Source organism: Pseudomonas sp. GW821-FHT07E12, from assembly GCF_058986605.1.
Genome location: NZ_JBYSVX010000001.1, coordinates 281515 through 339185 on the forward strand (window position 1 = coordinate 281515; position 57671 = coordinate 339185).

Consider the following 57671-nt stretch of genomic DNA (forward strand, 5'->3'; position numbering starts at 1 on the left):
TCGACACGATCCTGCGCAGGTTGACCAGATAGCTGCGATGGATGCGCACGAAGCGCGTCGGATCCAGCCGCGACTCGATCGCGGCCATGGTGCTGCGCAAGGGGTAGTCGTGGCCGCGCAGGTGCAGATTGACGTAGTTGCCGGCGGCCTGGATCCACTCGATATCGTCGGTGGCGACCAGGAAATCGCGGCCCAGCTTGCGCACCAGGAAGCGTTCGGGGCGCTCGATCGGCTCGATCGGCGGCCCCTCATCGGGAGCGGCCAGCAGTTGCACCTCACCTTGCAGCCGACGCAACAGGAAGCGGTAGCCGTCCACGCAGGCAATGATGATCGCGAAGGTACGTATGTCCTTGAGGTACTCGTAGAGGAACTCGCGCGGCCATGGACCGAAGTCGTAGTGCTCGCCGACAAGTCGGTAGGCCAGCATGCGCAGCCCGACCATCGCCAGCACGTGTATCGCCGAGACCGGCAGGCTGGCCAGCAGGTACCAGGGCAGCCGGCGCCGCCAGGTATCCAGATGCAGCGGCCAGCGACGACTGCACCAGATGATGATCGGAACCAATACCAGCAGCCAGACGAAACCGCTGGAGAACTCCCAGACCCACGGCTCCCATGGCCGCATCCACGACAGTCCTGCGCGGCGAGCATCCATCCAGACGGTGATGGCATTGCCGCTGCAATTGATCGCAACCACCAGCAGCCAGAACAGGATCTCCGCGCTTCGCCGCCAGGGCCGGAAACGCTCCAGGGCGCCGGATGCTGAACCGTTATTCATCCGGGCATTCTAGGCGACGCCTGGCGATTGGCAGAACGGATTCCTCCTGACCGTAACGACCATCCGAACAACGGTTGTGCAGGAGCGGCTTCAGCCGTGACCAGCCTCTGCCAAAAGATTCCCGGCCAAGGGGCTCTTCTGAAGCCGCATGCTCAGGCCGGCTCGCAATGCTCCACGATCAGTTGGATCGCATCGCCACCACGATAATCGTCACCGACCAGGCGGTAGGCGATACGCACCTGCCGGCTCAGCTCCTGGCCCTGCCAGCCATTGAAATGGATGGCGTTCAGCGGCTCGCCGCGGCCATGGCAGCGCAGGCTCAGCTTCAGATGTCGCTCCTTCAGCACGCGACACTGCAGCACCTCGAACTCGCCATCGAACAGCGGCTCGGGGAAGCCCTGCCCCCACGGCCCGGCCGTGCGCAGCGCCTCGGCATGAACAAAGTCCAGTTCATGCGGCGCCAGCTCGCCGTCGCTGTGCAGCTCGGCTTGCAGCAGCGCTCGGTCGAGGCTGGTTTCCAGATGCGCCAACAGCGCCGTCTCGAATGCCGCCAACGCCGCGCGCGGCAGACTCAGTCCGGCCGCCATCGCATGGCCGCCGAATTTCTCGATCAAACCCGGCTGCGCCGCATCCACCGCCGCCAGCACGTCGCGGATATGCAGGCCAGGGATCGAGCGCGCCGAACCTCGCAACTGGTTGCTGCCGGGCTCGGCGGGAGCAAACGCGAACACCGGGCGGTGCAACCGGTCCTTCATCTTCGAAGCGACCAGCCCGACCACGCCCGGATGCCATTCGGCATCGAACAGGCATGCAGCCAATGGCGGCTCCTCGCCGGCGCTCAGCAACGCACGCGCGACCGCGGCCTCGGCATCGTCGGTCATCAACTGCTGGACCGCGCGGCGTTCGGCATTGATCTCTTCCAGCGTCGCAGCGATCTCGCGCGCCTGCGCCGGATCCTCGGTCAGCAGCAGCTCGATACCCAACGCCATGTCTTCGAGCCGACCTGCAGCATTCAGGCGTGGCCCAAGCGCAAAACCGATGTCGCTGGCAGTCAACCGCGCGGCATTGCGACCGCTGGCCTCGATCAGCGCCTTCAACCCGACACAGCCCTGCCCTTGCCGCAACCGACGCAAGCCGGCGGAAACCAGTGCCCGGTTGTTGACGTCCAGCGCGACCAGATCGGCCACCGTGCCGACTGCGACCAGATCGAGCAACGTGGACAGGTCCGGGCCGCTGCCCTCGAATGCACCGGCCGTGCGCAGATGCGCGCGCAACGCCATCAGCACGTAGAAGATCACGCCGACGCCGGCCAGGGCCTTGCTCGGGAAGCCATCGCCGTCGAGGTTGGGATCGACGATCACGTCCGCCGGCGGCAACTGCTTGCCCGGCAGGTGATGGTCGGTCACCAGCACCTGCCAGCCCAGCGCCTTGGCCGCAGCAACGCCGGCATGGCAAGCCACGCCGTGATCGACGGTCACCAGAAGATCCGGCTGCAGCGGCGCCAGCTCTTCCACCAGCGCGGGCGACAGGCCGTAGCCATGCACGATGCGGTTCGGTACCGCATGTATCACTTCGGTCGCGCCGAGCAGGCGCAGGCCGCGCACCGCGACCGCACAGGCGGTCGCGCCGTCGCAATCGAAGTCACCGACCACCAGGATGCGACGACCGCCCGCGATGGCCTCGGCCAGCAATGCCACGGCGCGATCGATGTTGGCCAATCCGACCGGTGCGAGCAGTTGCGTCAGTCGCGGCTGTGCCTCCTCGGCACAGGTGGCGCCACGCGCGGCGTAGAGACGCTGCAGCAGCGGCGGCATGGTTTCGGGCCAACTGCCGGGATCACCCGTTGGCCGGCGCACGATCCGCAATGGACGGCTCATCCGGCTAGCCGGGCCAGCGGCTTGCGCCAGAATCGCCAACGTTGGCGTCGCTCCAACACGAACTGTTCGCCATCCTGGAAATCCAGCAGCAATCGATCCAGCTCGCCGCGTCGCATCGCGGCCAGCAACGGCGCGATCACCTCATTGGAAAACTGCTCGAGCGAACGCAGCTGGCGCAGATCGACCAGTGCATCGACGTGCTGCTCGCCCTCGCTATCAGCACCACTGGCCCGCGCGAGTGCCAGCAACAGCGACTCACGACTACGCACCTGCGCATGCGGCGAGCTGACTGCATGCGGATAGACACCACCGCCCCAGAACCACAACGAGTTGATCGCTGGCTTGCCGCGTGCAGCGCGCTCGCGATTCCAGGGGTGTTGATGCAGCACGATCTGCGCCTCGGTCAGCAGTGCACGCCAACGCCGTCCGACCTCGCCTTCCGGGAGGTGGTCGAACAAGTCGTCACCGAGCACATCGCCCGGCTCATCGAACGCCGGCAGCTTCGCCTCCGGCGACAGGCGCAGATACCAGCGCGACGGCACCGGCGCATCGAGCAGGAAACCGGCATCGCCGAACATCGGCTTCAATGCCGGCAGCAGCGCCGCCACATCGTCCTGATCCAGCCCCAGCGTCTCGCCATATGCCATCACCCGCGCGCCCTGCATGTCGGGCACCACGTAGGCGGGATCGGCGCGCACCCAGGTGGCGCCCTGCGCGTCACCGGCATCAAGCTGACGGGTCAGTGCGGCCACCGGCCAATGCTCAGGCACCAGTTTGAAATGACGGCGCAATTGCGCCGTCTCACCGCTTTCGCGCGCGTCCCGGTCTGCGCGACCCAGCGCCCGCGCAACCTCGTCGGTCAGCGCGGCCCCGACCAATCGGCCGCGTTCCGGCAACAGCAGCGCGGCCTGTTCGGGCACGGAGGACACGCCCTTAGCCGACGTACTCGACGCTGACCACTTCGTACTCGCGCTGTCCGGCCGGCGCGTCGATGGTGACGCTGTCGCCTTCGAGCTTGCCGATCAGAGCACGCGCCAACGGCGAGGAAATCGCGATCAGACCCTGCTTGATGTCCGCTTCCAGGTCACCCACGATCTGGTAGCGCTTCTCTTCGTCGGTCTCGACGTCGGCCAGCGACACCGTCGCGCCGAACACGATCTTGCTGCCGGCATTGAGCTTGGTCACGTCGATGACTTCTGCATGCGACAGCTCGGCCTCCAGCTGCTTGATGCGGCCTTCGATGAAGCCCTGCTCCTCACGTGCGGCGTGGTACTCGGCGTTTTCCTTGAGATCGCCGTGCTCGCGTGCTTCGGCGATCGCGGCGATCACCTTCGGGCGCTTGACCGACTTCAGGTGATCGAGTTCCTCGCGCAGACGCTGCGCGCCTTTCATGGTGATCGGGGCTCTCATGCTTCCAGCTCCTTGTGCAGTTCCTGCAGCGACCACACCGGGCCGGTGCCGCGGAATTCGAGGGATTGCACCAGCGCCTTGGCGCCGGCAATGGTGGTCGAATAGGTCACGCGCTGCTGCAGCGCCTCGCGACGGATCGAGAACGAGTCGGCAATCGCCGCACGGCCTTCGGTAGTGTTGACGATGTAGGAAATCTCGCCGTTCTTGATCGAATCGACGATGTGCGGGCGGCCTTCGACCACCTTGTTGACGATCTCGCACTCCAGTCCGTGCTGCTGCAACCACGCGCCGGTGCCACGGCTGGCGACCAGGCTGAAGCCACGCTCGACCAGCGCCTGGGCGACCGGCAGCACGCGCTTCTTGTCCGGATCGCGGACCGACACGAATGCCTTGCCCGGCTTCGGTGCGCGGATGCCGCCGGCTTCCTGTGCACGCGCGAAGGCGGCGCTGAAGCTGCGGCCCACACCCATCACCTCACCGGTGGAGCGCATCTCCGGCCCGAGGATCGGGTCCACGCCCTGGAACTTGGCGAACGGGAAGATCGCCTCCTTCACCGAGTAGTAGTCCGGCACGATTTCCTTGGTCGCGCCCTGCTCGGCCAGGGTCTTGCCGGCCATGCAGCGCGCCGCGATCTTGGCCAGCGGCATGCCGGTGGCCTTGGACACGAACGGCACGGTGCGCGAGGCACGCGGGTTCACTTCCAGCAGGAAGACGGTGTCGTCGCCCTCGTCGTTGGTCTGGATCGCGAACTGGGTGTTCATCAGGCCGATCACGTTCAGTGCCTTGGCCAGCTCGATCACCTGACGACGCAGCTCGTCCTGGGTCGCGGCCGACAGCGAGTACGGCGGCAGCGAGCACGAGGAATCGCCCGAATGCACGCCGGCTTCTTCGATGTGCTCCATCACGCCGCCAATCAGCACGTTGCCGTCCTTGTCGGCAATGATGTCCACGTCGACCTCGACCGCGTTGTCGAGGAAGCGGTCCAGCAGCACCGGCGAATCGTTGGAGACCTTGACCGCATCGCGCACATAGCGCGCCAGGTCCGACTCACCGTAGACGATTTCCATCGCACGGCCGCCAAGCACATAGCTCGGGCGCACCACCAGCGGATAGCCGATTTCGCGCGCCAGCGTCAGCGCTTCTTCGGAAGTGCGCGCGGTGCGGTTCGGCGGCTGCTTGAGACCGACCTTCTCCACCAGCTGCTGGAAGCGCTCACGGTCCTCGGCCAGATCGATCGAATCCGGCGAGGTGCCGATCACCGGCACGCCGTTGGCTTCCAGGGCACGCGCCAGCTTCAGCGGGGTCTGGCCGCCGTACTGGACGATCACACCCTTCGGCTTTTCCAGCTCGACGATTTCCAGCACGTCCTCAAGCGTGAGCGGCTCGAAGTACAGGCGATCGGAGGTGTCGTAGTCGGTCGAAACCGTCTCCGGGTTGCAGTTGACCATGATGGTCTCGAACCCGTCCTCGCGCAGTGCCAGTGCCGCGTGCACGCAGCAGTAGTCGAACTCGATGCCCTGGCCGATGCGGTTGGGGCCGCCGCCGAGGATCATGATCTTGTCGCGATTGCTCGGCGCAGCCTCGCACTCGTCCTCGTAGGTCGAATACAGGTAGGCGGTGCTGGTGGCGAACTCGGCCGCGCACGAATCCACGCGCTTGTAGACCGGGCGCACCTTGTGGGCGCGGCGCAGGGCGCGCACGGCCATTTCGTTGGTGCCGGTCAGCTGCGCCAGGCGCGCGTCGGAGAAACCGGCGCGCTTGAGCTTGCGCAGGCGCGCGGCGTCGAGCGCGTCGATGCCATCGGCGGCCAGCTGCTTCTCGGCGGCGATGATGTCCTCGATCTGATCCAGGAACCACGGATCGATGTAGGACAGGTTGTAGATTTCTTCCACGCTGAAGCCGGCGCGGAATGCGTCGGCGACGTAGAACAGACGCTCCGGACCCGGCGCCTTCAACTCGCGCCTGATCGTGGTCAGGTCGTCCTCGCTGCTCAGGTCCAGGCCGGTCGGGTCGAAGCCGACCTTGCCGGTTTCCAAGCCGCGCAGCGCCTTCTGCATCGACTCGGCGAAGGTGCGGCCCATCGCCATCACCTCGCCCACCGATTTCATCTGGGTGGTCAGGCGTGCATCGGCCTGCGGGAACTTCTCGAAGGCGAAGCGCGGAATCTTGGTGACCACGTAATCGATCGACGGCTCGAACGAGGCCGGGGTCAGGCCGCCGGTGATCTCGTTCTTCAGTTCATCGAGCGTGTAGCCGACCGCCAACTTGGCGGCGACCTTGGCGATCGGGAAACCGGTCGCCTTCGAAGCCAGCGCCGAGGAACGCGACACGCGCGGATTCATCTCGATCACCACCACGCGGCCGGTCTTCGGACTGATGCCGAACTGCACGTTCGAACCGCCGGTATCCACGCCGATCTTGCGCAGCACGGCGATCGAGGCATCGCGCAGGCGCTGGTATTCCTTGTCGGTCAAGGTCTGCGCCGGCGCGACGGTGATCGAGTCGCCGGTGTGCACGCCCATCGGATCGAGGTTCTCGATCGAGCAGACGATGATGCAGTTGTCCGCGGTATCGCGGACCACCTCCATCTCGAACTCCTTCCAGCCCAGCACCGATTCTTCCACCAGCACCTCGGTGGTCGGCGACAGTTCCAGGCCACGCCCGACGATGTCGATCAGCTCTTCGCGGTTGTAGGCGATGCCGCCACCGCTGCCGCCGAGCGTGAAGCTGGGGCGGATGATGGTCGGGTAGCCGACGCGGGTCTGGATATCCAGCGCTTCCTCGATGGTATGCGCCACTTCCGCCTTCGGGCACTCCAGGCCGATCTCGCCCATCGCCACGCGGAACAGCTCGCGGTCCTCGGCCATGCGGATGGCTTCGCGCTTGGCGCCGATCAGCTCGACGTTGTACTTCTCCAGCACGCCGTTGTCGGCCAGGTCGAGCGCGCAGTTCAGCGCGGTCTGGCCGCCCATGGTCGGCAGCAGCGCGTCGGGCTTCTCCTTGGCGATGATCTTCTCGACCGTCTGCCAGTTGATCGGCTCGATGTAGACCGCGTCGGCCATCTCCGGGTCGGTCATGATCGTGGCCGGATTGGAGTTGACCAGCACCACGCGGTAACCCTCGTCGCGCAGCGCCTTGCACGCCTGCGCGCCGGAGTAGTCGAACTCGCAGGCCTGGCCGATGACGATCGGGCCAGCGCCGATGATGAGGATGGTCTTGATGTCAGTACGCTTGGGCATCTCGGTACTCGATTTGCGGCTGCGGACGCATCCGCAGCGACTTGAATGGATTCGTGCCTCCGCCGGCTTCCCGGCGGATCGCGCCGGAACGGGTTACTTGCCGGCCGTCATCAGCGTGGTGAAGCGGTCGAACAGCGGGCCAACGTCATGCGGGCCAGGCGAAGCTTCCGGGTGACCCTGGAAGGAGAACGCCGGCGCATCGGTCAGTTCGATGCCCTGGTTGGTACCGTCGAACAGCGAGCGGTGGGTGACCCGCACATTGGCCGGCAGGCTCGCCTCGTCCACCGCGAAGCCGTGGTTCTGCGAGGTGATCATCACCCGCCCACCGTTCAAGTCCTGCACCGGATGGTTGGCGCCATGGTGGCCGTGGCCCATCTTGACGGTCTTCGCGCCGGCGGCCAGCGCCAGCAGCTGATGGCCCAGGCAGATGCCGAAGGTCGGGATCTTCTTCGCCACGAATTCCTTGATCGCCGCGATCGCGTAGTCGCACGGTTCCGGATCGCCCGGGCCATTGGACAGGAACACGCCATCCGGCTTCAGCGCCAGCACCTCGGCGGCCGGGGTCTGCGCCGGCACCACGGTGACGTCGCAGCCGCGCTCGGCAAGCATGCGCAGGATGTTGATCTTCACGCCGAAGTCGTAGGCCACGACCTTGTACTTCGGCGCCGCGCTCACGAATTCATTGCTGTCCAGATCGAGCTGGCCGGCGCTCCACGGATACGCCTTGTCGGTGGTGACCACCTTGGCCAGATCCATGCCCTTCAGCCCGGGGAACTTGCGCGCCGCTTCCAGCGCCTTCTCGACATCGATCTCGCCGGCCATCAGCGCACCGTTCTGGGCGCCCTTCTCGCGCAGGATGCGGGTCAGCTTGCGGGTGTCGATGCCGGCGATGCCGACCACGCCGCGTGCGATCAGCCATTCCGGCAACGAGACCTGGCTGCGCCAGTTGCTCGGGCGGCGCGGCACGTCGCGCACGATCAGGCCGGCGGCCCACACCTTGGCGGCCTCGTCGTCCTGGTCGGTGAAGCCGGTGTTGCCGATGTGGGGATAGGTCAGCGTGACCATCTGACGGGCGTAGGACGGATCGGTCAGGATTTCCTGATAGCCGGTCATGGCGGTGTTGAACACCACTTCGCCGACGGACAGGCCGTTGGCGCCTACGGATTCGCCCTCGAATACGGTGCCGTCTTCGAGGACAAGAATTGCGGGTTGGGTCACGGGAATCTCGCTATGGCTGCGGGGGACTCCGATGCGCACCGGCCAAAATCCGGTTGCAGCAAAGCGCGGACGCGGTTCTGGAACCGGTCCGACGCTGGGTTCGGGCAAGTGGGAATTGTAGCGGCAAGCCCTCTTTCGCGCTAGCGCGAATGCACAACGGCACGCCGCAGATGCGCTCATACGGCTGACCAAACGGTGCATTAATGACCGAAGAGGATCGCCATGCCGAGCCCGCAGCCGGTACCGGCGAGTCAGCCCAGGCCGCGCCATACCCCCCTCCTGCGAATCCGGCATCGCACTGCTGACCGACTCTTGCAGCCCCATCAAATTGGTTGCACGATACAACCAATAGAACGGGCAGCACTCCCAATGACAGACGCCGACGACATCAATGGCATTCGCGACGCATCGCGCCGGCTTGTACGCGAGCTGGGCTTCATGCGGCCGACGCTCGCAGGCACCGACCTGCATGCCTCGGCGGTCCACGCCCTCATCGAGATCGGGCGACGCCGGGCCCTCACCGCCACCGAGCTGGCCGAGACCCTCAATCTCGAGAAATCCAGCGTCAGCCGGCTGGTCCGCAAGCTCATCGACGCCGACGAGATCGCCGAAGCACCGTCAGACCAGGATGCACGCACGAAACTCCTGTCACTGACCCCTCAGGGCCAACGGACGCTGGCGGAGATCGATGCCTTCGCCGAGCGTCAGGTCCGCGGCGCAGTCGAACGGCTCGGCCCGGCGAGCCGCAGGGGTATCTCCTCGGGTCTGGCCGGCTATGCGCGCGCCCTCGAAAACCTGCGCACACAGTCACCGGATTCCGCGCCGGCGATCAGGATCGAGACCGGCTACCGCACCGGCCTGATCGGACGATGCGCGGAAATGCACGCTCGCTACTACGCCAGGACCGCGGGCTTCGGCGCACCGTTCGAAAGCCGTGTCGCGGCGGAGATGGCCGAGTTCATCAACAGGATCGAGCACGTCGGCAATGGCGTCTGGGCGGCGTTGATGGATGAAGAAATCGTCGGAACCATCGCGATCGATGGCGAAGACCTCGGCCATGACTGCGCGCATCTGCGCTGGTTCATCGTCGAGGATGGCGTGCGTGGAGAAGGCGTCGGGAAGCGATTGCTCACCGAGGCCGTCGCGTTCTGCGACCGGCAAGGATTCGCCGAAATCGAACTCTGGACCTTCGCCGGGCTCGATGCGGCCAAACATCTCTATCTGGCCTTCGGCTTCACCCTTGTCGAAGAGCAACCGGGCGCGCAGTGGGGACGTGAAGTCATGGAGCAGCGTTATATCCGCAGGTCATCGCAAGACTGAACTTCCCGGGGAATGCACCGCGAGGCCTGGATGCCAAGGTCCCTGTCACACGAAGGCGCGGCGAACCAAAATCGCCACAACCTTCGATACCACCCCACTACCCGATCCGATCAACCGATCAGGTCACGCACCCGGTAGCTGCCCGCCGGTTTGCCGTGCAGGCGCTTGGCTGCATGCAGCGCGCCACGCGCGAAGATGTCGCGATTGGTCGCGCGATGCACCAGCTCGATGCGCTCGCCCAGACCGGTGAACTGCACCAGATGTTCGCCGACGATGTCGCCTGCGCGCAGGCTGGCGTAGCGCGGTTGCGCGCCACTGCTGGTGGCGGCCTCGCCCAGGGTCAGTGCGGTGCCAGACGGCGCGTCCTTCTTATGTACGTGGTGCGACTCGACGATGTCGCAATCCCAACCCGGCAGCGTGCCAGCGGCGCGCTCGACCAGATCGGTCAGCACCGCCACGCCAAGACTGAAGTTGGACGCCCAGACTAGCGGGATCGACGATGCTGCTTCGGCCAGTGCCTGGCGCTGTGCATCGTCCAACCCGGTCGTGCCCGAAACCAGCGGCAGACCGCGTTGGACGCACAGCTGCAGGACTGGCGAGAAGCCTTGCGAAAGGCTGAAGTCGATTGCCACGTCGAACGGCGGCGCGCCGGCCAATTCGCTGGCAGCGAAATGCGGCACACCATCGACGACGCGCTGCGCTGGCGAGCGGCCCACGACCGCGGCAACGACTTCGAGCGACTCATCTTCCGCAGCAAGGCGGAGCAAGGCCTTGCCCATACGCCCGGAGGCGCCGTGGATGAGGATCTTCAGGGGAACTGTATTCATCGGCGCAGGCTAGCGGTCCCCGTGACGCTCGACAAGCCATATCGCAGCGCTTCGCAGAGCCGAGCTTGCTCGGCTGAGGCCTTTCCCGGCAAGCCACAGCCGAGCAAGCTCGGCTCTGCAGGCGCCGTATCGGTTATGCAGCGAGCCCAGCGTTCTCCGCCAGCACCTCGTGCAGCAACTCGCCGAGCACCCGCACACCGGCCTCGATACGCTCGCCCGGCACGGTCACGAACGACAGTCGCAACATGTTCCGCTGCGGATCGGCGGCGAAGAACGGCGCCCCCGGCACGAACGCGACATTGCGCTCGATCGCGCGCGCCAGCAGCGAGCTGCTGTCTACACCTTCCGGCAGGGTGACCCAGATGAACATGCCGCCTTCGGGACGGTTCCACTGCACTTGCTCTGGGAAATATTGATCGAGTGCATCCAGCATCAACGCGCACTGCTGGGCATAGAGCGCGCGGATCGTCGGAATGTGCTGATCGACGAAGCCGTCCTTCACGACCTCGTGGACGATGCGCTGGGTGAACGATGGCGTGTGCAGATCCGCAGCCTGCTTGGCCTGGATCAGCTTGCCGAGCACGGCCTCCGGGGCAACCACGTAACCCAGTCGCAGCCCGGGCGAGAGCACCTTGGAAAACGAGCCCATGTAGATCACGCCATCGGGATTCATCGACAGCAGGCTGGGCAGCGGTTCGCCGGCGTAGTACAGATCGCCGTAAGGATCGTCCTCGACAATCGGCACGCCGGCCTCGGCCGCTCTCGCCACCAACACGGCGCGACGCTCGGCCGGCAGACGCCGCCCGGTCGGATTCTGGAAGTTCGGCAGGCAATACATGAAGCGCGCGCCGGCGAGCTGTTCGGCAGTGAGCGCATCGACGACCACGCCCTCCTCGTCCGAACGCATCGACGAAAACGCCGGCTGGAACAATGAAAACGCCTGCAGCGCGCCGAGATAGCTCGGGGTTTCCACCAGCACCTTGCTGCCTTCGTCGATGAATACCTTGCCGAGCAGGTCCAGGCCCTGCTGCGAACCGGTCGTCACCAGCACCTGCGACGGGCGGATCGCAGCGCCACCCCGGCTGAGCCGCTCGGCGATCCACTCGCGCAGCGGCGCGAAGCCCTCGGTCGGGCCGTACTGCAACGCGGCCTGCGGTGCGTCGTGCAAGACCTTCTCGGCCGCCGCGCGCATGCGCTCGACCGGGAACGTGGCCGGCGACGGCAGCCCGCCGGCGAAGGAAATCACCTCGGGACGCTCGGTGACCTTGAGGATCTCGCGGATCGCCGAACTGGTCAGCGCCTGCGCACGGCGGGAAATTTGGAAGGTGGTCGTCATCGGTCAAGCATAGCCGCCCGACGCGGCCTTGCCGATCTGCACTGCAGCGAGCCGCTCAGCGATAGGCCGGCCTGACCCAGACAGTGTCCTCAGTCCGTCAGTGCTTCTCGGGACCGCAACTGCTGCAACCACCACAGCCATCGGCACTCTTGAGCACCGGCGGCGCGATACGCCGCCCGAGCGACTGCATCCACATCGGACGTCCGGAACGCAGCAGCGGCAGTGCCACCGTGGTGCGCAGGCGACGTGCGGTGCCGGGGAACTGCTTCTTCAGCACCACCCAGGCGCTGACCAGCACCGCCAGTGCGATCACCAGGTACTGGATCAGCAGCGAACTGGACATGCTCAGCCTGCCCCCAGCGCCACGGCCACCTGGTAGGTCACCAGCGAAGCCAGGTAGGCCAGCGCGAACAGGTAGGTCGCGGCAAAGGCCATCTGCTTCCACGAGTTGGTCTCGCGCTTGATCGTGGCCAGCGTGGAGATGCACATCGGCGCGTAGATGTACCAGACCAGCAGCGACAACGCGGTCGCCAGCGACCAGCCGTCGTGGATCAGCGGTGACAGCGCCTGCGCAGCGGCATCGTCATCGGCCGCCGACAGCGCGTAGACCGTGGCCAGCGACGATACCGCCACCTCGCGCGCGGCCAAGCCGGGAATCAGCGCGATGCAGATCTGCCAATTGAAGCCCAGCGGCGCGAACACCAGCGTCATCGCATGGCCGATACGGCCGGCGAAGCTGTAGTCGATCGCCGGCAGGGTGGCGTCCGCAGGCGCGCCGGGGAACGAGAGCAGCACCCACAGCAGGATCGTCAGCGCCAGGATGATGCCGCCCACGCGCTTGAGGAAGATCATCGCGCGCTCCCACAACCCCAGCGCGAGGTCGCGCGGATGCGGCAGGCGGTAGGACGGCAGTTCCAGCAGCAGCGGATGCTCGCTCTTGTCGCGGCGCCACTTCTTCATTGTCCACGACACCAGCAACGCGCTGACGATCGCCGCCGCGTACAGGCCGAACAACACCAGCCCCTGCTGGTTGAACACGCCCCACATGGTCTTCTGCGGGATGAACGCACCGATCAGCAGCGCATACACCGGCAATCGTGCCGAGCAGGTCATCAATGGCGCTACCAGGATCGTGGCGAGGCGATCGCGAGGATCCTGGATGCTGCGGGTGGACATGATCCCCGGCACGGCGCACGCGAAGCTGGACAACAGCGGGATGAACGAGCGCCCGGACAGACCGGCCGAGGCCATCAAGCGGTCGAGCAGGAACGCCGCGCGCGGCAGATAGCCGGATTCCTCCAGCGCCAGGATGAAGGCGAACAGGATCAGGATCTGCGGCAGGAAGATGATCACGCCACCGACGCCGGCGATCACCCCGTCGACCAGCAGGCTGTTGAGCGGCCCTTCGGGCAACACTCCGCCCACCCATACGCCAAGCGCCTTGGTGCCGCCGTCGATCAGGTCCATCACCGGCGCAGCCCAGGCGTACACCGCCTGGAAGATCAGGAACATCACCACTGCCAGGCTGACCAGGCCAAACACCGGGTGCAGCAGCCAGCGATCCAGCGCGTCATCGACCTGGCTGGTGCGCGACGGCATCGTCACCGCGTCGGCCAGGATGCCGCGCACCATGGCATGGTAGTTGCCATCGGCGGGCAGCTCGAACTGCGGCGCGGAGGGCGTCGGAGAAAGGCCGTCGAGCATCTCGACCAGCTCGCGCGCACCGTTGCGACGCACCGCCACCGTTTCCACCACCGGCACGCCGAGCGCACGCTCCAGCGCGGCGCGATCGACCTGGATGCCACGACGGCGGGCGGCATCCATCATGTTCAGCGCGACGATCATCGGCCGTCCCAGCTCACGCAGCTCCAGCGCGAAGCGCAGGTGCAGGCGCAGGTTGGTGGCATCGACCACGCAGACCAGCACGTCCGGCGCCGGCTCGCCCGGGTAGAAGCCCCGGCACAGATCGCGGGTGATCGCTTCGTCGATGCTGGCCGGTTGCAGGCTGTAGGCGCCAGGCAGGTCCAGTACCGCGAATTCGCGGCCGGACGGTGCACGGAAATGCCCTTCCTTGCGCTCGACGGTGACGCCGGCGTAGTTGGCGACCTTCTGTTTGCTGCCGGTCAGCTGGTTGAACAGCGCGGTCTTGCCGCAGTTGGGGTTGCCGACCAGCGCCAGCCGCAATGTCGATGCGCTCATGCGGCCTCCACGACCGTGATGCGTTCGGCCTCGCTTCGGCGCAGCGCAAACCGTGTGAAACCGACCTGCACCAGCAACGGCTCACGCCCGACCGGCCCCAGCGCCAGCACCACCACTTCTTCCCCGACAACGAATCCCAGTTCGCGCAACCTGCGCGCGATCGCGTCGTTGGGATGACGATCTTCCACGGACTGCACGATGGCGGAACGGTGCAAAGGCATGTCGGACAACGTCACAGAACAACCGCTGATTGGGAACGATTCTCGATTGTAGCATCGACGCAGCGCATCATGGCCGCAACGGAGCAGGCCGTTATGATCGGTTCGTACTTCATCGAGAACGCCTTCTCCATGCCGGATTCCGCCCTACGCGTCATCGACTACGGCCCGGTCCGTACCCTGCTGCTGAACCGCCCGGAACTGCACAACGCCTTCGACGCCGGGTTGATCGCCGCGCTGACCGAGGCACTGACCCGGGCCGCCTCGGAGCCATCGGTGCGGGTCGTGCTGCTGGCCGGCACCGGCGCCTCGTTCTCGGCCGGCGCCGACCTGCTATGGATGCGCGGCATGGCCGCTGCCAGCGAGCACGACAATCGCGAGGACGCGCTTGCCCTGGCGCGGTTGATGCGTCTGCTCGATGAACTGCCCAAACCCACCATCGCCCGCGTGCACGGCGCCGCGTTCGGTGGCGGTGTCGGCCTGGTGGCCTGCTGTGACATCGCCATCGCCAGCAGCAGCGCCCGGTTCGGCCTGACCGAAAGCCGGCTTGGGCTGTTGCCGGCGGTGATTTCGCCCTACGTGGTCGAGGCGATCGGCCCACGCCAGGCCCGGCGCTGGTTTGCCACCGGTGAACATTTCGATGCCGAGACCGCGCTTCGCATCGGCCTGATTCATCAGGTGGTGGAGCCCGAAAAACTGGACGACGCCGTGCAGCACCAGCTCGGCTTGCTCGACAAGGCCGGCCCGATCGCGTCGGCCTCCGCCAAACAGTTGGTCCGCCAGGTTCGCGACAGCCGCGACCGCGATGCGCTCGACCGCGACAACGCGGCGCTGATCGCCCGCTTGCGCGTCTCCAGCGAAGGCCAGGAAGGCCTCGGCGCCTTTCTCAACAAACGCTCACCCAGTTGGGTTACGGAAGTCTGATCGGGACTCAACCACATGGGGCTGCGCTGGCGCACAGCCCATGCGTCTTCCCTACCCAGCTCGATGAACATGAAATCCGCTCAGGAATTCCCGTGACCCCAGCCCTGCTCCGATTTTGCCTTGATGCTCCCTTCGCTTGCGGGAACCGTCAGGCATGAACGATTTCGTCCGTATCGTCGAGGTCGGCCCGCGCGACGGCCTGCAGAACGAGGCTCAGCCGGTCGCCACCGCCGACAAGATCACCCTGATCGACCGGCTCTCGGCCACCGGCCTGCGCAGCATCGAGGCCACCAGCTTCGTCAGCCCACGCTGGGTGCCGCAGCTGGCCGACGCCGCCGAGGTCTACGCCGGCATCACCCAACTGGCCGGTGTCGCCTATCCCGTGTTGGTGCCGAACGAACAGGGCTACGAGCGCGCGCGCCAGGTGGGCGTGCAGGAAGTAGCGGTGTTCACCGCGGCCTCGGAGGCGTTCAACCGCCGCAACACCAATGCCGGCATCGATGAATCGATCGAGCGTTTCCGCCCGGTGCTGGCGCGTGCCCGCGAGGACGGCGTGCGCGTGCGTGGCTACGTGTCCACGGTGCTCGGCTGCCCATATCAGGGCGAGGTGCCGCTGGCTGACGTGGTGCGGGTCGCACGCCGATTGCACGAGCTGGGTTGCTACGAGATATCGCTCGGCGACACCATCGGCGTCGGCACGCCGAGGCGCGCGCAGGCGATGCTGCACGCGGTCGCCGCCGAGATTCCGATCGACGCGCTGGCCGTGCATTTCCACGACACCTACGGCCAGGCGCTGGCCAATATCGCCACCTGCCTGGATGAGGGGGTGCGGGTCGTGGATGCGGCCGTGTCCGGCGCCGGCGGTTGCCCTTATGCGAAGGGCGCGAGCGGGAACGTCGCCAGCGAGGACGTGGTGTACATGCTGCACGGAATGGGCATCCAGACCGGCGTCGACCTGCCGGCGCTGGCCGCTACCGGACGATGGCTGGCCTCCCTGCTCGGCCGCGAGACCGGCAGCAAGGCCGGCAAGGCGCTGGGCGCGTCGGACTGAGATCTGCTCGACGCGCCATCTACGACCAACGCTGATCGCAGACACGGCACCTGTAGCGGCGCCGCGATGCCGCTTTGCTACGCCAGGCCGTAGGGCAGTTCGCCGGTGGAAACCACACGCTCACCAACGGCCTCACCACGCAGAAAACGCAGCCCGGCTTCGATCACCTCCGCATCGCCGACGATACGGTGATGACCCAGCCCGGTGGTATTGAGCAGGCGCGCGTCGGGCCAGTAACGCGCATAGCGCTCGCCCTCCTCCCATGGCACCTCACGATCGTCGAGGTCGTGCACGATCAACGCCGGGGTGCCGAGATTCGGGGCGATGTGCTGCGCGGCAACCGCGGCGAACGGTATTCCGGCGCGCGCCTCGATGGCGCGACGGAATGCAGGCAACGCCCGCTGGCCGAGACCCAGCAGGCCGGCAAAACGGTCGGTCGCCGCGAGGGCGTCCGCCGGCGGCGCCACCAGCACTACACGTCGAGCCTGCAGACCTTCGGCCAGCGCCAGCCCGATCGCCGCCGCGCCCAGCGAATGCCCGATCACGCCTTCCAGCGGACCCAGCCGACGCGCCACGTCGGCCAGCACCCGACCGAATCCCGGCAGCGTGGCATGCCGCCCGCTGCTGCGACCGTGCGCGATCTGGTCGAAGCTGGCCACCGCATAGCCCCGCGCGAGCAGGTGCGGCAGCCACGGCAACACGCGCAGCCCGAAGCTCGACCAGCCATGCGAGAACAGCAGCAGTGGTCGTTTGGCTGCGTCGCCCCAGCGATACAGCACCACGGTTTCGCCGTCGATCTGCACGTTCTCCAGTACCGCTCCATGCAATGGCGCGGCCAGTGCACGCTCGCGACTGTCGGGCAGCGGCCGGGTGAACAGACTTTCGATCCGGCGACCGGTGTGTCCAGGCAACAGCCAGCCGCCGACGCCGAACGTCAACCGCAGCCCCGCCAGACGTGCCGCACCAACAAAACGAACGATCGTTCTTTTTCTGGAGGCAACAACAGTCGCCATGACGTTCTCTCCGATGAAAATCAGGGGGTATGACGCTGCAACAGCGCTTTCATCGCGCGCTCGGCGCGGACAAGCACTTCCTCGGCGCCGAACAGGCGCAGGTCGTGATGACTGACCATCACAATCGCATAGGTTTCGAATGCGATCTGCGCGGCATCACTGTCGGCGCGCAAGTCACCGACGTCGATCGCCAGCTGCACACAGCGCTGAATCTCGCTGCGGAGCTGTCGCTGATAGGCCCGCACGCGCTCGCGCACCGGCCCGGGCTTGTCGTCGAACTCGCTGGCTGCCGCCATCAATATGCAACCGCCCTTCTCGCCCAGGTCGCACAGATATTCCAGCCAGTAGCGGCCGATGGCCTGGAATCGCGGCACGCCACGGCGCTCGCGCAGCGCCGGACGGAACACCAGTTCGGTGAACATCTGCGAAGCATGGTCGAGGATGCACAACTGCAGATCCTCGCGCGAACCGAAATGGGCGAACACGCCGCTCTTGGACATGCTTGCCGCTGCGGCAAGGCCGCCGATGGTCAGCCCATCCAGCCCTTCGGTGCGTGCCAGCGCCGAGCCCACGGTGATCAACCGGTCGCGGGTGAGGTCGCCTTTGCTGGGCTGGGCATTCATGGCGCAAATAAAACACGAACGATCGTTCTATTCAAGAGGCTGCCGTGTGCCGACGGATGTCCGTCCGCCGGACCTCGCCGATGAATACGATGCGCAGGCTAAAATCCCGGTCTCACTATTTGGCAGGCATGTGCATGCAGCTTTCCGATACCCGCGCGATTGTCACCGGCGGTGTCTCCGGCCTGGGCCTGGCGGTGGCGACGTCCATCGTCGCCGGCGGCGGCAAGGTCGCGCTGTTCGACGTCAACGATGAAAAGGGCGTCGCCGCGACCGCGGCGCTAGGCGACGCCAACGCCCGCTATTTCCGTACCGATGTCACCGACGAACAGCAGGTGATCGACAACGTGGTGGCGGCACGCGAGTTCCTGGGCGGCCTGAACGCGGCGATCAACTGTGCCGGCATCCTTGGTGCCGGCCGCGTGCTCGGCAAGGAAGCCCCGATGCCGCTGGCGACCTTCCGCACCACGGTGATGGTCAACCTGGTCGGCAGTTTCAACGTCGCCAAGGCCGCCGCCGACGCGATGCAGCACAACCCGGCCGGCGAAGACGGCGAGCGCGGCGTGATCGTCAATACCGCCTCGGTCGCCGCCTACGAGGGCCAGATCGGCCAGGCCGCCTATGCCGCCTCCAAGGGCGGCGTGGTCGGCATGACCCTGCCGATGGCGCGCGAACTGTCGCGCTTCGGCATCCGCGTGATGACCATCGCGCCGGGCATTTTCTGGACACCGATGGTGGACGGCATGCCTGAGGCCGTGCAGCAGTCGCTGTCGGCTTCGATTCCGTTCCCGTCGCGGCTGGGTCGTCCGGAGGAATTCGCCGAGACCGTCGCCTTCATCCTGCGCAACCGCTATCTCAACGGCGAGGTGATCCGCCTCGATGGCGCAGTGCGGTTGGCAGCTAAATAACCGGGATTGGGGGATTCGGGATTAGGGATTCGTAACAGCAACGTCCCCATCCCACTCTCCCGCCCCGCTTTGCTTTACACGAATCTCCAATCCCGAATCTCCAATCCCTGACCCAAAAAATGAAAGCCAACGAAATCAAGAAAGGCAATGTCGTCGAGTACAACAACGGCATCTATCAGATCCGCGACATCGAGCGCAGCTCGCCGCAGGGCCGCGGCGGCAACGTGCGCTTCCGTTTCATCATGTACAGCGTGCCGGGCGGCAACAAGCTGGACAGCAGCTTCGATGCCGATGACAACCTGCCGGAAGTCGAACTGCTGCGCCGCCAGGCCACGTTCTCCTACAAGGACGGCGAGGCGTTCGTGTTCCTCGATGACGAGGACTACACCCCCTACACGCTCGACGCCGACGTGGTCGGCGACGATGCTGGCTACATCACCGATGGCCTGACCGGCAGCTACGTACAGATCATCGATGAGTCGCCGGTAGCCCTGCAGCTGCCGCAGCACGTCACCCTGGAAGTAGTGGAGACGCCGCCGGAACTGAAGGGCGGCACCGCCACCAAGCGCCCGAAGCCGGCCAAGCTCAGCACCGGCCTGGAAATCATGGTGCCGGAATACATCACCAACGGTGAGCGCATCCTGGTCAACACCACCACCGGCGAATTCGGCGGCCGCGCCGACTGACCCTTGGGTGTATGTATGGAGCGGCTTCAGCCGCGATGGGACTTTCCCGTTTGAATCCCCGCACATGGATGCGCGGGCTTGCAGAGGGATCTGCAGACAGCCCCATCGCGGCTGAAGCCGCTCCTACAGATCCTTCGGCAGCACCAATCCGGCCTCGGCGTTCAACGTGCGCAGCCGTTTGCCGATGAAGGCCAGATTGTCTTCGACCTGGGCCAGCGCCTCACGCTGAGGTGCCGGCAAGCCCGAACGCGTGCGCTGACGCAGATCCGCCCACTCCGTACGGATACGCCCGCTGCGCTGCTGCGCGCGCTGAGCCGCCATCTCCTGTTCCGCCGGCTGCGGAATGCCATAGCCGTCCAGCGCTTCCAGCACGCCCGCCGGGCGGGCCAGCACGCCGACCTGTTCCAGCACACCCAGCACATTGCCGCGCGCCTGGCGTGCATCGCCGCGTCCGCGCAACAGTTGTTGCTTGACGTCCTCGCGCACCTGCTGCTCCTGCCGGCGCTGGATGGCCTGCTCCAGCAGCAGCAGCGCTGCGCTGGTGCGCAGGTCGGCCCGCTCCATCCACGCGCGGCGCTCGACCGGGGTGCTGTCCAGCCAGTCCTGCAGGCGCTGCTGCGGTACCGGCAACGCCGCACGCACCACGTCGAACATCGCCTGGTAATGCGCCTGCGCCGATTCGAAGTAGTAGCCCTGCCGTACCGCCTGCGCATGATCGTCGAGCACGCGGGTATCGAGCACGCCGCTGCGCTGCAACCGGCGCTGCAGGCCATTCGGGGTGATGCCGGACAACGGCAGCGCGGCCAGGCGCGGCACGCCATCGTGCAGCAGTTTCCAGGCCTCCACCGCGCAGTTGTTGCCGATGAAGTAGTAGCGACCGTCGTAGTTCCAGTGCACGCGTGCGGCGCGCTCCAGCAACACGGCGATTTCCTGCCGGTCCAACGCGAGCGGGATCGACGACAAGGCCCGCAGTTCGACCTTGGTGTACTCGTCCACGACCTGATCCAGCGGCAGCAGGAACAACCGCGACGGATACGAACCGGTAAGTCCCCGCCAGCTGGAAATCTGCAGGTCGCCAACGAAGGCGCGGAACGAGATCACCCGGTGGTACTGCAGATCCATCCGGCACTGTGGCCCGGGCGTGCGGCCCGGCGCGCAGATCACCAGGCGCAGCATGCTGTGGCCCCAGCGGCTCATCGGCTGCTCGTTGCCTTCGGCCAGCAGGTAATCCACCGCATAGACCCGCGCCGGATCCAGTTGCAGCAGCGAGACCTCGCCGTCCTCGCTGTCGGCCTGCAGGAACGGCAGCGTGGCGGCACAGGTAGGCTCGGTCGCCAGTGCACCGACATGCTCGGAGAACCAGTGCGACAGCGCCGGCCGGCGGCAGGCATAGTCGGGATCGAGCACGAAGTGCTCCAGATTCACCGCCAGGAACTCCGCCGGCGAGCGCAGCTCGTAAAGATCCGGACTGCGATCGACAAAATGATTCGCACCGCGCCCGAGATGCCAAGGCCGCACCTGCCAGCCGGCCAGATCCAGCAAGCGCGGATCACGCGACAGCCCCCGCGCCTGGGACCGATCGAGCACATGCGCCAGTTCGTGTACCAGTGCGGCCATCGCCGCACGCGCGGCGGGCGACTGCGGATCATCGCTACCCGGCGGCAGCGCCATCCAGTCGCGCAACAGGCTGCGCTTCAGTTGGATCCGCGATGCCGTGGTGAGGCCATGCATGCGCTGCGGCAGCGTGTCGCTCCATTCCAACCGGATCGGATGCGTCAGCGCCTCACGCCAGCGTGCCGGCAAGCGGGCGGCCACCTCGGCTTCAAGCCGCGTACTGGCCTCGATCTCGGCCGGCGTCAGCCCATGGGTCTGCAGTTGCAACGGCAGTTGCTCCCCCGCCCAACCGATACCGGGGAGGCAGAGCAACAGCGATGCCAGCCACCGGAGTGGCAGCCGGCCTCGGGCGATCACCGAGCCAGGATCGCGCGCGCCAGTTCCATGTCGCTGGCCGAACGTGTGGTCTCGTTGTGCTCGCGCAGCTGGATCAGCGCCGCTTCCAGCCTGGCGCCACGGATGCGGCCCTCGCTGGCGACAAAACCGGCCGCGTCGTCGCGGGCGTCGAGGACGATCTTGCCGTCACCCGAGGTGCTGTCAGACGAAGCCGAACTACCGGCCGAACTGCCGGCCGCGGAAGTACCGGCGGAACTCACCGCAAACGCGGAGACGGGCAGGAGCAGCAGGAGGCCGAACAACAGGGATTGTTTTTTCATTGATGGGTATCCGGACAGAAGCGGTAGGCGCAAGCCTGGCCGGTCATTATTAGCGACTTGTTAGCAGCGCTGCATATCAGGCATCGAACAATTTGCCGGGATTCAGCAAACCTTTCGGATCAAACGCACGCTTGATACCGCGCATCAGCGCCACTTCGGCCTCGCTGCGGGTACTGCCCAGATAGGGCTTCTTGACCAGGCCGATGCCGTGTTCGGCGGAAATACTGCCCTGGAAGCGGTGCAATACCTCGGCCAGCAGCTTGGTCACCTGCTCGCAGGCGGCGATGAATTCCGCATCCGGGGTGCCGTCGGGCTTGAGCACGTTGATGTGCAGGTTGCCGTCGCCGATATGACCGAACCAGACCACGTCGAAGTGCGGATAGGCCTCACCGAGCAGCGCCTGGGTCTGGGTCAGGAACGCCGGCATCGCCGAGATCCGCACCGACACGTCATTCTTGTACGGCGTGTAGCGCGCCACGCTCTCGGTGATGCCCTCGCGCAGGCGCCACAGCTGCTGGGCCTGCGCCTCGCTCTGGCTGATCACGCCATCCAGCACCCAGCCCTGCTCCATGCAGGTCTCGAACGCGGCCAGCGCCGCCGCTTCGCCGGCCTCGTCGTTGGCGAACTCGGTGACGACGTAGTACGGATAGACCGCATCGAACGGCTGCTGCGCGCCGTGTGCGAGCACATGGTGCAGGGCGCGGTCGGTGAAGAATTCGAACGCCTCCAGCCGCAACTGCGCGCGGAAAGCAGAGAACACCTGCATCAACACCTCGAACGAGGGCAGCGCCAGCAACATCACGTTGGTCGGCGGCGGCGGATCGGCCAGCCGCAGTGTCGCTTCAACCACGATGCCGAGCGTGCCTTCCGAACCGACCATCAGCTGGCGCAGGTCGTAACCGCTGGAGTTCTTGATCAGCGCGTTGTTCAGCTCCAACAGCTCGCCGCTGCCGGTGACCACCTTCAGCCCGGCGACCCACTCGCGCGTGTTGCCGTAACGGATCACGCGGATGCCGCCGGCATTGGTGGCGATGTTGCCGCCGATCGAGCACGAGCCACGCGCGGCGAAATCCACCGGATACACCAGGCCGTGTTCGCGCGCGGCGTTGTGCACGGCTTCCAGCGGCATGCCGGCCTGCACGGTCAACGTGCGGTCCACCGCATCGAAGCCCAGCGGCTTGTTCATGCGCTCCATGCTCAACACCAGCTCACCGTTGGTCGCCACCGCGCCGCCGGACAGGCCGGTGCGGCCGCCGGACGGCACGATCGCCACGTCGTTGGCATTGGCCCAGCGCACGATCGCCTGCACCTCCTCGACCGTGGCCGGCAACGCGATCGCCAGCGGCGCCGGCACCCAGCGCCGCGTCCAGTCGCGACCGTAATGCTCCAGGTCGGCCGGGTCGGTCTTCAGACGCAGCCCATGCACGGACTGTTCGAGCGAGGCGATACGAGAGTCGGTCATCGTGCGAGGCTGGTCTGTGTCAGGGCGGCACAGCGTGCCAGCGAACACCGGGGCCGTCCAGCCGGCGCACCCCTCCAAGGGGAGCGCTTCGATACAGCTGAAACGGTTGCAGCGCAAAGCATCCGGCGATTTCGGGAACGCTATGTTCGATGTGTCCGGAAGCGATGTGGCAACGCACCAAAGGCGTGCGCCATCTGGCATAGTGGCCGCCCGATCCGCCGCCCCAAGCTGCACTCATGTCGCCGAAGAAGACCTCGTTTCCCAAGCAGGACATCCGCGTCCTGTTGCTCGAAGGCATCAGCCAGACCGCCGTGGACACCTTCCGTGCCGCCGGCTATTCCCAGATCGAGACGCATGCCAAGTCGCTGCCGGAAGACGAGCTGAAGGCGCGTATCGCCGAGGCGCACATCATCGGCATCCGCTCACGCACGCACCTGTCCGCCGACGTGCTCGCGCATGCCAAGCGTCTGATCGCAGTGGGCTGCTTCTGCATCGGCACCAACCAGGTCGATCTGGACGCGGCCGAGCTGGCCGGCATCCCGGTGTTCAACGCGCCCTACTCCAACACCCGCTCGGTCGCCGAGCTGGTGATCGCCGAGGCGATCCTGCTGCTGCGCGGCGTCCCGCAGAAGAATGCCGAGTGCCATCGCGGTGGTTGGTCCAAGTCGGCCGCCGGCAGCCATGAAACCCGCGGCAAGGTGCTGGGCATCATCGGCTACGGCCACATCGGTACCCAGGTTGGCGTGCTGGCCGAATCGCTGGGCATGCAGGTGGTGTTCCACGATATCGAGACCAAGCTTTCGCTCGGCAATGCCCGCGCCGCCGCCGATCTCGACGAACTGCTGGCGATCTCCGACGTGGTGACGCTGCACGTGCCGGAGACCGCGGCGACCAGGAACATGATCGGCGCGACGCAGATCGCGAAGATGAAGCCCGGTGCGCACCTGATCAACGCCTCGCGCGGCACCGTGGTCGATATCGACGCGCTCGACGCGGCGCTGACCTCGCATCACATCGGTGGCGCGGCGGTGGACGTGTTCCCGATCGAACCGAAGGGCAATGGCGACATCTTCCAGTCGCCGCTGACCGCCCACGACAACGTGATCCTGACCCCGCACGTCGGCGGCAGCACGCTGGAAGCGCAGGACAACATCGGTATCGAAGTTGCCGCCAAGCTGGTGCGTTACAGCGACAACGGCAGCACCCTGTCGGCGGTCAACTTCCCCGAGGTCACCTTGCCCGAGCACGCCGAGAGCCTGCGTCTGCTGCACATCCACCGCAACGTGCCGGGCGTGTTGTCGCAGATCAACGAGCTGTTCTCGCGCCACAACGTCAACATCGACGGCCAGTTCCTGCGTACCGACCCGAAGGTGGGCTACGTGGTGATCGACATCGGTGCCGGCGAGGAACAGGCCAACGTCCTGAAGGACGAACTGGCGAAGATCCCGGGCACACTGCGTACGCGCATTCTGTATTGACGGGAATCGGGAATGGGCAGAGCAGCCCTGCTGCTCTCCATTCCCGACGCCGCATTCGCTATTCCCGGTTTGTCAGCCACTTCATCGTCATCCGCCGCATCGACGGATCAAGGCCGGGCTCGTCCAGCAGCTCGGCGATCGGCCGCCACGCCAGCGACAGCGATTCCTCGCTGACCACGAAGGCCTCATCCGTACCGGCACGCACCACATAGCGCGCGTCGTAATGCCAGTGACCGGGTACCTCGCCGCGCGCGGGAATCCAGTGCCGGTCCAGGTCGAAGATGCCGCCATCGGCCAGCACCAGCCCCGACAGGCCGGACTCTTCCTCGGCTTCCTTCAGCGCCACCTGCGCCAGATCGCGCTCGCCGTCGGCATGCCCGCCCAGTTGCAGCCAGCGTTGCAGTTTTCGGTGGTGGGTCAGCAGCGTACGCCGGCCGTCGTGGCTGACCAGCCAGGACGAACCGGTGAAATGCCCTGCCAGACGCTCGCGGACGAACGGATCGGCAGCATCGTCCAGCAATTCGAGGAAGGCCTCGACCACCTCGATCTCTTCCGGCCAGCGCGCACGGTAGGCCAACAACTGCCCGCGCAACCCCTCATCCACACCATTTCTGGCTCCCACCGCCACCATGCGTCACCTTTGACCATCCAACCGGGTCCATTATCGCTGTCGATGCTGCGGTTGTGCTTGTGACAATCCGCCAGCTTTGGCAAGGTACATCGCTTGCGCGGCGTCCGCCGGACGCGGTCGCGCTCCGTCGCGGCCTGTCGGGCCACGCCAACCGCACACTGGGGACGCACTGAATGCTCAAAGCTCTGTTGAGGGTCAAACCGGTCGAGCCGGCCGCACATGTGGATGCCGGCGAACCGTTCGAGGGCGGCCTGGAAGGCGAAGCCACGTTGAAACGGACCCTCACGGCCAAGCACCTGATCATGCTGGGCATCGGCGCGGTGATCGGCGCGGGTATCTTCGTGCTGACCGGCCAGGCGGCAGCCAACCACGCCGGACCGGCGGTGATGCTGTCGTTCGTATTCGCCGGCATCGCCTGCGCCTTCGCCGGCCTGTGCTACGCCGAGTTCGCGGCGATGATGCCGGTCTCGGGCAGCGCCTATTCCTATTCATATACAACCCTCGGCGAAGGCGTGGCCTGGTTCATCGGCTGGTGCCTGGTGCTGGAATACCTGTTCGCCGGCTCCAGCGTCGCAGTCGGCTGGTCGGCTTACCTGATCAGCTTCCTGACCAGCACGCTCGGCCTGCCGTTCCCGGTGGAACTGGCGAACGCACCGCTGAGCTGGACCGGCCATGCGTTCGTCGCCTCCGGCAACCTCATCAACTTGCCGGCGGTGCTGATCGTCGCCGCGGTCAGTGGCCTGTGCTACGTCGGCGTCACCCAGTCCGCCTTCGTCAACGCCATTGTCGTGGCGATCAAGGTCGCGGTGATCTGCCTGTTCGTCGGCTTCGGCATCGCCTATATCAACCCGGACAACTGGCACCCGTTCATCCCGGCCAATACCGGCCCCGGTGAGTTCGGTTGGAGCGGCGTGTTCCGTGCCGCCTCGATCGTGTTCTTCTCCTACATCGGTTTCGACGCGGTCTCGACCTCGGCCGGCGAGACCAAGGACCCGCAGAAGAACATGCCGATCGGCATCCTGGTGTCGCTGGCGATCTGCACGGTGATCTACATCATCGTCTGCGCGGTGCTGACCGGCCTGCTGCCCTATACCCAGCTCGGCACCGCCAAGCCGGTGGCCACCGCGCTGGAGCATTATCCGCAGCTGGCATGGCTGAAGACCGCGGTGGAGATCGGCGCGATCGCCGGCCTGTCCTCGGTGGTGCTGGTGATGCTGATGGCGCAACCACGCATCTTCTACACCATGTCGCGCGACGGCCTGCTGCCGAAGATTTTCGGCCGGGTCCACAAGAAGTTCCACACCCCGTACATCGGTACGGTCGTGGTCGGCGTGCTCGCCGCACTGCTGGCCGGCCTGATCCCGCTCGATGTGCTCGGCGAACTGGTGTCGATGGGCACCCTGCTCGCCTTCGCCACCGTCTGCGTCGGCGTGCTGGTACTGCGCTTCACCAGGCCGGAGCTGCCGCGCCCGTTCCGCGTGCCGCTGGCATTCCTGATCTGTCCGCTCGGTGCGCTGGCCTGCCTGTTCCTGTTCCTGCAGGCGTTCCAGGAGCATTGGAAGGTGTTCGTCGGCTGGACCGTGATCGGCCTGTTCATCTACTTCGGCTACGGCATCCGCAATAGCCGCCTGGCTCACAAGGCCTGACCGCGAGTCCCTCGCAAGAACCCGCACATCCATGTGCGGGGATTTAACAGACGAGTCCCTTGCAAGAGCACTGCACATCTCATGTGCAGAGGTCCTTTCAACTTCCCCGCTGGAACCGCCTTCGCATGTTCAAACAACTCTGGGCCACCAAGCATCCGCACGCCAGCCATCAGGACGCCGGCGGCCTGGGCCTGCAGCGCGCTCTCGGCCCCTGGGGACTGACCGCGCTCGGCATCGGCGCGGTGATCGGCGGCGGCATCTTCGTCATCACCGGCCAGGCCGCCGCCAACCATGCCGGCCCGGCGATCATGCTGAGCTTCGTGCTGGCGGCGATCTGCTGCGCGTTCTGCGCACTGGCCTATGCCGAGTTCGCGGCGATGGTGCCGGTCTCTGGCAGCGCCTACACCTACACCTACGCCACCTTCGGCGAGCTGTCGGCCTGGTTCATCGGCTGGATGCTGGTGTTGGAATACGGCGTGTCGGCTTCGGCGGTGGCAGTGAGCTGGACCGGCTACTTCCTCAGCCTGCTCGACCACTTCGGCATCCACCTGCCGGCCGCACTGGTCAACGCGCCGCTGGACGGAAAACTGCAGCGCACCGGTGCGATCGCCAACCTGCCGGCCGCGGCGATCGTGCTGCTGCTGACCTGGCTGTGCTACGTGGGCATCCGCAAGTCCTCGGCGATGAACATGACGATGGTCGTGCTCAAGAGCGGGCTGATCGTGCTGGTGATCGCGGTCGGCTGGAAATACGTCGATCCGGCCAACTGGCACCCGTTCATCCCCGCCAACGAAGGCCCGGGCAAATACGGTCTGGACGGCGTGCTGCGCGGTGCGGCGATGGTGTTCTTCGCCTACATCGGCTTCGAGGCGGTATCGGTCGCCGCGCAGGAATCACACCGGCCGCAGCGTGACCTGCCGATCGGCATGCTGCTCTCGCTGGTGATCTGCACCGTGCTCTACATCGCGATGGCCGCGGTGATGACCGGGCTGGTGCCCTACACCCTGCTCGGTACCGACGAACCGGTGGTGACGGCGGTCGCCGCGCATCCCGAGTTGAGCTGGCTGCGTGTCGTGGTCGAGATCGGCGCGCTGATCGGCCTGTCCTCAGTGGTGTTGGTGATGATCATCGGCCAGCCGCGCATCTTCATGATCATGGCGCGCGATGGCCTGCTGCCGCCGGTGTTCACCAAGATCCATCCCAAGTACCGCACCCCGCACATCAACACGGTGATCACCGGCATCGGCATCGCCGTGCTGGCGGCAGTGTTCCCGCTGGACGTGCTCGGCGAGCTGACTTCGATGGGCACGCTGGTCGCGTTCGCCGCAGTCTGTGCCGGCGTGCTGATCCTGCGCCGCACCCAGCCCGACCTGCCGCGCCCGTTCCGGATCCGTGGTGCCTGGCTGGTGTGCTCGGCCGGTGTGCTCAGCTGCATGGCGCTGTTGTCGGCGATGACCGCGCATAACTGGATGCTGATGGGGCTGTGGACCGCCGCCGGTATCGTCATCTACTTCGGTTATGGCTATCGGCACAGCAAGCTGCGCCAGTGACGGCGCGGGTCGTGTAGAGCGGAGTCCGTCGGGGCTCCGCTGGGTTTCACCGGAAAAGCTCCGGCCGAACGGGCTCGGCTCTACGCTCCAGGTGACCTCGCCATGCCCCCATAAACGAATGTCATAAGCGGGTGCTGGCCGGCCCCGGGTGGGACAGTAGAATATGGGCATGAACGCCACGAATGCCCCACTTCCCTACAGCGCCGCGCGGTTGCACGAACTGGCCAAGCTGCTGATCGTCAACGTCCGCGAACTGGCCCAGGCCGGCTGGACGCCCGCCACCAGCAGCAACTTCTCGCACCGCCTCGACGACCGCCACGCCGCGATCACCGTATCCGGCCGCGACAAGGGACGGCTGGTCGAAGACGACATCATGGTCGTGGATTTCGACGGCCAACCGGTCGGCCGCCAGTTGCGCCCCTCGGCCGAGACCCTGCTGCATACCCAGCTCTACCGCCGCTATCCGGAAATCGGTTGCGTGCTGCACACGCACTCGCCGGTGCAGACCGTCGCCTCGCGCTTGTTCGCCGGCACCGGCCACATCCGCCTGGAAGGCTACGAACTGCTGAAGGCCTTCGAGGGCAACCACACCCACGAGACCTCGCTCGACGTACCGGTATTCGCCAATACCCAGAACATGCAGGTGCTGGCCGCGCAGGTCGACACGCTACTGGACAAGCAACCGATGTGGGGGTATCTCATCGATGGACATGGCTTGTACGCATGGGGTCGCAACATGGCCGAAGCCCGCCGCCACCTGGAGGCTTTCGAATTCCTGATCGGCTGCGAGCTGGAGCTGATCAAGCTGCGCGGACTGCGCTGAAGCGCGTCCCGTTCCTCCCCCTCACAGCCGAACTGACGCCATGAGCCGACTCCGCATCTTCTCCGACATCGATCCCCAGACCCCGCAGTTCGACAGCCACGACGGCGCCCTGATCGCCACCGAGCTGAAAAAGATCGGCGTGGTCTTCGAACGCTGGCAGGCCAACCAGCCGGTCGAGCCCGGTGCCACCTCCGAGCAGGTGATGGACGCCTATCGCGCCGACATCGACCGCCTGGTCGCCGAGAACGGCTTCAAGACCGTGGACGTGGTCAGCATTGCCCCGGACAACCCCAAGCGCGAGGAAATGCGCGCCAAGTTCCTCGACGAGCACTTCCACAAGGAAGACGAAGTACGCTTCTTCGTAGGAGGCTCGGGCTTGTTCACGCTGCACGTCGAAGACAAGGTTTATGAAATCGAGTGCGTGAAGGACGACCTGATCGCCGTGCCGGACAGCACCCTGCATTGGTTCGACATGGGTGCCGAGCCCTACTTCATCGCCATCCGCTTCTTCACCGAACCGGACGGCTGGGTGGGTCACTTCACCGGCACCGATATCGCACAACAGTTCCCCCGCTACGAACCTGAGAAAGCACAGAAGGCAAGCTGACGATGACCCAACCGCAAGCGATCCTCACTGATATCGAAGGCACCACCAGTAGCATTTCGTTCGTCAAGGACGTGCTGTTCCCGTATGCGCGGCGTTCGCTGCCGGCATTCGTGCGCGAGCATGGCAACCACCCCCAGGTACGGCACTGGCTCAACCAGGTCGCCGACGAGGTCGGCGAGGATGCCGACGACGCCACCCTCGTCGCCGCGCTGCAGACCTGGATCGACGAGGACCGCAAGCACACCGCGTTGAAGGCACTGGAGGGCATGATCTGGGAGGAAGGCTATCGGACCGCCGATTTCACCGCCCACATCTATCCCGACGCTGCCCGCCGCCTGCGCGAATGGCAGGCCGCCGGCATCCCGATCTACGTGTATTCCTCCGGCTCGGTACCGGCGCAGAAGCTGTTCTTCGCCCACAGCGACGCCGGCGACCTGACCGGGCTGGTCGCCGGCTGGTTCGACACCGAGATCGGCGGCAAGCGCGAGAGCAACAGCTACCGTCGCATCGCCGAGAAGATCGGGCTGACCGCCGGCGAGGTGCTGTTCCTGTCCGACGTGGTCGAGGAACTGGACGCTGCCACCCGTGCCGGCATGAAGACCTCGCTGCTCGACCGCGTGCAGGACTATCCGACACCACGCACCCTGCACGAGATCGGCAAGCATCCGCGGGTGCAGGATTTCGACGAGATCGTCTTCTCTGCCTGAGGCATCGCGCCGGCGGGAATGACCTCGCCGGCGCCGTTTCGGATGGCGCTGCTCGCATGTGGCAGGGACTCCGGGTGGCCTGGGGCCATTAGTCCCGACACTTGGCCTGCACCGCCTGTCGGGACTGAAGTCCCTCCCACAAGTTGCCAATCTGCCAAACGCGCGGTAAACCTGCGCCTGCCTCTCTGCCATTGGCATTCGATGTCGTCCCATTCCACTGATTCACGGCGCCCGTTCCGATGCGCCATCGTCCTGCTCTTCAGCTTGCTCTGGCTCGGTGCGGGTTGCTCCTCGCAAGCCGGCCCCGCGCCGGCGCAAACCAATGCCGACGCCGAACAGCAGCAGGTCTCGGATCCGGAGGACACCGCCGCGCTGGACAAGGCGTTGAAATCACTGGCACCGCAGCGCCCTGGCGTGACCGATCTTTACGTCGTCGGCTTCGCCGGCGATGCGGGCGAGGACGTGTTCCGCAACGAGACGCTGTATTTGAAGACCCTTTTCAGTGAGCGCTTCGGCGCCACCGATCACGTGGTCACGCTGGTCAATCACCCGGACAACCTCGACGAGCATCCCTACGCCCCACTCGCCACGTATGACAACCTCTACGACACGCTGGCGCGGGTCGGCAAGCTGATGGACCCGAAGGAAGACGTGCTGCTGTTGTTCGTCACCACGCACGGCACCGAGGACCACACGCTCTACGTGAAGGTCAGCGACGACGAGGAAGACTTCATCACCCCGGAAGACCTGCGCGAGGCGCTGGACGATGCCGGCATCCGCAACCGGGTGATCGTGCTGTCGGCCTGCTACTCCGGGGGCTTCATCCCGAAGTTGAAGACCCCGGACACGATGGTGATCACCGCCGCCCGCGCCGACCGCCCGTCATTCGGCTGCGGCAACACTGCCGACGCCACCTATTTCGGCAAGGCATGGCTGGTGGATGCGCTCAACCAGACCGACGATTTCGAGCTGGCTTACCGGATTGCCACGGGCGAAATCACCGCGCGCGAAAAAGCCGAAGGCGAGCGCCCGTCGATGCCGCAGCTCTGGCGTGGCGGTCGTATCGGCAAGGTGCTGGAACGCTGGCGTGCGGGCGTGCATCCCGGTGCAGCGGTGCCCTACAGCGTGCCGGAGGCGTCAGCCCCGTTGGGTGACAGCCTGCAGGCCCGCTGGCAACCCGCCATGCCGACCGGCATTCTTGAGAGTAATTCTTGTTTCTACAACGAAATTCCGCGCTCGCTAGACTTCAGGCCATAGCGAGCCAGCCCAACCGCGAGCCAGCTACCGATCCCCGCCCGCCAGCCTTCGCTCGCCAGCCCGGATCCATCGAATGCCTCCCCTTGTGGAGGCATTTTCGTTTCTGGCGCCGAGGAATCGCTCAGTCACGTTGCCAGCTCCGGAAGTCGCTGGGTCCCCGCCTTCGCGGGGACGACGTCTGGAGGATCTTCGGGGAAGTCCAGCTGTGACGATGAAGCGGTGCTTCGACCGTCGTCCCCGCGAAGGCGGGGGCCCAGCGACTTCAAGCTCCCAGGCCACAATCACCGTTTCAACGATGCCGCGACTCCAGCACCGCGACCGCATCGGCCAGCGACAGCCCGCGCGCGCGCAGCAGCACGATCAGGTGATACAGCAGATCGGCTGATTCGCCGAGCAGCTCCGCATCGCCTTGTGCGACACCGGCCAGCGCGGTCTCCACGCCTTCCTCGCCGACCTTCTGTGCGATCCGGCGCGTGCCCTTCTCGAACAACTGGGTGGTGTAGCTGCCCTCGGGACGCGTGCGCTCGCGTTCGGCGATCAGCGCATCCAGTGTGCCCAGAAATGAGACATCCGCGCCCGGCGCCTGCGGGAAGCAGCTTGTGCGACCGGTGTGGCAGGTCGGGCCGTGTGGACGCGCCAGCACCAACAGCGTGTCGTTGTCGCAATCGACGTCGATCGAGACCAGATCCAGGAAATGCCCGGAGCTTTCGCCCTTGGTCCACAGTCGCTGTTTGCTGCGGCTGTAGAAGGTGACGTGGCCACTGTCGCGCGTTGCAGCCAGTGCCGCCGTGTCCATGTAGCCGAGCATCAGCACGCGCAGCGTGTCGGCATCCTGCACGACCACCGGCAGCAGGCCGTCGCCCTTGGCCCAGTCCAATTGCTCTGGCGACACCTGCGACGCCACCACTGCATCACTGCACATCACGCACCTCGATCTGTTGCTGGCGCAGGAACTGCTTGAGTTCCGGAATCGGAATCGCGCCGCTGTGGAACACGCTTGCGGCCAGCGCGCCATCGACGTCGGCCTGTTCGAACACGTCGGCAAAGTGCTGCATCTCACCTGCACCGCCGGAAGCGATCAGCGGCACACTGCACAGCGAGCGCACTTGAGAAAGCTGGGCGATGTCGTAGCCGCGACGCACACCATCGTTGTCCATGCAGTTGAGCACGATTTCGCCCGCACCCAACCGCTGTACCTCGACCACCCAATCCAGAGTGCGCACCGGCACCGCCTGGGTCTTGTTCGGATCACCGGTGAAGCGGCGCACGCGCCACTGGCCGTCGTCCTCGCGGATCGAATCGACGCCGACCACCACGCATTGCACGCCGAATGCCTCGGCCAGCTCGGAAATCAACCGCGGCCGGCCCAATGCCGGCGAATTGATCGAAATCTTGTCGGCACCAGCGTAGAGCACCTTGCGTGCGGTCTCGACATCGCGGATGCCGCCGGCGACGCAGAACGGAATGTCGAGCAGGCGCGCCACCCGCTCGATCCAGCCGTAATCGACCGAACGGCCCTCCGGGCTCGCACCGATGTCGTAGAACACCAGTTCGTCGGCACCCTGCTCGCGATAACGCAGCGCCAGTTCGGCGATGTCGCCCATGTCGATGTGATCGCGGAACTTGACGCCCTTGACGACGCGGCCATCGCGCACGTCCAGGCAGGGAATGATGCGGCGGGTCAGCATGCCAATGCCTCCGTCAGTTCCAGGCGACCTTCCAGCAGCGCCTTGCCCAGCACGATGCCGGCGCAACCGGCAGCCTTGGCTGCGATCACATCATCGACGTCACGAGCACCGCCGGAGACCTGTACCTGCAGCTGCGGCACCAGCCCGCGCAGATGCGCATACAGCGCCATGTTCGGTCCGGACAGCATGCCGTCACGGGCGATATCGGTGCACAGCAGGTGGCGCAGGCCGGCTTCGGCGTAGCGCACCGCGAGTTCGTCCAGCGTGGTGTCGGCGGTCTCGGTCCAGCCGTGTACCGGCAGGCGCCAGATGCCGGCTTCGTCGCGGCGCGTATCGAGCGCGACGGTGATGCGCTCGGCACCGAATTCGTTCAACCAACCGATCACCTCGGCACTCTCGCGCACCGCCAGCGAACCGATCACCACCCGCGCGGCACCGGCGTCGAGGATGCGCGCCACATCGTCGCGCGAGCGCACGCCGCCGCCGGTCTGCACCTGCAATCCGGTCTGGCTGGCGATCTGCCCGAGCAGCGGCGCCAATGTATAGCCGCCAGCCTTGGCTGCATCCAGATCGACCAGATGCATCCATTGCGCGCCGACCTCAGCGAAGCGCTGCGCACGCACCAGCGGATCATCGCCATAACGCGTCTCGCGGTCGTAATCGCCTTGCAGCAGACGCACGACCTGACCGTTGCGGATGTCCAGTGCGGGATAAACGGTGAAGCTCATTCGAAATCCATCTGCAGGAAGTTACGCAGGAGGCGCTCACCGGTATCGGCCGAACGCTCGGGATGGAACTGGGCGCCACAGTGCCGGCCTTGGTGCACGACCGCAGCAAACAGCCCGCCGTGGTCGCTGGCCGCCACCGTGGCCGGGGTCAGCGGTGCAGCGTAGCTGTGCACGAAGTAGGCGTAGGCGCGCTCCGGCACGCCATCGAGCAGTGACGATTCGCGCAGTGGCAACAGCCGGTTCCAACCCATGTGCGGCACGCGGATACCGGTGGCCGGATGCAGCTTGCGCACCACGCCCGACAGCAGGCCGAGGCACTCCACTTCGCCCTCCTCCGAGCGCTCGAACAACAGCTGCATGCCCAGACAGATACCGATGAGCGGTACCTGCAGTTGCCGCAACGGCTCGACCAGACCCTGCGCGTGCAGCCGCGCCATGCCTTCCGGCGCGGCACCGACGCCGGGCAGGATCACCCGCTCCGCGCCGCGCAGACCATCGGCGTCACGCACCAGACGTGCTTCGACCCCGAGCCGTTCCAATGCATAACGCACCGAGCCGAGGTTGGCGCCGCCGGCGTCGATCAACGCGACATCGGTCATAGCGCCCCCTTGGTCGATGGCAGCGCGGTGCCCTCGCGACGAATCGCCTGCCGCAACGCGCGCGCCAGTGCCTTGAAGCTGCCTTCGACCTTGTGATGATCGTTGTCGCCGCGCACCGTGAGGTGCAGGTTGAGCCCGGACGCATCACACAGCGAGCGGAAGAAGTGCGGCACCAGCTCGGTCGGCATGTCGCCGACGCGCTCGCGCTTGAATTCGCCCTCGAACACGAAGTACGGCCGTCCGCTGAAATCCAGCGCCGCGCTGGCCTGGGTCTCGTCCATCGGCAGGGTGAAGCCGTAGCGGCCGATCCCGCGCTTGTCGCCGAGCGCCTTGCGCAGCGCCTGGCCCAGCGCCAGACCGGTGTCCTCGATGGTGTGATGTTCGTCGATGTGCAGATCGCCTTCGGAACGGATGTTCAGGCTGAAACCGCCGTGCTTGCCGATCTGCTCCAGCATGTGGTCGAAGAACGGCAGGCCGGTGCTGATGTGCGCCTCGGGTGGCCCGTCCAGATCGAGTTCGACCCGGATCCTGGTTTCCTTGGTGTTGCGCTGGACCAGTGCGCGACGCGGCGCGTCGGCCAGTTCGTGGGCAATCCCGTTCCAGTCCCACTCGCCGCCGAACTGCTCGGTGTGCAGCTGGAAGCCACGGATGTTGAGGTTGTCCGCAAACTGGATATCGGTCGGCCGGTCGCCGACCATCGCCGAGCGCGCCCAGTCGATGCCGCGATCCTGCAGGTACTTCACCATCATGCCGATGCCCGGCTTGCGTGTAGGCGCGTTGTCGGCCGGGAAACTGCCGTCGATCAGCACCTCGCGGAACACGAGGCCCTGGCTTTCGAACACCTGCATCATCAAGTTGTGCGGGCCGTCGAACGTCGCTTGCGGATAGCTGTCGGTACCGAGGCCATCCTGGTTGCTGACGATGACGAATTCGTAGCCGGCGTCGCGCAGCTTGAGCATCGCCGGTATCACGTCCTTGACGAAGCGCAGCTTCTCGAACGCGTCGATCTGGAAATCGGCCGGCTCCTCGATCAGGGTGCCGTCGCGATCAACGAACAGGATCGGCTTCATGCGACCTCCCCACGAGGTGCGAGTCCTTCGCAAGAGCCCGGCACATCCATGCTGCCGGGATTCAACCTCTGCAACGCACCGAGCACGCGCTGGTTCTGTTCCGGGGTACCGATGCTGATGCGCAGCGCGTCGCCGAGCTGCGGCGCGGCGCGCTGGTCACGCACCACAACGCCGGCATCAAGCAATGCCTGGAATGCAGTTTCGGCGTCGTCAAAGCACACCAGCAGGAAATTGCCCTGCGAGGGATACACGCGGCGCACGCCGGGCAACGTCGCCAACGCTTCCTGCAGGCGATCGCGTTCGGCGCGTACCTCGGCGATACGGCGCACGGTGATGTCCAACGCAGCTGCCGATAGTCCCTGCTCTGCCAATGCCGAGCACGGTGTCGGCACCGGATACGGTGCCTGGCAGCGACGCAGCAATGCGATCAACTCGGCATCGGCGATCAGGCTGCCGATCCGTGCCGCGGCCAGCGCGTGCGCCTTGGACAGCGTGCGCAGCACCGCCAGATTCGGATAGCGCGCCAGCAGCGACACCGCCGACGGCACGTCCGAGAACTCGCCGTAAGCCTCATCGACCACCACCAGCGCCTTGCCGGCCAGCGCCTGCAAGGCCGTTTCGATCTCGGCCAGCGAAATCGCCGAGCCGGCCGGGTTCGACGGCGAGCACAGGAACACCAGCTTGGCACGCGAGCTCAGCGCGGCCTCGACGATCGCCGGAATAGCGGCACGCAAGCCGTCTTCGCCATCGACCAGCGGCACCTCGATCAGCGGTGCGTTCTGCAGGCGCGCGCAGACCGCGTACATGCCGAACACAGGCGGCGTGGTCACCACCGCATCTTCGGTGGGCACGCACAGCGCACGTATCAGCAGATCGATGCCCTCATCGCTGCCGCGCCCGATCAGCAACTGCTCGGGGGCGCAGCCGTACAGCGCGGCCAGCGCGCCGCGCAGCGCTTCCGGCTGCGGCTCGGGATAGCGACGGGTGGTCGCCTGCGGATCGGCCGGATTGGCCCAGGCCGATTCATTGGCATTGAGCCAGACATCGCCAGTCAGCTTGGCGCTGCGTGCCGAGGAATAGCCGGCGAAGGCGCGCAGGTCTTCGCGTACCAGATCGAGGATGGATGCGGCGCTCATGCTGCTGCCTCCATCCGTAGCGCGACCGCCAACGCGTGCGCGTCCAGGCCCTCTGCACGTGCCAGGGTCAACGCACAACCGCCGATCGCAGCGATGCCGGCGCGGCTGGCGGCCTGCACGCTGACCATGTTCTGGAAACTGGCGACGCTGACGCCGCTGTAGGCACGCGCCGCGCCGCTGGTCGGCAGTACGTGGTTGGTGCCGCTGCAATAGTCGCCGAGTGCTTCGGGCGTGTAGTCGCCGAGGAACACAGAGCCGGCTGCTTCGACCTGATCCAACCAGCCGCGTGGTTCGCGCAACGCCAGGATCAAGTGCTCGGGCGCGTAGCGGTTGCTGATCGCGAACGCTTCTTCCAGCGTCTCGATGCGGATCAAGCGCGACTGCGCCAGCGCCTGGCGCGCGATCTGCGCACGCGGCAGCAACGCCAGCTGGCGCTCGATTTCGACTTCGACCGCGTCGATCAACGCATCGCTGTCGGACAACAGCAGCACCTGCGAATCCGGGCCATGCTCGGCCTGTGACAACAGGTCGGCGGCGACGAAGGCGGCATTGGCACCGGCATCGGCGATCACCAGCACCTCGGACGGGCCCGCCGGCATGTCGATCGCCGCCGCGCCGGACTGCGCAACCTGCTGCTTGGCTTCGGTCACGAAGCTGTTGCCCGGGCCGAACAGCTTGTCGCACGACGGCACGCTCTCGGTGCCGTAGGCCATCGCCGCGATCGCCTGCGCGCCCCCGAGCTTGAACACGCGCTGCACGCCGGTGAGCTTCGCGGCAACCAGCACCGCCGGATCGGCCGTGCCGTCCCGGCGCGGCGGCGTGCACAGCACGACCTCGCGGCAAGCGGCCAGACGTGCGGGCACGCCCAGCATCAATGCGGTCGAAGGCAGCGGCGCACTGCCGGCCGGCACATACAGGCCGACCCGGCCGATCGGCCGCACGATTTTTTCGCAGACCACGCCTGGCGCGGTTTCCACCGAATAACCTTCGGTCATGCCGGCGCGGTGGAAGGTCTCGATGCGGGCGATCGCTTCGACCATCGCCTGCCGCAGTTCGGGCGCAATGGCGGCCTCGGCTGCGGCGAATTCTGCTTCGCTGACCTCGAACTTCTCAGGCGCAATGCCGTCGAAGCGCGCGGTGATCTCGCGCAACGCCACGTCGCCCACCTCGCGCACTTCGGCGATCAACCGCGCGACCGTCTCGCGGGTCTGCGCGGCAACCGTCTGCACCGGACGGGTCAGCGCACGCACCTGCGCCTGTTCGTCGAGCTGGTTCCACTGCAACCTGTTCATACCAGCGTGCGCTCCACCGTCAACACCATCAGACCGCGCGCACCGGCGCGCTCCAGTTCCTCCAACCGCTGCCAGGTGACTGCGCCATGGCACATCGTCTGCAAGCGCAACGCACCATTGCCGTCGTCCGGCAACTGCACAAACGGGTCGGCGTCGGGCAGCAACCGGCTCAGTTCAGGCACCGATGCCTGCTCGGCGCGGAACATCAGCAACTTGCTGTCGCGCAGCTTGATCACGCCATCCAGGCGCCGCAGCAACATCGCCAGCAGGCCGGAACGGGCATCGGCCGGATCGCGGACCGAACCGGCCAGCACCGCCTCGCTCTCCATCACCAGTTCGACCGGCTTGAGCTGGTTGGCCGCCAGCGTCGCACCCGAGGACACCAGGTCGCAGATCAGATCGGCGGTTCCCAGGCGTGGCGCGATCTCGACCGAACCGGACAGCTCGACCACCTGCGCATCCACACCCTGCTTCACCAACCACTCGGACAGGATCGCCGGATAACTGGTCGCGATACGCATGCCGGCCAGTTGCTGCACGCCCTGCCACTCCCACTCTTCCGGCACCGCCAGCATCAAGCGGCACTGGCCGAAATCGAGCCCGCGCAGCGCGCGGTAAGCGGCCGGCAAGCCATTGCGACGGCGCTCGGCGCCCTGCTCGTCCAGTTCATTGAGACCGACGATGCCCAGGTCGGCCACGCCGTCGGCGATCAGGCCCGGGATATCGTCGTCGCGCACCAGCAGCAGATCGACCGGCAGCGATTCGCCATAGCAGAACAGCTTGTCGCGGCTCTGGCGCCAGCTCAGGCCGCAGGCGGCCAGCAGGCTACGCGCCGGCTCGGCCAGACGGCCACTCTTCTGGATGGCGATGCGCAACCGGTCACGCGCCGGTGCCGCTTGGGAAGCACTCATTGTCAATTTCTCAGTGGGATTCGATGGGACGCGCGGCGGACTCGCGCAGCGCGGCGGCATAACCGCCGGTGCCGTGTTCGAGCGAGCGGGCGACGCGGCCAATGGTGGTGACGCTGACGCCGGTCAGGTCATGGATTTCGCGATACGGCACGCCCTGCACCAGCAGCGGCACCACCCGCCAGCGGTCGGCCATGGCCTCCAGCTCGGCGGGCGTGCACAGGTCGCGCAGGAAGGCCTCGACCGTCGACACCTCGCCCAGGCATGCCAATGCCTCGGCCAGTGCCCGCAGGGGGGCATCGGTGTCGCGGTCGGTTCCGGGGCTGGGTCGTTGTTTCATTGCGTTAATGTAATAGCGTGTTAGTACATTAGCGCAAACTGGCGGCGCAGGGCAACCCTGATCCCCTATCTGTTCAGCCCCAAGCTCCCTCGGACCGGGGATCCCGCGCCCTCGTTAAAGAATGCGCGACCGCCGCCGTTAAGGCGTGCAAGAGATGCGATGCCCGGCCGTAACGGACCACTTCCGGAGCCACACCGACCAAGAACCGAGGGTGGGAGGGACATGCAGGCGATGCGACATCGCGCAAGGGGGGCTTTGCTGTGCTGCTTGTTCTTCTTCTCGGCTATCGCATCCGGACAGCAACTGCCACTGCATTACTACGCGCAGATCGATGGCCTGGAAAACCTCGCAGTGAATGCGCTGGCCCAGGATCCGGACGGATATCTGTGGATAGGCACCGAGAACGGCCTGTACCGGTACGACGGAATGCACTTCCAGAGATTCGGGCCGGAAGACGGGTTGCCCGATGCCACCATCACGGCCCTGTACATCGACCCGGCAGGCCGGCTATGGGTGGGGACGGAACACGGCCTCTACCACCTCCTTCAGGAACGCCTGGTTCCGGTCCTCCAGGGTCACCGGTCGCTCCCGATCTGGCCGGGCAGCGTGCTGACCTCAACAGGCGATGGCCATCTGCTCGCGGTGAGCGAGGAACGCCTGCTGGACATCAGAACCAAGGACGCCGGCGCATCCTGGGAGGTCGTCGACGTCTTCGGCGCCGAACACTTCCGCCTCCATCCCCAGCTCAAGCGGATCTTCAGCGTCCATGCCGATTCCGGGGGCGATCTGTGGCTGGGATGTACCGACTCGTTGTGCCATTACGACGGCAGCCGTCTCACCGTACTGGGCGCTTCAAACGGCGTCCCCAAGGGTATCTGGGACGTCCTGCTCCAGGATAGGGAGGGCGCGTTCTGGGCCCGCAGCGACGATCGCATCATCGCCTTGCCGGGATCGACGGCCATAACCCCGCGCTCGCGGTTCCTCGATCGCACGCCGCAAGCCTATGCCGAAGGCAAGGCGCTGTACCTGCGTCCACTGGTTTCCGATACCGAGGGCCATGTCCTGGCCGGCACCAGCAGCGGCGTGATGCGCTGGGATGGCAACGCCTGGAAAACCTTCGACGCAGGCAATGGGTTGCGGATCGGCGGCGGCATCAACGCGATGCTGGCCGGTCGCGATGGCGAACTCTGGCTGGGCGCATTGGGATATGGGCTGATCCGATGGATGGGTTATTCGGTATGGGAGAACTGGACGGTCCACGAGGGGCTGCCGGGCACCGGCGTCTGGTCGTTCCATCGCGACCGCCAGGGCCTGCTCCATGTCGGCACCAAATCCGGCATGGCCGAGTGGCGCCAGGACCTGCATGGATTTTCCGCCGATGCGGCCCGGCACGAGGGCGCCAACCATCAGCGCGGCAGCATCGTCGAGGACGCGCAGGGGAACCTGTGGAGCAGTACGTTCACCGGGTTCCTGATCCGGCGGGATGCGCAGGGCCGGCCGGCCACCGTCGAGGCCAAACTGCCACCGATCTCCCATCTGCTCGTCGATCGGACCGACCGGCTGTGGATCGCCACGGCCACTGGCCTGTATCTCGTCAGACATCCCGAGCGTGAGACCACGCCGGTACGGGTGGCTGCGCTGACTGCCTTGACCGGACGCGATACAGAGCAAGTCCAGAGCATGTGCGAAGGACGCCAGGGAACACTCTGGTTCCTGACCCCCTCCGGACTGCTGCGTCTCGACGCTGCCGGCTGGCGCCGGCTTCCCCTGGCATCGCTCTCCACGCCACTCCCTTTCCGCACCATTGCCTGCTCAAACACCGACGACACGGTCTGGCTGGGCGGCGGCAACGATGGCATCTGGCAGATACACACGGAAGCAGCGACGCCGGACGCGGTGAATTCGACGCCTGCGCTGCTCCAGCAGCGATTGGTATTCGCGCTGTACCAAGACAGCCGCGGCTGGCTGTGGGCCACGACCGATTATGGCGTTGCGGTATGGAACGGCACGCAGTGGCGGATCTTCGACCAACAGAGCGGGCTGGTCTGGAACGACGGCAACGCCGCCCTGTACGAGGATGGCGACGGCTCGATGTGGATCGGCACCTCCAACGGCGCCTCGCACATATTGAAACCCGAGCGCCTGTTCACCGACGTCCGGACGAATCTTGTGATCGAGCGCATCGCCCGCGACGAAACCGTGCTTCCTGCAGGAACACAGCTGGATATCCCATGGCAACGCAGTTCCTTGCAGGTCGAACTGGCCGCACCGTCGTACCGCAATCGGGAGGCGCTGCTGTTCCGCTACCGGATGGTCGGGCTGGAGAACTCGTGGACGACTTCGCGTTCGCCCGTGCTGCACTACCCGCCCCTGGCACCCGGTCACTATCGCCTGCAGATCGTGGCCGTGAACCCTGCGCTGCAGACGGCCTCCGACATGGTCGAGATCGATCTGGAAATCCGCCCCTTGTGGTGGCAGAACCCGCTCTTCCATGTCGCCTGCGCGCTGGCGTTGCTGGTGAGCATCCTGTGGGCACACCGTTACCGGCTCCGGCGCGTGGTGGCGCGCCAGCAGGCCTTGGAAAGACTGATACAGGAGCGCACCCGGGAACTGGAGGAGTCACGCCAAGCCCTGCACGTACTCGCGTCGCGTGACGGCCTTACCGAGGCGCTCAACCGCAGGGCCTTGATGGAAGCGCTGGAGAAGGGACTGGTGCAAAGCCGGCGCGACCGCACACCGTTGACCCTGATGCTCGTCGACCTGGACCACTTCAAGCGGATCAATGACGCCCACGGCCATCCTGCCGGTGATGCGGTGCTGAAGGAGTTGGTGCGGCGGTTCGCGCGGATGCTGCATCCGTACGACAGCATCGGTCGCTACGGCGGCGAAGAGTTCGCCCTGGTCCTGCCCGGCTTCGATGGCCGCGGCTGTCGCGACTGGATCGTCCAGCTGCAGCAGGCGATCAGCATCGAACCGGTCCTGGCTGACGCAGGCTACAAGCTGCACGTGACCTGCAGCGCGGGCGTGGCCATCGCCGAAACCACCCACACGGTCACGCCCGACGAATTGATCGCGCAGGCGGATACCGCGCTGTACCGAGCGAAGGCGCTGGGACGCAATCGCGTCGAATACGCCAAGGAAACAGGGGACAGCGTGCCTCTCGAAGCAACGGAAGGCATGACCCTGCTACCGGGCGCCCCCATGAACACCTGATTGTGCTTGTGCGTGAGGGATATCGAGTAACCAGCGTGGATGGAGAAAATCCACGCTGTCGCCAGCTGCCGCTGCGCGAACCGCCGATGCCTGGCAGGTTGCGCGATTGAGCTAGAACAGCCGCCCTCACATCACCCGGGCCTGCTCCAACTCGACCTGCAGCGTGCTCGCCAGCTCCTCGCGCGCGACCTCGAACTGCTGCTCACGCACCAGATCCTTCACTGCGACCACGCCGCGCGCGCGCTCGTCTTCGCCGGACAGCACCACGAAGCGGATACCGGCACGCGCCGCGTACTGGAACTGCTTGCCGATCTTCTTCGGCTCCATCTGCACTTCGGTGTTGATGCCACCGGCACGCAGCAGGCGCGCGATGTCGAGCGAGTCGGCCATGTGCTGTTCGTCCATCAGCGCCACCAGCGCCTGCACGCTGCTGGTCTCGATCCCGGCGATCAGGCCGGCATCACGCAACTGCCAGAACAGACGGGTCAGGCCGATCGAGATGCCCACGCCCGGCAGCTTCGACCTGGTGTAGTGGCTGGCCAGGTTCTCGTAGCGGCCGCCGGAGCAGATCGAGCCGATCTGCGGGTGGTCGGTCAGCGTCGTCTCGTAGACGGTGCCGGTGTAGTAATCCAGGCCGCGCGCGATCGAGAAGTTCAGGCAGTAGGCACCTTCAGGCACGCCCAGCGCCCGCACCAGCTCCAGCACCTCGCGCAGCTCGGCTATGCCCTCGCGCAGCACCTCGCTCGGGCCGGCTTCTGCGGCCAGCGCGTCCAATCGCGCCAGCGCATCGGCATGGCCGCTGGAGCGCACCGCGACGAACGCCAGGATCTTCTCGACCTGCGCCGCCGGAATGCCGAAGCCTTCGCCGACCAGCGTCTCGCGCACATAGTCGGCGCCGCGCTTGTCGATCTTGTCGACCTCGCGCAATACCGCCAGTTGCAGTTCGCCCTCGGCCACGCCCAGACTCTCGAAGAAACCGCGCAACAGCTTGCGGTTGTTCAACTGCACGCGGAAATCACCGATCCCCAGTTCGGCGAACACCGCATGGATCACCGCCAGCACCTCGGCGTCGTAGCGGATGCTCAACGCATCCTTGCCGATCACATCGATGTCGCACTGGTAGAACTCGCGGAAGCGGCCGCGCTGGGCGCGCTCGCCACGGTAGACGCGCTGCATCTGGTAACGACGGAACGGGAACGCCAGCTCGTGCTCGTGCTCGGCCACATAGCGCGCCAGCGGCACGGTCAGATCGAAGCGCAGCGCCAGCTCCGGCAGGCCGCTCTCGCCCCCCGCTTCTGTCGAGTTGGCGGCGGCATTGGCCAGCGCACCGGTGGACTGGACGAAATAGACCTGCCGCTCGGTCTCGCCGCCCGATTTGGTCAGCAGCACGTCGGACAGCTCGAACACCGGGGTCTCCACCGGCAGGAACCCGAACCGCTCGTAATTGCGGCGGATGACGTCCAGCATGCGCTGGAACGCGATCTGCTCGCGCGGCAGCAATTCCATGATGCCGGGCGGCGTACGGGGCTTGATCACGAGCGGGACTCCTGCGAATCGGGGGCGAAAGACCGTAATTCTATCCGGCCTGCGGGCCGGAGGGCGCGTGGTAGAAGCGCAAGCGCCAAGGACGCCCCTCTCATCCATGGCTGTGCGCCACCTCACTCCGCGCGCCGGCGCAGTGCGCCAGGCGTTCCCCCTCTCGCGGGAGAAGGGAATGAGCGGACAATCCAATCGAATGCCGATTCCCTGTAGGAGCGGCTCAAGCCGCGATGGGGCCTTACCGGCAAAATCCATCGCCCCCATGTCCGGAACCGTCCCCTACGAAGTCCCGCAATCAGCGCCGAGCAACTGTGAGTGATGCAGCCAGTTCGGATCCGGGTAGTAGGCGAACACGAAGGAACCATCGCGGATCGTATCGATCAGCTGGTGCGCGATCGCCGGACGCACCGCCGGGCAGCCCAGGCTGCGGCCCAGGCGGCCCTGGCTCTGGATGATCGACTCGTTCACGTACGGCGCGCCGTGAATGACGATGGCGCGGTCACGGGCACGATCGTTGAACCCCGGCTCCAGTCCCTTCAGGCGCAGCGAGTAGCCGTTGTGACCGGTGTAGCTTTCCTCTGCGGCGAATGCACCAAGGCTGGACATGTAGCTGCCATCGTCGTTGGAGAACTTCGTCGCCACGTTGTCGCCGGTGTTGCGACCGTGCGCGACCCACTCCTGGAACAGCAGGCGCTGCTGCCTGAGGTCGAACACCCAGAGCCGACGCTCGGTCGAGGGACGCGAGTAATCGATCACGCTGAGCCGGGCATCGCCGGCTACCTGCCCTCGATGTCGCGCACATTGCAGTGCCTCGGTCGCCAGCGTCAGCACGTGGCGATCCAACGTCGGGGCCTGTAGCAAAAGTGCGCCGACCAGATCAGAGGCGGGCGCCGGTTGCGATGACGGTGATGGAGCAGCGGGAGCGGCCGATGCGGCGCAGGACAACGCGGCAACAGCGGTCAATCTCAGCACAGGGTGCATCAGAGGGTATTCCGGAAGCGGACTGGAATTGCGGACATCCGGTTCCGGCGCCCGCATTCTGCCCCAGATAACAGCCCCGGCCGTGAATTGCGGCCGGGGCCTTCCCTCACGTTCGAGCTGTGCTCAGCCGGCCAGCAAGCGTGCCTTCAGTTGCGCGTATTCAGGCGCCAGCGGTTCAGCTTGCGCCGGCCGTGCCAGCAGCTCGGCCAGCGCCGTCGGCACGGCAACCGATTCGCCGATCAACGGTTCGACCACGCCCTCGAACTTGGCTGGATGCGCGGTAGCCGCCACCGCCCAGTCACCTGCATCTTCCTCCGCGCCCTCGGCGCGAATCTGCTCCAGTACGTGCACGGCAGTGGCGGTGTGCGGGCAGAACACCTCGCCGAAACGACGGTGACGTTCGACGATGGTGCGGCGGATCGTGTCGTCATCCACCGACAACGCGGTGAAGCCGGCGCGCAGTTCGGCATCGTCACCGGCGTACAGCCAGCGCAGCCGCTCGAAATTGCTAGGCGCGCCCACGTCCATCGCGTTGGCCAGGGTCGCCACGCTCGGCTGCGGGGCGTAGTTGCCGCCAGCGAAGTAGTCCGGCAACACGTGGTTGGCATTGGTCGCCAGCACGATCCGGCCCAGCGGCACGCCCAGCGAACGCGCCAGCACCGCTGCCAGCGCATTGCCGAGATTGCCGGTCGGCACCACCAGGTTCAGCGGCGCACTGTGGCGTGCGCGGTGGCTCAGCGCGGCGTGCGCGTAATAGCTCATCTGCGGCAGCAACCGGCCGAGGCTGATGCTGTTGGCCGAGCTCATCGGCACCTGCGCCTGCAGATCGGTGTCGTTGAGCGCCTGCTTGACCAGCGCCTGGCAGTCGTCGAACGAGCCGGCCACGCGCAAGGCGCTGACGTTGTCGCCGAAGCAGCCGAGCTGATGCGCCTGACGCGGCGACACCCGCCCATCCGGGTACAGCACCACTACGCGCAACCCCGGCTGGCGATGGAACGCTGCCGCGACCGCCGCGCCGGTGTCGCCGGAGGTGGCGACAAGAATCGTCAACGGACGGCCAGCATCGCGACGCAGCCGGCTCAGGCTGGCGGCGAGGAAGCGCGCGCCGAAGTCCTTGAACGCCGCAGTCGGACCATGGAACAGCTCCAGGCTGTAATCGCCGGGTGTGGCCAGCGGCACCAGCGGCGCATCGAAATCGAACGCCTCGTGGCAGATCGTGGCCAGCTCGCCTTCCAGGCCGTCGCCTGCGAAGAACGGCGCGAGCAATTCAGTAGCGGTAGCGGCCAGCGTCGCGCCCGGCGCGAGGGTGCGCGGCTCCGGCAGCTTGGCTGGTACGTACAGACCGCCGTCCGGTGCCAGTCCGGCGGCGATGGCCTGACTGAGCGTGGCGGCCGGGGCGTTGTTGCGGGTGGAGATGAAGTTCATCGTGGTTCCGTGAAGAAAATTACAGAGACGTTCTGTTCTCGTAGGAGCGGCGTCACCCAAGCCTGGCTGTCGAAGCCCGCGGCGGCGAAGGCAGCCTGCACCACCGGCGCAGCGACCTCGGCGGCCTGTTTCGTCTCGAACCAGGCAAACACGCTTGGGCCAGCGCCGGAGATGCTCGCGCCCATCGCACCGGCATCCAACGCCGCGGCCTTGGCCGCATCGAAACCGACGATCAGCGGCGCACGGCGCGGCTCGACCAGCACGTCACGCAGACCGGCCCGCACCAGCGAGGCATCGCCGGCATGGCAACCAGCCAGCACCAAAGCAAGATTCGAACTCTGCGCGACGAACTCCTTCAGTGCGTAATCGCCAGCCAGCGCGGCGCGCGCGCGACGGGTTTCCAGCACGGCATCCGGATGCACCAGCAGGCTGTGCCAGCCCGACGGCACCGGCACTGGCACCAATCGCTCCAGCGTCGACAGCACCAGCCCGCCCAGGAACATCGGCCCGAGGTTGTCGCCGTGGCGACTGCCGCTGGCGACCGCCTCGCCTTCCAGCGAGTACAGATACAACTGCTCGCGACTCAGCGGCTCGTCCAGCAACGCGTTCGCCGCGACCAATGCCGCCACGCACGAGGCAGCGGAGCCGCCCATGCCAGAACTGAGCGGAATGCCCTTGTCGATCTCGACCGCGAAACCGAACGGCAACGCCAGCGCCTCACGCAGCGCGATCAGTGCCGCTCCTGCGGTGTTGCTGGCCGCTTCCAGCGGCAGCGCGACGGCGCTGCCCCGGATCGCCGCGATACGTACTTCCGGCGCCTCGATCCGACGCACCGTGACGGTGTCGCCAACACCCGCCACCGCGTAACCGAGCAAATCGAAACCCACCGCCACGTTTGCCACCGATGCCGGCGAAAATGCCCGTGCCTCGCGCAATCCGGATCTCCTTGTCTGTACCTGCGTCGTGGACATCGCAACCTCGCTCACAGCCTGGCCCCCTCGCCCGCCGCAACCCGCAGCACGTCGGCGAATACGCCGGCGGCAGTGACCTCCGGGCCAGCGCCCGGCCCCTGCACCACCAGCGGGTTCTCGCAGTAACGGCGAGTGGTGAACTGCACCACGTTGTCGGTCAACCGCAGGTTGGCGAAACCGTGCTCGACGGGCAACTCAACCAGACCGACGCTCGGCGCACCGTATGCAGTTCCCTCTGCCAAAGCCCGCACATCCAGGTGCGGGGATTTAGTTTCGGGCGGCAACTGCGCGACGTAACGCAGCACGTTGCCGCGGCTGCGCGCATCGGCCAGACGCTGCGCGAACACCGCGTCGACCTCGGGCAGCCTCGCCATGAATTCGTCCACGGAAGCCTCGCGCAACGATGCCGGCACCAGGCTCTCCACCGCCACATCCTCAAGACTGATCTCGCGCCCGGCCTCGCGCGCCAGGATCACCAGCTTGCGCGCCACGTCCACGCCGGACAGGTCATCGCGCGGATCCGGCTCGGTGTAGCCCATCGCACGCGCCTGGGTGACCAGCTCGGAGAACGGCACGCTGCCGTCGTATTTGTTGAACAGCCACGCCAAGGTGCCGGAGAAGATGCCTTCGATCGAAGTCACCTCATCGCCGGTATCGACCAGATCGCGCAGCGTGGTGATCACCGGCAGGCCGGCGCCGACCGTGGCTTCGTAGCGGAAGCGTGCGCCGCTACTCGCAGCCGCCTCGCGGATCGCCAGGAAGCGCGCAAGCGGGCCGGAGCCGGCCTGCTTGTTCGGTGTCACCACGTGGATGCCGGCGGCGAGCCAGCCGGCATAACGCTCGGCGACCTCGGCACTGCCACTGCAATCGATGATGATCGCGTGCGGCAGATGCGCCGACTGCAGGTGCGCGGTGAAACGGTCCAGATCGTTGGACGTGGTGCTGGTCGCAAGCGCGGCGCGCCAGTCGCCGGCCAGACCACGTTCGTCGAGCAGCATGCGGCTGCGCGAAGCGATTGCGCGCAGGCGCAGATCGAGGTTGGCCTTGGCCAGCAATTGCGGTTGCGCGATGCGCAACTGATCCAGCAGCGCCGCACCGACGTTGCCCGGTCCGATCACACCGACCGAAAAGGTCTGCGGTGACAGCCAGAAGCCGGCATGCGCGGCGCGCAGCGCCTTGGTCGCATGCGCGCTGTCGATCGCCACCGAGATGTTGCGCTCCGAAGAACCCTGCGCGATGGCCAGGATGTTGACCTGGGCACGACCGAGCGACTCGAACAGCCGCGCGGCCACGCCGGGCTGCCCGGCCATGCCATCGCCGACGGCCGCCAGCACGCTGATCCCGGTGGTCAGCTGCACGCGCTGCACCTGCCCCACCGCCAGCTCATGGGCGAAGGAATACAGCAGCGCCTCCTGCGCGCGTGCCGACTCTTCTTCCTTCACCACGCAGCAGATCGAATGTTCCGAGGAGCCCTGCGAGATCATCACCACCGACACCCGCGCGTTGCGCAGCGCGGCGAACACGCGTTCGGCGGTGCCGGGCACACCGATCAGGCCGGTGCCTTCCAGGTTCAGCACGGCCAGGTTCGGGCTCAGCGTCAACCCCTTGATCGGCCCGCTGACGTCGCTGCTGGCAGTGATGCGCGTGCCCGGATGCTCGGGCTGGAAGGTGTTGCGGATGATGATCGGCAGACCGCGCTCGATCGCCGGCGACATCGTCTGCGGATGCACGACCTTGGCGCCGAAGTAGGCCAGCTCGCAGGCCTCGTCGTAACTGAGCGTCTCCAGCTGCACCGCCTCGGGCACCACGCGCGGGTCGGCCGAAAGCACGCCGTCCACGTCGGTCCAGATGTGCAGCTCGTCGGCCTCGAACAACGCAGCGAAGATCGCGCCGGAGTAGTCGCTGCCGTTGCGGCCGAGCGTGGTGATGCGATCGGCGCGATCGCGCGCCACGAAACCGGTCGCCACCACCCGCGACTGCGGGTTGCGCTCGCGCCAGCTCGCCAGGCGCTCCGCGCTGACGCCCCAGTCCACGTCCACGCCAAGTTCGCCGCGATTGACCACCAGCACGTCGCGCGCATCCAGCACCGCGCAATCGTCGCCGAGCGCCTGCAGATGGCTGCCCAGCAACTGGGCCGAATAGACCTCGCCCAGGCCCTGCACGCGATCGAGCACTTCACGCGGCAGCTCGCCGATCACCGCCAGTGCGGACAGGATCTCGGACAGCTTCTCGAAGTGTGCTTCCAGCCATTCCAGTGTCGGGCCGGCGTTCTCGCCCAGCAGCGCCACCGCCGCACCGCGATGGCGGGCCCGCAGCTCGTGCCAACGCTCAAGCCACTCCGAACGCTCGGCAGCGGCGAGTTCGGCCAGCTCGATCAGTGCGTCGGTGACCCCCTTCATCGCCGATACGACGGTGACCTGCACTGGCTCCGGGCGCGCCAGCAGCAACCGGGCGACATGCCGGTAGCGCTCGGCGTCGGCCACCGAGGTGCCACCGAACTTGTGGACGACAGTGCGCGGCGCGGCCGGTTTGGCAGGAGATTCGGGTTGTGGCGAAACAGCAGGCGATGACATCGACAGACCTCGTTGGGGAGGCCCCGTCCGCTTCAGGCTGTGGGGATCCCCCGCATCCTGATCCGGGTGCGGGGCCGTGGTTTTCGGAAGTTACGCGAAGACGACGGACCGCACCGGGGTAATGGTGCCGGTGGTAATGGTGCTAATCGTGGTGGTACCGAGCACACCGGTACCCGCCGCGCCGGAAATGGCGGTGCGGGTGGCAAAGGCGATGTGCGTGGTATTCAGCATGCCGGCAACAAGACATCAGGCGTCGCGGGGCTGTCAAGTGTTGCGTTGCGACATCCGCTGCGGGACCTGCTGGAAACGGCGAAAACCTCACCTGTTCAGCGACTTGCACTTGCAACCAACCGCGCGTTGATTACGTCGGCAACCAAGTCGCGCCTGCGGTTGCGCGGTCGCGCGCGGCCACGATCGATCGCGGCTCTGCGGTTGTGCCATGAGTGAAGACCCGCCGTCAGTCCTCTTCTTCGTCCTTCTTCCGATGCAGGCGGGAAACGCGCCAGCCGTCATGTGACGAAAAGCGTCCGGTGTCCCCGAACAGCGAGTACCTCAGCGCCAGCCACGCGGAGCGCAGCACGTCCACGTGCCAACCACGGATCTTGCGATAGGCATAGGTGTATTGAGCGAACGCCACGCTGCGCACTCCTCGCCCCCGAGAAATCGCCCCGACTCGAACATAAACCCGTAGATGCATCGATGAATGCATCAATCCGGCAAAGCACTGCGAGCTGGCACTGCCATCTGGCCAGCCTGAGGTGACACGATCATGTCTCAAGATGGTGACCCCGGCGCGATTCGAACGCACGACCTGTCCCTTAGGAGGGGACCGCTCTATCCAGCTGAGCTACGGGGCCAAGGGCGGCATTGTCGCATGAACGCTCATTTTGCCAAGTCGCGCGCCCTGTTGGGACAAGGTCGAGTTGGGGCGCTCTGCTAGAATTGGCGGCTGAATCGCGCCGCATCCCCCACCTGCGCCGGCGCGCCCTGTCGCACTGTTTTTCCAGGAGATTCCATGTCCGCAGACCTGCTCAAGGCGCTCGATCTTGCCGCCTCCAACGCCGGCACCTACCTCGGCAACGGCCAGTGGTCGCAGGCCACCGGCGCCGGCGTGCTCGAGCCGCTCAACCCCACCACCAACGCGGTGATCGCCCAGGTCCAGGCGACCACGCCGGAAGACTACGAGTTGGTGATCGTCCGCGCCCAGGAAGCCTTCAAGACCTGGCGCACCACTCCGGCGCCGCGTCGCGGCGAGGCGGTCCGGTTGTGCGGCGAGGCGCTGCGCCGGCACAAGGACGCGCTCGGTTCGCTGGTCGCGCTGGAAATGGGCAAGAGCAAGCCCGAGGGCGACGGTGAAGTACAGGAGATGATCGACATCGCCGACTTCGCGGTCGGCCAGAGCCGCATGCTGTACGGCTATACGATGCACTCCGAGCGCCCCGGCCACCGCATGTACGAGCAGTACCAGCCGCTCGGCCTGGTCGGCGTCATCAGCGCGTTCAACTTCCCGGTCGCGGTGTGGGCCTGGAACGCCTTCCTGGCGGCGATCTGCGGCGACGTGTGCATCTGGAAGCCGTCCAACAAGACCCCGCTGACCGCGATCGCGACGATGAAGATCTGCAACGCGGCGTTGAAGGAAGCCGGTTTCCCGGACCTCTTCTTCCTGATCAACGACGCCGGCACCACGCTGTCGGAGAAGCTGGTCGAAGATACCCGCGTGCCGCTGATCAGCTTCACCGGTTCGACCCAGATCGGCCGCGTCGTCGCCGAGAAGGTCGCGCGCCGGCTGGGCCGCAGCCTGCTGGAACTGGGCGGCAACAACGCGATCATCCTCGACGAAAGCGCCGACCTGAAGCTGGCGATCCCCGGCATCGTGTTCGGCGCAGTCGGCACCGCCGGCCAGCGCTGCACCACCACGCGCCGGTTGATCGTGCACGAATCGATCTACGACAACGTGCTGGCAACGCTGGTGAAGGCCTACAAGCAGGTCGAAGGCAAGATCGGCGATCCGACCGATCCGGCCAACCTGATGGGCCCGCTCAACAGCCGTGGTGCGGTCGAGCAGTTCCTGACCTCGATCGAGAAGGCCAAGGCGAGCGGCGGCACTGTCGAGATCGGCGGCACCGCGATCGACCGTCCCGGCAACTTCGTGCTGCCGGCGATCGTCACCGGGCTGAAGAACTCCGATGCGGTGGTCCAGCACGAGACCTTCGCGCCGATCCTGTACGTGATGAAGTATTCGACCCTGGACGAGGCGATCGACCTGCAGAACGGCGTGCCGCAGGGTCTGTCCTCGTCGATCTTCACCCAGAACCTGAAGGCCGCCGAGAAGTTCCTGTCGGCCGCCGGCAGCGACTGCGGCATCGCCAACGTCAACATCGGCACCAGCGGTGCCGAGATCGGCGGCGCGTTCGGTGGCGAGAAGGAGACCGGCGGCGGCCGCGAGTCCGGCTCGGACGCGTGGAAGGTCTACATGCGCCGCCAGACCAACACGATCAACTACTCCGATTCACTGCCGCTGGCGCAGGGCATCAAGTTCGATCTGTAAGGCCGGGTTCCGTAGGAGCGGCTTCAGCCGCGATGAGGCTTCACCGGTGAAGCCCTCGCGGCTAAAGCCGCTCCTACGTGTCCCCTTGGGGGATAATCGCTACGTTCCCTCCTACTGCAAGGAGCGTCACCGATGAGCACTTCCCGTCAGACCAGCACTCTGGCCATCGTCAGCCTGGTTGCCGGCATTCTGGGTTGGACGTTGCTGCCCTTCCTCGGCAGCATCGGCGCGATCATCACCGGCCATCTGGCGCGGGCCGAGATCCGGCGCGAGCCGGCGCGCCTGGGCGGAGACGGTCTGGCACTGGGCGGGTTGATCCTTGGCTGGTTGTCGGTGGCAACCTGGGTTATCGGCGTGCTGGTGTTCATCCTGTTCTTCGGAGGGATGGCCTGGCTCGCGCATAGCGCGTCCTGACCTGATGAACGACCTGTCCTCCCAACAACGTTTCAGCAGCCGCGTCGCGGACTATGTCCGTTACCGGCCCGGCTATCCACCGGCGCTCATGGAGTGGATCCACGGCGAGCTGCATGTGCCGTCCACCGCCCGGGTCGCCGACGTCGGTGCCGGTACCGGCATCTCCACGCGGATGTTCCTGGAAGCCGGTCACGAGGTCTTCGCGGTCGAGCCCAATGCCAAAATGCGCGGCGCCGCCGAAGAATGGCTGGCCGGTTATCCGCATTTCCATGCCGTCGATGCCAGCGCCGAGGCGACCTCGCTCGATGCGGCCAGCGTCGAGCTGGTGTCCGCCGCGCAGGCCTTCCACTGGTTCGATCCGGAGGCGGTGCGTCGCGAATGGGCGCGCATCCTGGTGCCGGGCGGGCTGGCGGTGATCTACTGGAACTCACGCCTGCTCGACGCCTCACCGTTCCAGCGCGACTACGAACAACTGCTGCTGGATTACGGCACCGACTACATCACCGTGGCCGAGCGCTATGCCGACGACGAGACGATGAAGCGCTGGTTCGGCACCGGACTGGTGGCGACGATCCAGTTGCCCAACGTGCAGCACATGGATTTCGACGCGCTGCGCGGCCGCCTGCTGTCCTCGTCCTACGCGCCGCTGGCCGGCGATCCACGCCACGACCCCATGTTGGCCGCGCTGCGCACGCTGTTCGATCGCCATGCGCAGGATGGCCATGTCGATATCGAGTACCGCACCCGCGCCTTCGCCGGCACGTTGAACTGAGACCATGTATTCCCTAGCACGTCCTTTTCTGTTCGCCTTCGAGGCCGAACGCGCTCATGGCCTGGGCCTGCACGGCCTGGAGCTCGCCTACCGCACCGGTACCACCTCGCTCCTGGCAAGCCGGCCTGCGCCGCTGCCGACACCCGTCTTTGGCCTGAGCTTCCCCAATCCGGTCGGCCTTGCTGCCGGGCTGGACAAGAACGGCGAGCACATCGACGCGCTGCTGGCGCTGGGTTTCGGCTTCATCGAAATCGGCACGGTCACGCCGCGTCCGCAGGCCGGCAATCCCAAGCCGCGCATGTTCCGGCTGGCTGAGCACCAGGCGATCATCAACCGGATGGGCTTCAACAATCTCGGCGTGGATGCGCTGGTGAAGAATGTCGAGCGTTCACGCCGGCGTGGTGGGCTGCTCGGCATCAACATCGGCAAGAACAAGGACACGCCAAACGAAGACGCCGCGCGCGACTACCTGCACTGCCTGGAGAAGGTCTATCCGCTGGCGGACTACATCACCGTCAATATCTCCTCGCCCAACACCGCCGGGCTGCGCGAATTGCAGGAGGAACAGGCGCTGCGCCAGCTGATCGGCGATCTGCGCGAGGCGCAGGAAGCGCTCTCGGCGCGGCACGGCAAGCGTGTGCCGATGCTGGTGAAGGTCGCGCCTGACTTGAATGACCACGACATCGACGCGGCAGCGCGGGTGCTCTCGGACTTGGCGGTGGACGGTGTGGTCGCCACCAACACGACCGTGGCCCGCACGCGGGTCGAACAGCATCCGCTGGCGCAGCAGGCCGGCGGGCTGTCCGGCGCGCCGCTGCTGGATCAGTCGACGCTGGTGCTGCGTCGCCTGCGCGCGCGCCTGCCCGAGTCGATCCCGCTGATCGGCGTCGGCGGCATCGCCTCCGGCGCCGATGCGGCGGCGAAGATGGCGGCCGGGGCATCGCTGGTGCAGCTCTACAGCGGCTTCATCTTCCGCGGCCCGGTGTTGATCGGGGAGTGTGTCGAGGCGATCCGCCGCCGGCGCGAGGCTCCCAGCCGCGGAGCCGTTTCCGCGCTATGAACCAACCTATCCCGTCGCCCGCCTGGACGCTGGTCGAACACGCCCCGCTGCGCGACCTCAACACCTTCCATGTCACCGCCACCGCTCCACGGTTGCTGGAAATCGCCGATCCGCTGGCACTGCCCGAAGCACTGGCGTTGCCGGAAGTCACTGGCGGCCCACTGCTGGTGCTCGGCAGCGGCAGCAACGTGCTGCTGGCCGGCGATCCCGATGGCACGGTACTGAGCTTCACCAATCGCACACTTGAACTGATCGCCCAGCATGCCGACCACGCGATCCTGCGCGCCGGTGCCGGCACGCCCTGGCACGAACTGGTGATGTGGTCGCTGCAACAGGGCCTGTCGGGACTGGAAAACCTCGCGCTGATTCCCGGCACCGCCGGCGCCGCACCGATCCAGAACATCGGTGCCTACGGCGCGCAGGTCGGCGATTTCGTGCACGTGGTGGAAGCCTGGGACCGCCGCGACGGTGGCTTCGTCCGGCTCGACGCACAGGCCTGCGCGTTCGGCTACCGCGACAGCGTGCTCAAGCGCGAACCGGATCGTTATCTGATCACCGCGCTGGAACTGGACCTGCCGCTCCTGCACGAACTGAAACTCGACTACGCCGGCATCCGCGAGGAACTGACCGCGATGCAGGTCGAGCTACCCGAAGCCGGCGATGTCGCCCAGGCCGTGATCAACATCCGCCGACGCAAGCTGCCGGATCCCGATGTACTCGGCAACGCCGGCAGCTTCTTCAAGAACCCGCAGTTGCCGCGCGAACAGGTCGACGCCCTGCTCCACGAGCATCCGGCGTTGCCGGTGTTCCCATCAGACCAGCCCGGCACCGCCAAGCTGTCGGCCGCGTGGCTGATCGATCAATGCGGCTGGAAGGGCCATCGCGACGGCGATGCCGGTGTCTCGCCCGATCACGCGCTGGTGCTGGTCAATCATGGTCACGCCAGCGGTGCCGAGTTGCTGGAGCTGGCACGGCGCATCGCCGGATCGGTGCGTGAGCGCTTCGGCGTGGTGCTGGAACCGGAGCCGCGACTGATCGGAGCGCGCTGGTGAATCCCGCTTCCGTGCCGCTGCATGCGGCACTGCTGATGCTGCTCAGCACGCTGTCGTTCGGAATGATGGCGATCAGCATCCGCTATGCGTCGGCCGACATCGCCACCACCCAGATCGCGTTCTTCCGCAACGCCTTCGGCCTGCTCGCACTGTTGCCGCTGCTGCTCGGCCGCGGCCGCCCCATGCCGCGCACCCGGCATCTACCGCGCTATCTGGTCCGCACCATGGTTGGCCTGGTGTCGATGCTGTGCGGATTCTGGGCGATCGGGCACCTGCCGCTCGCGCAGGCGGTGACCCTCACTTACTCCACACCGTTGTTCGCCACGGTGCTGGCGGTGTTCTGGCTGCACGAGGTGGTGCGGATGCGACGCTGGCTGGCAGTGGCGGCCGGCTTCGTCGGCGTGCTGGTGCTGCTGCGGCCCTGGTCGGAGGCATTCAGCCCCGGCCTGCTGATCGCGCTGGCGGCAGCGCTGGTCGGTGCGATCGTCGCGATCCAGATCAAGCAGCTCTCGCATCTGGACCCGCCAGACACCGTGGTGTTCTACACCTACGTGTTCTGGGTGCCGCTGTCGCTGCTGCCGGCACTGTTCCAATGGACATGGCCGCACGGCGGGGACTGGCTGTGGCTGGCCGCGACCGGCGTGCTCGGCACTGCCGGGCAGTTGTTCTGGACGCGTGCGCTGCGACTGGGCGAAGTCTCCGCCTTGCAGCCGATCGGCTTCACGCAGCTACCGCTGGTGGTGCTGCTGGGCTGGTGGCTGTTCGGCGAGGAAATCGACCGCTACACCGTGCTTGGCGCAGCGATCATCCTCGGCGCCAATCTCTACATCGCCCACCGCGAGACGGTGCTGGCGCGTCGCTCGGCGACACATGCACCGATCGAGGGTGCCAAGCCTGGGGAGTGAGTTCGGCCACGTTCGCATGAGTAGTGAATTCCCCTTCACACCGGTTTAATCTTCCCGACACAACGAGCCTCTGGGGGAAGAGCGAATGATGCGGCGAGTGATAGTCGGTGTGCTGTGGATCGGAGTCGTCGCGGGCGCGCTCACGCCGATCGCCACGAAAGCGGCAGAACCACCCGCCGTCGAGGTTTTCGCGAAATCCTCGCCGTTCACCTCGTTGCGGCTGTCGCCCGACGGCGAGCACCTGGCGGTCAATGCCGCCTATGACGATGGCAACTACGCGGTGCTGGTCTACCGCATCGCCGACATGAAACCCACCGCGATGCTGCGCTTCCCGCGCTTCGAGCTGGCCAGCCAGATCGTCTGGGTGAACAACGAACGGATCGTCATCGCCAAGGCGCGCAAGCT

At 66.2% G+C, this 57671-nt stretch carries 53 protein-coding genes and 1 tRNA gene (2 of these 54 only partly in view); 20 read left to right on the forward strand and 34 right to left on the reverse strand.

Features of this window, described 5'->3' with window-relative positions; genetic code table 11:
• The 6 genes from AC3WJE_RS01290 to carA form a co-directional block, all read right to left on the reverse strand.
• Window positions 1–775, reverse strand: partial view of a LytTR family DNA-binding domain-containing protein gene (locus AC3WJE_RS01290; RefSeq protein ID WP_493728946.1) — the 5' portion only. 122 nt of this gene lie to the left of the window's left edge; the window shows 775 of its 897 coding nt (coding positions 1–775); its start codon is at window positions 773–775; its stop codon lies beyond the left edge, outside the window.
• A 152-nt stretch (window positions 776–927) separates the two neighbouring features.
• Complete coding sequence (gene recJ / locus AC3WJE_RS01295; RefSeq protein ID WP_493729027.1) at window positions 928–2640, reverse strand: single-stranded-DNA-specific exonuclease RecJ; 1713 nt, start codon at window positions 2638–2640, stop codon at window positions 928–930.
• Between the two features lie 8 nt (window positions 2641–2648).
• Window positions 2649–3581, reverse strand: a complete 933-nt coding sequence (locus tag AC3WJE_RS01300) for a hypothetical protein (RefSeq protein ID WP_493728947.1) — start codon at window positions 3579–3581, stop codon at window positions 2649–2651.
• A 4-nt stretch (window positions 3582–3585) separates the two neighbouring features.
• Entirely contained in the window at window positions 3586–4062 is a 477-nt protein-coding gene (greA, locus tag AC3WJE_RS01305; RefSeq protein ID WP_493728948.1) for a transcription elongation factor GreA, read from the reverse strand.
• Window positions 4059–7301 (reverse strand): carbamoyl-phosphate synthase large subunit, encoded by a 3243-nt coding sequence (gene carB / locus AC3WJE_RS01310; protein ID WP_493728949.1) that lies wholly within the window; start codon window positions 7299–7301, stop codon window positions 4059–4061. Before carB ends, greA begins: the two co-directional genes overlap by 4 nt.
• Window positions 7302–7394: 93 nt before the next feature.
• On the reverse strand, window positions 7395–8519 hold the full coding sequence (gene carA / locus AC3WJE_RS01315) for a glutamine-hydrolyzing carbamoyl-phosphate synthase small subunit (protein ID WP_493728950.1): 1125 nt from the start codon (window positions 8517–8519) through the stop codon (window positions 7395–7397).
• 369 nt (window positions 8520–8888) lie between these two features.
• Here carA and AC3WJE_RS01320 point away from each other — a divergent pair, with 369 nt between their 5' ends.
• The gene (locus AC3WJE_RS01320) at window positions 8889–9839 is read left to right on the forward strand and encodes a bifunctional helix-turn-helix transcriptional regulator/GNAT family N-acetyltransferase (RefSeq protein ID WP_493728951.1); all 951 of its coding nucleotides are present in this window, start codon (window positions 8889–8891) and stop codon (window positions 9837–9839) included.
• 110 nt (window positions 9840–9949) lie between these two features.
• Here the strand turns inward: AC3WJE_RS01320 and dapB are convergent, their stop codons facing one another.
• From dapB to AC3WJE_RS01345, 5 genes are all read right to left on the reverse strand, one after another.
• A complete protein-coding gene (gene dapB / locus AC3WJE_RS01325; protein WP_493728952.1) occupies window positions 9950–10666 on the reverse strand; it encodes a 4-hydroxy-tetrahydrodipicolinate reductase in 717 nt (238 codons plus the stop codon).
• A gap of 133 nt (window positions 10667–10799) precedes the next feature.
• Window positions 10800–12002, reverse strand: coding sequence for an aminotransferase-like domain-containing protein (locus tag AC3WJE_RS01330; RefSeq protein ID WP_493728953.1), 1203 nt, complete (start codon window positions 12000–12002; stop codon window positions 10800–10802).
• Window positions 12003–12099: 97 nt separating this feature from the next.
• On the reverse strand, window positions 12100–12345 hold the full coding sequence (locus AC3WJE_RS01335) for a DUF6587 family protein (protein WP_493728954.1): 246 nt from the start codon (window positions 12343–12345) through the stop codon (window positions 12100–12102).
• Between the two features lie 2 nt (window positions 12346–12347).
• Complete coding sequence (gene feoB, locus AC3WJE_RS01340) at window positions 12348–14201, reverse strand: ferrous iron transport protein B (protein ID WP_493728955.1); 1854 nt, start codon at window positions 14199–14201, stop codon at window positions 12348–12350.
• Window positions 14198–14437 carry a FeoA family protein gene (locus AC3WJE_RS01345; protein ID WP_493728956.1) on the reverse strand — a complete coding sequence of 80 codons (240 nt, stop codon included), beginning with the start codon at window positions 14435–14437 and terminating at the stop codon, window positions 14198–14200. Before AC3WJE_RS01345 ends, feoB begins: the two co-directional genes overlap by 4 nt.
• Before the next feature lie 54 nt (window positions 14438–14491).
• On the opposite strand from AC3WJE_RS01345, the gene AC3WJE_RS01350 reads away from it, so the two are divergent.
• Both AC3WJE_RS01350 and AC3WJE_RS01355 read left to right on the forward strand, forming a co-directional pair.
• A complete protein-coding gene (locus AC3WJE_RS01350; protein WP_493728957.1) occupies window positions 14492–15343 on the forward strand; it encodes an enoyl-CoA hydratase-related protein in 852 nt (283 codons plus the stop codon).
• Between the two features lie 154 nt (window positions 15344–15497).
• Entirely contained in the window at window positions 15498–16394 is an 897-nt protein-coding gene (locus AC3WJE_RS01355) for a hydroxymethylglutaryl-CoA lyase (protein WP_493728958.1), read from the forward strand.
• A 77-nt stretch (window positions 16395–16471) separates the two neighbouring features.
• On the opposite strand, the gene AC3WJE_RS01360 is transcribed toward AC3WJE_RS01355, so the two are convergent.
• Both AC3WJE_RS01360 and AC3WJE_RS01365 read right to left on the reverse strand, forming a co-directional pair.
• Window positions 16472–17407, reverse strand: coding sequence for an alpha/beta hydrolase (locus AC3WJE_RS01360; RefSeq protein ID WP_493728959.1), 936 nt, complete (start codon window positions 17405–17407; stop codon window positions 16472–16474).
• A gap of 20 nt (window positions 17408–17427) precedes the next feature.
• On the reverse strand, window positions 17428–18030 hold the full coding sequence (locus AC3WJE_RS01365; RefSeq protein ID WP_493728960.1) for a TetR/AcrR family transcriptional regulator: 603 nt from the start codon (window positions 18028–18030) through the stop codon (window positions 17428–17430).
• A 134-nt stretch (window positions 18031–18164) separates the two neighbouring features.
• Between AC3WJE_RS01365 and AC3WJE_RS01370 the strand changes: the two genes are divergently transcribed.
• On the forward strand, window positions 18165–18935 hold the full coding sequence (locus tag AC3WJE_RS01370; protein ID WP_493728961.1) for an SDR family NAD(P)-dependent oxidoreductase: 771 nt from the start codon (window positions 18165–18167) through the stop codon (window positions 18933–18935).
• Between the two features lie 119 nt (window positions 18936–19054).
• Window positions 19055–19621, forward strand: coding sequence for an elongation factor P-like protein YeiP (gene yeiP / locus AC3WJE_RS01375; protein ID WP_493728962.1), 567 nt, complete (start codon window positions 19055–19057; stop codon window positions 19619–19621).
• 123 nt (window positions 19622–19744) lie between these two features.
• Here yeiP and AC3WJE_RS01380 read toward each other — a convergent pair whose 3' ends face one another.
• The 3 genes from AC3WJE_RS01380 to AC3WJE_RS01390 form a co-directional block, all read right to left on the reverse strand.
• Window positions 19745–21502, reverse strand: a complete 1758-nt coding sequence (locus tag AC3WJE_RS01380) for a DUF7844 domain-containing protein (RefSeq protein ID WP_493728963.1) — start codon at window positions 21500–21502, stop codon at window positions 19745–19747.
• Between the two features lie 86 nt (window positions 21503–21588).
• On the reverse strand, window positions 21589–21891 hold the full coding sequence (locus AC3WJE_RS01385; protein ID WP_493728964.1) for a DUF2388 domain-containing protein: 303 nt from the start codon (window positions 21889–21891) through the stop codon (window positions 21589–21591).
• Window positions 21892–21967: 76 nt separating this feature from the next.
• Window positions 21968–23353: an FAD-binding oxidoreductase gene (locus AC3WJE_RS01390; protein WP_493728965.1), complete on the reverse strand. Its 1386-nt coding sequence runs from the start codon at window positions 23351–23353 to the stop codon at window positions 21968–21970.
• Between the two features lie 236 nt (window positions 23354–23589).
• Between AC3WJE_RS01390 and serA the strand changes: the two genes are divergently transcribed.
• A complete protein-coding gene (gene serA, locus AC3WJE_RS01395; protein ID WP_493728966.1) occupies window positions 23590–24831 on the forward strand; it encodes a phosphoglycerate dehydrogenase in 1242 nt (413 codons plus the stop codon).
• A 58-nt stretch (window positions 24832–24889) separates the two neighbouring features.
• Here serA and AC3WJE_RS01400 read toward each other — a convergent pair whose 3' ends face one another.
• Entirely contained in the window at window positions 24890–25435 is a 546-nt protein-coding gene (locus AC3WJE_RS01400; RefSeq protein WP_493728967.1) for an NUDIX hydrolase, read from the reverse strand.
• A 200-nt stretch (window positions 25436–25635) separates the two neighbouring features.
• Here AC3WJE_RS01400 and AC3WJE_RS01405 point away from each other — a divergent pair, with 200 nt between their 5' ends.
• From AC3WJE_RS01405 to AC3WJE_RS01430, 6 genes are all read left to right on the forward strand, one after another.
• Window positions 25636–27108, forward strand: a complete 1473-nt coding sequence (locus tag AC3WJE_RS01405; RefSeq protein WP_493728968.1) for an amino acid permease — start codon at window positions 25636–25638, stop codon at window positions 27106–27108.
• Window positions 27109–27233: 125 nt separating this feature from the next.
• Window positions 27234–28658 carry an amino acid permease gene (locus AC3WJE_RS01410; RefSeq protein ID WP_493728969.1) on the forward strand — a complete coding sequence of 475 codons (1425 nt, stop codon included), beginning with the start codon at window positions 27234–27236 and terminating at the stop codon, window positions 28656–28658.
• A gap of 169 nt (window positions 28659–28827) precedes the next feature.
• Window positions 28828–29481: a methylthioribulose 1-phosphate dehydratase gene (locus AC3WJE_RS01415; protein ID WP_493728970.1), complete on the forward strand. Its 654-nt coding sequence runs from the start codon at window positions 28828–28830 to the stop codon at window positions 29479–29481.
• Window positions 29482–29521: 40 nt separating this feature from the next.
• Window positions 29522–30088: a 1,2-dihydroxy-3-keto-5-methylthiopentene dioxygenase gene (locus AC3WJE_RS01420; protein ID WP_493728971.1), complete on the forward strand. Its 567-nt coding sequence runs from the start codon at window positions 29522–29524 to the stop codon at window positions 30086–30088.
• Between the two features lie 2 nt (window positions 30089–30090).
• Window positions 30091–30795, forward strand: coding sequence for an acireductone synthase (gene mtnC, locus AC3WJE_RS01425; RefSeq protein ID WP_493728972.1), 705 nt, complete (start codon window positions 30091–30093; stop codon window positions 30793–30795).
• A gap of 264 nt (window positions 30796–31059) precedes the next feature.
• A complete protein-coding gene (locus AC3WJE_RS01430) occupies window positions 31060–32052 on the forward strand; it encodes a C13 family peptidase (protein WP_493728973.1) in 993 nt (330 codons plus the stop codon).
• Between the two features lie 289 nt (window positions 32053–32341).
• Here AC3WJE_RS01430 and hisIE read toward each other — a convergent pair whose 3' ends face one another.
• From hisIE to AC3WJE_RS01475, 9 genes are read right to left on the reverse strand one after another with little or no spacing between them, the layout of a single operon-like run.
• Entirely contained in the window at window positions 32342–32974 is a 633-nt protein-coding gene (hisIE, locus tag AC3WJE_RS01435) for a bifunctional phosphoribosyl-AMP cyclohydrolase/phosphoribosyl-ATP diphosphatase HisIE (protein ID WP_493728974.1), read from the reverse strand.
• On the reverse strand, window positions 32964–33740 hold the full coding sequence (gene hisF, locus AC3WJE_RS01440) for an imidazole glycerol phosphate synthase subunit HisF (RefSeq protein ID WP_493728975.1): 777 nt from the start codon (window positions 33738–33740) through the stop codon (window positions 32964–32966). The genes hisIE and hisF overlap by 11 nt, the downstream gene beginning before the upstream one ends.
• Complete coding sequence (gene hisA, locus AC3WJE_RS01445) at window positions 33734–34468, reverse strand: 1-(5-phosphoribosyl)-5-[(5-phosphoribosylamino)methylideneamino]imidazole-4-carboxamide isomerase (protein WP_493728976.1); 735 nt, start codon at window positions 34466–34468, stop codon at window positions 33734–33736. The genes hisF and hisA overlap by 7 nt, the downstream gene beginning before the upstream one ends.
• Complete coding sequence (gene hisH, locus AC3WJE_RS01450) at window positions 34465–35067, reverse strand: imidazole glycerol phosphate synthase subunit HisH (RefSeq protein WP_493728977.1); 603 nt, start codon at window positions 35065–35067, stop codon at window positions 34465–34467. Before hisH ends, hisA begins: the two co-directional genes overlap by 4 nt.
• Window positions 35064–36137, reverse strand: coding sequence for a bifunctional histidinol-phosphatase/imidazoleglycerol-phosphate dehydratase HisB (gene hisB / locus AC3WJE_RS01455; protein WP_493728978.1), 1074 nt, complete (start codon window positions 36135–36137; stop codon window positions 35064–35066). Before hisB ends, hisH begins: the two co-directional genes overlap by 4 nt.
• On the reverse strand, window positions 36134–37273 hold the full coding sequence (gene hisC, locus AC3WJE_RS01460; RefSeq protein ID WP_493728979.1) for a histidinol-phosphate transaminase: 1140 nt from the start codon (window positions 37271–37273) through the stop codon (window positions 36134–36136). Before hisC ends, hisB begins: the two co-directional genes overlap by 4 nt.
• Window positions 37270–38565, reverse strand: a complete 1296-nt coding sequence (hisD, locus tag AC3WJE_RS01465) for a histidinol dehydrogenase (protein ID WP_493728980.1) — start codon at window positions 38563–38565, stop codon at window positions 37270–37272. The genes hisC and hisD overlap by 4 nt, the downstream gene beginning before the upstream one ends.
• Entirely contained in the window at window positions 38562–39476 is a 915-nt protein-coding gene (gene hisG, locus AC3WJE_RS01470; RefSeq protein ID WP_493728981.1) for an ATP phosphoribosyltransferase, read from the reverse strand. The genes hisD and hisG overlap by 4 nt, the downstream gene beginning before the upstream one ends.
• 10 nt (window positions 39477–39486) lie before the next feature.
• Window positions 39487–39813: a YerC/YecD family TrpR-related protein gene (locus tag AC3WJE_RS01475; RefSeq protein WP_493728982.1), complete on the reverse strand. Its 327-nt coding sequence runs from the start codon at window positions 39811–39813 to the stop codon at window positions 39487–39489.
• Window positions 39814–40080: 267 nt separating this feature from the next.
• Here AC3WJE_RS01475 and AC3WJE_RS01480 point away from each other — a divergent pair, with 267 nt between their 5' ends.
• Window positions 40081–43026, forward strand: coding sequence for a ligand-binding sensor domain-containing diguanylate cyclase (locus tag AC3WJE_RS01480; protein ID WP_493728983.1), 2946 nt, complete (start codon window positions 40081–40083; stop codon window positions 43024–43026).
• Window positions 43027–43152: 126 nt separating this feature from the next.
• On the opposite strand, the gene hisS is transcribed toward AC3WJE_RS01480, so the two are convergent.
• From hisS to AC3WJE_RS01520, 8 genes are all read right to left on the reverse strand, one after another.
• Window positions 43153–44562 (reverse strand): histidine--tRNA ligase, encoded by a 1410-nt coding sequence (gene hisS / locus AC3WJE_RS01485; RefSeq protein WP_493728984.1) that lies wholly within the window; start codon window positions 44560–44562, stop codon window positions 43153–43155.
• A 282-nt stretch (window positions 44563–44844) separates the two neighbouring features.
• Window positions 44845–45546, reverse strand: coding sequence for a murein L,D-transpeptidase catalytic domain family protein (locus AC3WJE_RS01490; RefSeq protein WP_493728985.1), 702 nt, complete (start codon window positions 45544–45546; stop codon window positions 44845–44847).
• Window positions 45547–45669: 123 nt separating this feature from the next.
• Window positions 45670–46971, reverse strand: a complete 1302-nt coding sequence (gene thrC / locus AC3WJE_RS01495; RefSeq protein WP_493728986.1) for a threonine synthase — start codon at window positions 46969–46971, stop codon at window positions 45670–45672.
• The gene (locus tag AC3WJE_RS01500; RefSeq protein WP_493728987.1) at window positions 46968–47942 is read right to left on the reverse strand and encodes a homoserine kinase; all 975 of its coding nucleotides are present in this window, start codon (window positions 47940–47942) and stop codon (window positions 46968–46970) included. Before AC3WJE_RS01500 ends, thrC begins: the two co-directional genes overlap by 4 nt.
• A gap of 11 nt (window positions 47943–47953) precedes the next feature.
• Window positions 47954–50515: a bifunctional aspartate kinase/homoserine dehydrogenase I gene (gene thrA, locus AC3WJE_RS01505; RefSeq protein ID WP_493728988.1), complete on the reverse strand. Its 2562-nt coding sequence runs from the start codon at window positions 50513–50515 to the stop codon at window positions 47954–47956.
• 90 nt (window positions 50516–50605) lie between these two features.
• Window positions 50606–50746 (reverse strand): hypothetical protein, encoded by a 141-nt coding sequence (locus tag AC3WJE_RS01510; RefSeq protein WP_493728989.1) that lies wholly within the window; start codon window positions 50744–50746, stop codon window positions 50606–50608.
• Window positions 50747–50972: 226 nt separating this feature from the next.
• The gene (locus tag AC3WJE_RS01515) at window positions 50973–51152 is read right to left on the reverse strand and encodes a hypothetical protein (protein WP_493728990.1); all 180 of its coding nucleotides are present in this window, start codon (window positions 51150–51152) and stop codon (window positions 50973–50975) included.
• A 143-nt stretch (window positions 51153–51295) separates the two neighbouring features.
• A tRNA-Arg gene (locus tag AC3WJE_RS01520) sits at window positions 51296–51372 on the reverse strand.
• 158 nt (window positions 51373–51530) lie between these two features.
• On the opposite strand from AC3WJE_RS01520, the gene amaB reads away from it, so the two are divergent.
• From amaB to AC3WJE_RS01555, 7 genes are all read left to right on the forward strand, one after another.
• Window positions 51531–53063, forward strand: a complete 1533-nt coding sequence (amaB, locus tag AC3WJE_RS01525; protein WP_493728991.1) for an L-piperidine-6-carboxylate dehydrogenase — start codon at window positions 51531–51533, stop codon at window positions 53061–53063.
• Window positions 53064–53195: 132 nt separating this feature from the next.
• Entirely contained in the window at window positions 53196–53477 is a 282-nt protein-coding gene (locus AC3WJE_RS01530) for a DUF4190 domain-containing protein (RefSeq protein WP_493728992.1), read from the forward strand.
• 4 nt (window positions 53478–53481) lie between these two features.
• Entirely contained in the window at window positions 53482–54249 is a 768-nt protein-coding gene (locus AC3WJE_RS01535) for a class I SAM-dependent methyltransferase (protein ID WP_493728993.1), read from the forward strand.
• A gap of 4 nt (window positions 54250–54253) precedes the next feature.
• Window positions 54254–55309, forward strand: a complete 1056-nt coding sequence (locus tag AC3WJE_RS01540; RefSeq protein WP_493728994.1) for a quinone-dependent dihydroorotate dehydrogenase — start codon at window positions 54254–54256, stop codon at window positions 55307–55309.
• The gene (gene murB / locus AC3WJE_RS01545; protein WP_493728995.1) at window positions 55306–56361 is read left to right on the forward strand and encodes a UDP-N-acetylmuramate dehydrogenase; all 1056 of its coding nucleotides are present in this window, start codon (window positions 55306–55308) and stop codon (window positions 56359–56361) included. The genes AC3WJE_RS01540 and murB overlap by 4 nt, the downstream gene beginning before the upstream one ends.
• A complete protein-coding gene (locus AC3WJE_RS01550; RefSeq protein WP_493728996.1) occupies window positions 56358–57266 on the forward strand; it encodes a DMT family transporter in 909 nt (302 codons plus the stop codon). The genes murB and AC3WJE_RS01550 overlap by 4 nt, the downstream gene beginning before the upstream one ends.
• Before the next feature lie 88 nt (window positions 57267–57354).
• A protein-coding gene (locus AC3WJE_RS01555) for a S9 family peptidase (protein WP_493728997.1) crosses the window boundary here: on the forward strand, window positions 57355–57671 show its 5' portion. 1669 nt of this gene lie beyond the right edge of the window; 317 of the gene's 1986 nt are visible here — the first part of the coding sequence; its start codon is at window positions 57355–57357; its stop codon lies beyond the right edge, outside the window.

Bases quoted from the DNA above. Each gene is read 5' to 3' on its own strand.
- greA (WP_493728948.1), bottom strand. From the start codon at position 4,062: ATGAGAGCCCCGATCACCATGAAAGGCGCGCAGCGTCTGCGCGAGGAA.
- carB (WP_493728949.1), bottom strand. From the start codon at position 7,301: ATGCCCAAGCGTACTGACATCAAGACCATCCTCATCATCGGCGCTGGC.
- AC3WJE_RS01320 (WP_493728951.1), top strand. From the start codon at position 8,889: ATGACAGACGCCGACGACATCAATGGCATTCGCGACGCATCGCGCCGG.
- dapB (WP_493728952.1), bottom strand. From the start codon at position 10,666: ATGAATACAGTTCCCCTGAAGATCCTCATCCACGGCGCCTCCGGGCGT.
- AC3WJE_RS01330 (WP_493728953.1), bottom strand. From the start codon at position 12,002: ATGACGACCACCTTCCAAATTTCCCGCCGTGCGCAGGCGCTGACCAGT.
- AC3WJE_RS01335 (WP_493728954.1), bottom strand. From the start codon at position 12,345: ATGTCCAGTTCGCTGCTGATCCAGTACCTGGTGATCGCACTGGCGGTG.
- feoB (WP_493728955.1), bottom strand. From the start codon at position 14,201: ATGAGCGCATCGACATTGCGGCTGGCGCTGGTCGGCAACCCCAACTGC.
- AC3WJE_RS01350 (WP_493728957.1), top strand. From the start codon at position 14,492: ATGGCCGCAACGGAGCAGGCCGTTATGATCGGTTCGTACTTCATCGAG.
- AC3WJE_RS01355 (WP_493728958.1), top strand. From the start codon at position 15,498: ATGAACGATTTCGTCCGTATCGTCGAGGTCGGCCCGCGCGACGGCCTG.
- AC3WJE_RS01360 (WP_493728959.1), bottom strand. From the start codon at position 17,407: ATGGCGACTGTTGTTGCCTCCAGAAAAAGAACGATCGTTCGTTTTGTT.
- AC3WJE_RS01365 (WP_493728960.1), bottom strand. From the start codon at position 18,030: ATGAATGCCCAGCCCAGCAAAGGCGACCTCACCCGCGACCGGTTGATC.
- AC3WJE_RS01370 (WP_493728961.1), top strand. From the start codon at position 18,165: ATGCAGCTTTCCGATACCCGCGCGATTGTCACCGGCGGTGTCTCCGGC.
- yeiP (WP_493728962.1), top strand. From the start codon at position 19,055: ATGAAAGCCAACGAAATCAAGAAAGGCAATGTCGTCGAGTACAACAAC.
- AC3WJE_RS01385 (WP_493728964.1), bottom strand. From the start codon at position 21,891: ATGAAAAAACAATCCCTGTTGTTCGGCCTCCTGCTGCTCCTGCCCGTC.
- AC3WJE_RS01390 (WP_493728965.1), bottom strand. From the start codon at position 23,353: ATGACCGACTCTCGTATCGCCTCGCTCGAACAGTCCGTGCATGGGCTG.
- serA (WP_493728966.1), top strand. From the start codon at position 23,590: ATGTCGCCGAAGAAGACCTCGTTTCCCAAGCAGGACATCCGCGTCCTG.
- AC3WJE_RS01405 (WP_493728968.1), top strand. From the start codon at position 25,636: ATGCTCAAAGCTCTGTTGAGGGTCAAACCGGTCGAGCCGGCCGCACAT.
- AC3WJE_RS01410 (WP_493728969.1), top strand. From the start codon at position 27,234: ATGTTCAAACAACTCTGGGCCACCAAGCATCCGCACGCCAGCCATCAG.
- AC3WJE_RS01415 (WP_493728970.1), top strand. From the start codon at position 28,828: ATGAACGCCACGAATGCCCCACTTCCCTACAGCGCCGCGCGGTTGCAC.
- AC3WJE_RS01420 (WP_493728971.1), top strand. From the start codon at position 29,522: ATGAGCCGACTCCGCATCTTCTCCGACATCGATCCCCAGACCCCGCAG.
- mtnC (WP_493728972.1), top strand. From the start codon at position 30,091: ATGACCCAACCGCAAGCGATCCTCACTGATATCGAAGGCACCACCAGT.
- hisIE (WP_493728974.1), bottom strand. From the start codon at position 32,974: ATGTGCAGTGATGCAGTGGTGGCGTCGCAGGTGTCGCCAGAGCAATTG.
- hisF (WP_493728975.1), bottom strand. From the start codon at position 33,740: ATGCTGACCCGCCGCATCATTCCCTGCCTGGACGTGCGCGATGGCCGC.
- hisA (WP_493728976.1), bottom strand. From the start codon at position 34,468: ATGAGCTTCACCGTTTATCCCGCACTGGACATCCGCAACGGTCAGGTC.
- hisH (WP_493728977.1), bottom strand. From the start codon at position 35,067: ATGACCGATGTCGCGTTGATCGACGCCGGCGGCGCCAACCTCGGCTCG.
- hisB (WP_493728978.1), bottom strand. From the start codon at position 36,137: ATGAAGCCGATCCTGTTCGTTGATCGCGACGGCACCCTGATCGAGGAG.
- hisC (WP_493728979.1), bottom strand. From the start codon at position 37,273: ATGAGCGCCGCATCCATCCTCGATCTGGTACGCGAAGACCTGCGCGCC.
- hisD (WP_493728980.1), bottom strand. From the start codon at position 38,565: ATGAACAGGTTGCAGTGGAACCAGCTCGACGAACAGGCGCAGGTGCGT.
- hisG (WP_493728981.1), bottom strand. From the start codon at position 39,476: ATGAGTGCTTCCCAAGCGGCACCGGCGCGTGACCGGTTGCGCATCGCC.
- AC3WJE_RS01475 (WP_493728982.1), bottom strand. From the start codon at position 39,813: ATGAAACAACGACCCAGCCCCGGAACCGACCGCGACACCGATGCCCCC.
- AC3WJE_RS01490 (WP_493728985.1), bottom strand. From the start codon at position 45,546: ATGCACCCTGTGCTGAGATTGACCGCTGTTGCCGCGTTGTCCTGCGCC.
- thrC (WP_493728986.1), bottom strand. From the start codon at position 46,971: ATGAACTTCATCTCCACCCGCAACAACGCCCCGGCCGCCACGCTCAGT.
- AC3WJE_RS01500 (WP_493728987.1), bottom strand. From the start codon at position 47,942: ATGTCCACGACGCAGGTACAGACAAGGAGATCCGGATTGCGCGAGGCA.
- thrA (WP_493728988.1), bottom strand. From the start codon at position 50,515: ATGTCATCGCCTGCTGTTTCGCCACAACCCGAATCTCCTGCCAAACCG.
- AC3WJE_RS01510 (WP_493728989.1), bottom strand. From the start codon at position 50,746: ATGCTGAATACCACGCACATCGCCTTTGCCACCCGCACCGCCATTTCC.
- amaB (WP_493728991.1), top strand. From the start codon at position 51,531: ATGTCCGCAGACCTGCTCAAGGCGCTCGATCTTGCCGCCTCCAACGCC.
- AC3WJE_RS01530 (WP_493728992.1), top strand. From the start codon at position 53,196: ATGAGCACTTCCCGTCAGACCAGCACTCTGGCCATCGTCAGCCTGGTT.
- AC3WJE_RS01535 (WP_493728993.1), top strand. From the start codon at position 53,482: ATGAACGACCTGTCCTCCCAACAACGTTTCAGCAGCCGCGTCGCGGAC.
- AC3WJE_RS01540 (WP_493728994.1), top strand. From the start codon at position 54,254: ATGTATTCCCTAGCACGTCCTTTTCTGTTCGCCTTCGAGGCCGAACGC.
- murB (WP_493728995.1), top strand. From the start codon at position 55,306: ATGAACCAACCTATCCCGTCGCCCGCCTGGACGCTGGTCGAACACGCC.